Here is a 57,671-nt window from a genome sequence, read left to right on the forward strand (position 1 = left end):
CTGAAAGAAGCGCTCGACAAAGTTATGCCAACAGAGTGCAGCAGCTATATGCGGCATTCCGGCTATGGCCCAACTTGATCTCGGATTACTCTAGGCGCGAACGGCGGCGTCGCGCGCCAGGGCCTGGAACGCCTCGAACAGGTCGAAGCGCCGGTCGTGATAGGCGCGCAAGGCCCCCGTCGCCGGTGTGTAGACCGAGGCATTGGAGGACATCGCCGCCATGGCGGCCGGCATGTCCGGGAACGCGCCCGCCGCCACCGCGCCCAGGATCGCCGAGCCCAGGAGCACCGGCTCCTCCGTGGCCGGCGCGGCCACGGGCACGGTGGTGGCATCCGCGAGCATCTGCCGCACGAGGTCACTGCGCCCCGCGCCGCCGCTGATGACGATCGTCTTGATGCGCGCGCCGTTGTCCGCCTGGGTCTGGATGATCTGCCGCAGCCCGTATCCGAGACCGCAGATCCCGGCGACGTAGAGCGCGACCAGGGTGTCCACGTCCGCGTCCATCCCCAGCCCGGCGATCACCGCGCGCGTGTGCGGATCCGCGTGGGGCGCGCGATTGCCCAGGAACTCCGGCACCACGTGCACCCCATCGGCCAGCCGCGCCGCCGCCGCCGTCGATCCCGCCCGCGCCAGGGCGCGATCGGCGAGCCATCCCGGCAGGGACATGTCCGCCGCCGCCGCCGCCGCGCCGGCCTCGCCGGCCGCCGGGTGGAACCGCAACAGTTGCTCGATGGCGGCGCCGGCCGCCGACTGGCCGCCCTCGTTCAGCCAGGCCCCCGGCACCATGGCGGAGTAATAGGGTCCCCAGACACCGGGCACGAAGACCGGATCGGCGGTCGTCGTCATGGTGCAGGAGGAGGTTCCGAAGACATAGGCGAGGTTGTCCTGGGGTCCCCCGCCGCCCTCGGCGCCGACGCTGCCGATCCCGCCGGCATGGGCATCGATCAGGCCGGCGCCGACCCTGGTGCCCGGGGCAAGTCCGAGGTCGGCGGCGGCCTCGGCGGTCAGCCCCGCGCCAAGCGGGGTGCCGGGATCGACCACCTCGGTGCCGATCCGGGTGAACCCCTCGTCGGCGAGCACGCCCAGGCCGACGGCGCGGAAGTAGCTCTCGTCCCAGCGCGCGTCATGACCGAGATAGGTCCACTTGCAGGTGACCGTGCAGATGGAGCGCGCCAGGCTTCCGGTGGCGCGCCAGGTCAGGTAGTCGGTCAGGTCCAGGAACTGCCAGGCGGTCCCGAACACCTCGGGGCGGTTTTCCTTCAGCCACAGCAGCTTGGGCGTCTCCATCTCGGGCGAGATGCGGCCGCCCACATAGTCGAGCACGCGGTGTCCCAGGGCGTTGATGCGCTCGGCCTGGTCGATGGCGCGGTGATCCATCCAGACGATGATGTTGCGGTCCGGATCCTCGCTCGGCCCCACGGGGAGCGGCGCGCCGTTGTCCCCGAGGACGACGAGCGAGCAGGTGGCATCGAAACCCACGCCGGCGACGGCGGCGGGATCGACGCCGGCCTTCCGGATCGCCCCCCGGGCCGCGGCCGAGACGGCGGCCCAGATCTCGGCCGACGATTGCTCCACGATCGACCCCGGCGCGTGATGGACCGTGACGTCGCGCTTGTCGGTGCCCAACAGCGTGCCGGAGGCGTCGAAGACGCCGGCGCGGGCGCTGCTTGTTCCGACATCGATGCCCATGAAGACCTGGGTCACGGATCGTCCTCCCTTTCGTCGCTACGGCGGTTACAGGTCAAGGCCATGAGGCAGGATGGTCAGATCGCGGATGACCACCCCGCGCGGCCGCGTCACCATGAACATCACGCAGTCCGCGACCTCCTTGGCCTCCATCAGGGACTTCGCGGCCAGGGCCTCGTCCATCTTGGCCTTTGGCCAGTCGTCCAGCAATGCGGTGATCACCGGGCCGGGCAAGACCGCGCCCATGCGCACGCCGTGCTCGATGAGCTGGCGGCGGGTGGCATGCACGAACGCCTGCACGGCGAATTTCGAGGCGGTGTAGATCGGCTCCCAGATCACCGGGACCACGCCCGCGACCGACGAGGTGAAGATGATGTCGCCGCTTTTCCGCTCGATCATGTGCGGCAGCACGGCCCGCACCGACCGGAACGCGGCGTTGGTGTTTAGGTCGAGCACCCGGTCCCAGACGTCCGGATCTCCGTCGGCGACCGCGCCGCCGACGTAGGCGCCCGCGTTCACGTGCAGGATGTCGAGACCGCCGGCGAGATCGAGGATGCGGGGCAGCAGGGCCGACACCGCCGCGCCGTCGAGCAGGTCGATCGTCAGCGGGTGCGCCCGCGGTCCCCACGCCTGGCTGAGGTCCCGGAGCGTATCCTCGTCGCGGTCGATCAGGACCACCGTGGCCCCCGCGTCCAGCATGGCCCTGGCACAGGCCAACCCGATGCCGGAGGCCGCGCCCGTCACCGCCGCCGTCTTACCCGTCAGGCTCTCGCCCATCTCCGTGTCCTTTGTTCCGAGATCTCATGAAACGCTGGTCGCGCGCGTCACACGGCGAGGAAGCCGCCGTCGACGGCCAGGACCGAGCCGGTTACCATGGCGGCGTCGTCCCCCAGCACCATGGCGATGGCGCGGGCGACGTCGTCGGGTTCGGCGAACCGCCCGGCTGGATGACGCGCCATCATCGGTTCGCTCTTGGCCGGGTCGCTCCAGGCGTCCACCGCGAGCGCGGTCATCGTCACCGTGGGCGCGACCGCGACCACGCGAATGCCGTGCGGCCCCAGTTCGCGGGCCATGACGCGCGTGGCCCCCTCCAGGCCCGCCTTGGACGCGGCGTAGCAGACGTGGTCCGGGAAGCCGCGATGCCCGGCGATGCTGGTGACGTTGACGATCACACCGCCGCCGCCGGCCGCCACCCGCATGCGGGCGAATTCCTGCGCGCAGACCAGCGCCGCGCGAAGGTTGACGCCCAGCACGGCCTCGTAGCCCGCGTCGGTCATGTCCAGCACGCGTTCCAGCACGTTGATGCCGGCGCAGTTGACGAGGCCGTCGCAGGGACCGGCCTCCCGGATCGCCGCCCGTGCCTGGGCCGGGTCGGCCAGATCGACGACGATGGGGTGCGCGCCGATCTCCGTGCGCAGGTCCTCAAGCCCGTCGGGGGTTCGGCCCAGGGCCACGATCCGGGCGCCACGCTCGGCCAGAAGGTGGGCGGTGGCCCGTCCGATGCCCTTTCCCGCGCCGGTGATGATGATGGATGGTCCCGCGACTCCCATGATGCTCCTCACATGCTCTTCGGGCCGGGTGTGGTGCGCCGCCGCCGCGTCCCGAAGGCTCGCGCGCGGCTGGCGGTGGACGCACCGACCCCTCCGCCGGGCGGCACCGGCCGCGCGGCGGTCTCCAGTCACTGTTGGCGTCAGACCACCGGTCATGGACCATGACCGGTGACGTCCGTGGCCGGTATCAGGCCGTTCCGGGGACCAGCAGGACCTTGACGGCCTCCATGGTCGCGGACCGCTCGAACGCCGCTTCCCAGTCGCCGAGCGCGTATGTGTCGGTGACGATCCCGTCGGAGGTGACCTTGCCCCGGGCCAGCAGGTCGATGGCCACCTCGTAGGCGCGCGGGCCGAGGTGCGCGCCGCGAATGTCGAGTTCCTTGCGGTCGCCGATGATCGACCAGTCGGCGCTCGTCTCCTTGCCGAAGACCGAGAATTCCACGAAACGACCCAGCTTGCGGACCATTTGCAGGCCCTGCGTCACGCCGGCGGGGGCGCCGCTGGCCTCGATGTAGACGTCGCAGCCGTAGCCGTCGGTCAGGTCCTTGACGACCTGGATCGCGTCGTCCCGCGACGGGTTGATGCAGACGTCGGCGCCGTACCGCTTGGCCAGGGCCAGGCGCTCGTCGGACAGGTCGACCGCGACCAGCGTCTTCGGCGTCAGGAGGGCGGCCACCTGCACCATGAACAGGCCGATCGGCCCGGTGCCGGCGATGACCACCACGTCGCGGAAGCCGATGGTGCCGCGCTCCACCGCGTGGATGGCGCAGGCCAGCGGCTCGACGATGGCGGCGTCCTCCAGCGGCAGGTCGGCCGGCATCTTGTGCACGCGCGCGTTGGCCGGATAGATCATGTACTCGGCCATGCCGCCGTCGGCCACGCCGCGCTGGAAGCCGAAGATGTCGTGCCGCTCGCACATCCAGTACTGGCCGTCGCGGCAGTAGCGACAGGTGCCGCAGGGCACGATCTGCTCGGCGATCACCATGTCGCCGACCGCGACGCCGTGGTGTTCTTCCGCGCCCGGGCCGGCGGCCTCGACGAAGCCGAAGAACTCATGGCCGGCGACGACGGGGGCCTTGACCCAGGGGATGTCCCAGAACATGCCGGCGCCCGACCAGCACTTCCGGTCCGACGCGCAGATCCCGCAGGCGCCGACGCGAACCAGCAGTTCCTTGTCCTTTGGCTCCGGCCGCCGGATCGTCTCGATGCGATAATCCTTGGGACCGTGGCAAACGACTGCCGTCATGTCCATGTGAAGAGTCCTTTCCGTTGGACCGTTGGTCATCGATCAGCGCCATTCACGTCCGATGTAGATGGCCAGCAGAATGATGAATCCTTTGATGACGTCCTGGAGGTACGGGTTGATGCCCACCAGGTTCAGGCCGTTGTTCAGAATGCCCAGCAGGATGGCGCCGATCAGGGTGCCGAGGATCAGGCCCCGACCGCCGGCGATCGCGGTGCCGCCCAGAACCACGGCGGCGATGGCGTCCAGTTCGAAGCCGACGCCCGCGTTGGGCTGGCCGCTCATCAGCCGCCCGGTCAGGACCACTGCCGCGAAGGCGGAGGTCAGCCCCGAGATGGCATAGATGGCCAGCTTGATCCGCTGGGTCTTCACGCCCGACAGGCGGGCCGCCGTCTCGTTGCCGCCGATGGCGTAGACGTGGCGGCCGAACGGCGTGCGCTGGAGGAGCACCCAGGCGACGGCGTAGATGATCACCATCAGGATCACCGGGACCGGCACGTCGCCGATGCGGCCGATGCCGAACCAGGAAATCCAGCTGGGAAGGCCGCTGATCGGATAGCCGCCGGAATAGATCAGGCCGAGCCCCCGGGCGATGCCCATGGTCGCCAGGGTGACGATGATCGCCGGCATGCGCCCCCAGGCCACCAGGGCGCCGTTGAACAGCCCGAAGCCGAGCCCCACCAGCAGGCCGCCGGCGAGGCCGACGACGCCCGGCATGCCCATGTGGACGATCAGCCCGGCGCAGATGGTGCCGGCCAGCGCCATGACCGCCCCGACGGACAGGTCGATCCCGCCCGTCAGGATGACGAAGGTCATGCCTACCGCCAGGATGCCGATGATCGAGACCTGCCGCAGGACATTGAAGATATTTGAGATATTGAAGAAGTTCTCGCTGGCGATCCCCATCAGGATCGAGACGACCACCAGGCCGGCCAACGGCAGCACCAGCGGCGACTGCAACACCCGACCGAAACTCAGGCCCGTGTCTTTCGAGGTCTGGACCGTGGCGCTTGCGTTCGTATCATGCGACATTTTCTAGTTTTCCGGTCGTTGCGTAGGTCATGATCTTTTCTGACGTGAGGTCGTCGCCGTCCACTGTGGCGACGATCCCGCCGCCCCGGAACACGCAGACGCGGTCCGACACGCCGAGGACTTCCGGCAATTCGGAGGACACCATGATGATGGCGCAGCCCCGCGCGGTCAGGTCGCGCATGAGCTGATAGATCTCCGCCTTCGCTCCGACGTCGATCCCGCGCGTGGGCTCGTCGAAAATGAGAACCTTCATGTCGTGATTCAGCCAGCGCGCGAGCACTACCTTCTGCTGGTTGCCGCCCGAGAGGGTGTCCATTCGATCCCTGGGGCTGTTGGCCTTCACCCGGACCTGCGTCATGGCGTCCCTGGTGCAGGCAAGTTCCTTCCGCAAATCAATGAAGATCTGGTTCTTGCGGTACTTCCCGTAATTGTTGATGGAGATGTTGGGCAGGATGGCGAAGCTGGTGATCAGGCCCTTCTCCTTGCGGTTCTCCGGTAGGAGCCCGACGCCATGGGCGAGCCCGTCCGCCGGCTCGGAGAACCGCACCGCCTTGCCCTCCAGGGTCATCCGGCAGCGCGCCGCCGGGTGGGCGCCGAGCAGGGCCAGCACCGTTTCGGTGCGCCCCGATCCGACCAGCCCCGCGAACCCCAGGATCTCGCCCTTCCGAAGGGTGAAGGAGGAGACCGGCCCGCCACGCTTGAGCTGGATTTCCGCCACGTCGAGCACCGGGGGCGCCGTGGGGTCGAGGACCGGCTTGGGCGGGAAGTTCTGTTCGATTCGCCGCCCGACCATCATTTCGACCAGGCGGTCGTTGTCCACATCCGCCACGTCGCAGGTGCCGATGTACTCGCCGTCGCGCAGCACCGTGATGCGGTCGCAGATCTGGAAGATCTCTTCCAGGTGGTGCGAGATGAAGACGATGGCGACGTCGTTCCGGCGCAACTCGCGGATGACCTTGAACAGCCGCTCGACCTCCGTGGGCGTGAGCGTCGCCGTCGGCTCGTCCAGGATGAGGATGCGCGCGTCCAGCGACAGCGCCTTGGCGATCTCCACGAACTGCTGTTCGGCCACGGACAGGCTGGCCACGGGCACGGTCAGCGGCAGGTCCACACCCAACCGGTGCAGGATGTCGCGCGCCCGGCGACGCATGGCCTTGCGGTCCAGGAAGCCGAGGCGGGTCCTGATCTCCCGGGCGAGGAACATGTTTTCCACCGCCGACAGGTAGGGAATGAGGCTGAATTCCTGGAAGACGATGCCGATCCCGGCCGCGATGGCTTCGTCGTAATTGGCGAACCGCCGGTCCTCGCCATGGATCCTGATGGTGCCGTCGCTGGCCTTGATGATGCCGCACAGCACCTTCATCAACGTCGACTTTCCGGCGCCGTTCTCGCCCAGCAGGGCATGAACCTCGCCGGCGCGTACGTCGAGATTGACGCCGTGCAGGACTTCGACCTTGCCGAAGCTTTTCCTGATCCCGTTCAGTTCCAGCATGACGCGTCCCGACCGGTTCGAGGGAAAGGCGCCGCCCCCGCGCCAGGCACGGGGGCGGCCAGGACCGCGACCGTTACCAGCCGAAGTCGGCGGCGTTCTTGGAATCGACGACCATCACGTCGATCGGCACCTCCGCCGGCACCACGCGGGCGCCCCACAACTGCGCCAACGCCATGCCGAGGCCGACCCGCACCTGATCGCGCGGGAACTGGGCCGTCGTCTCGATGAACGGCGTGCCCTTGGCGATCGCGTCGACGGCCTCGGGGGCGCCGTCCACCGAGGTCAGCTTGATGTCGCGGCCGGACCCCTGAATCGCCGCCAGCGCGCCCATGGCGCCGCCGTCGTTGACCGAGAAGATGCCCTTGAGGTCGCCGTGCGACTGGATCATATTCTCGACCACGCCGAGGGCGACGGACCGGTCCTGACGGCCGTTCTGGACGTCCACGAGGGTGATGCCGTCGTATTCGTCGAGCGCGGCCTTGCAGCCCTCGACCCGCTCCAGGATCGGAATCACCGGAATGCCGTCCAGGATGGCGACCTCGCCGTCGCCGCCCAGTTCATCGGCCAGGTACTTGCAGGACATGTATCCGGCGTCGCGGTTCTTGGAGCCGACGAAGGTGTCGACCGGGCCGTTGGCGTTGGCGTCCACCGCGACGACGATCACGCCCGCGTCCTTGGCCATCTGGACGGCCGCTTCGATGCCGGCGCTGTCGGTCGGGTTCAGCAGAAGGATGTCGATATCCTGTTGCAGCATGTCTTCGACGTCGGAGAGCTGCTTGGCCACGTCATGGCCGGCGTCGGTGATGACCAGCTCGGCGCCCAGGAAGTCGGCGGCCTCCTTGAGGGCTTCCTGCATCGACACGAAGTAGGGGTTGTTCATCTCCTGGAACGTCATGCCGATCTTCAGGGTGTCGTCGGCCGCCATGGCCGGCGCCGTGGAGGCGGCGAACCCGAGGGCGACGACGGAGACGGTCTTCAAAAGGGTCTTCATGGGAGTCCTCCCGCTGTAGACAGTCGGTCCGGGAAGCCTCGACGGACCCGCCATGTCGGGCGGCCCCGGACGACGGGGTCGCAACATGCCGTGTCGGCCGAGACGGGCCGGACGGGCGTGAAGAATGGCCACACCTCACCCGTTCACGGCGGGCGTGAAACCCGTCGCGCCAACAGGGCGGTGTGTTCGGTCAACGGTTATCCGGTCATGCGCACCAGAGTGTTGGCGGCGAAGGTGACGCGGAACTGTGACGGCGACATCCCTTTCAGTTTCAGGAAGTGACGGTTGAAGTTCGACAGATTCGAGAACCCCACGTCGAAGCAGATGTCAGCGACGCGGAGTTCAGGATCCGACAGGAGCAACTGGCATGCGAGATCGATGCGCAGTTGATTCTTGTAGCGCACGAGTGTTGTCCCGGTGTGCCGTTTGAAGGATCGCGAGAACGCGCTCGGGCTTTGCCGGGTCAGGGCGGCCAGATCGGTCTCGGTCACCGGCGCGGTCAGGTTCTCGCGCAGATAGGATATTGCACGGTTGATTGCGGCATTCTCGGCCTTTCCCATGTTGAGCTGAAAGTTGAGGCTCGCCAGGACCTGCGGTTCCGGCGCGCGAATGAGGGCGTCGACGATGCTGAAAAAAAGCGCCACGCGCTTCACGCCGCGGGCGTCCATCACCTCGCCCATCATTGGTTCGACGACCGCGCTGGTTTCCCTGTCGAACAGCAGGCCCCGCCGGCTGCGCGACAGCAGGGGGCGGAAGGCCGCCATCTCCGGAATGGCGTCCAGGGTGTCGTCGATGAAGGAGTCCGGAAACTGGATGACCTGCGTGCGTCGCGGCTCGACGGTGTTGTGCGGGACGTCGCTGATCCAGTTGTGCGGAAGGTTGGGGCCGGTCATGACAAGCTGGCCGGGAGCGAAGTCCCCGACGTAATCGCCGATGCAGAACTTGCCAGACGTCGACACCAAGAGGTGGATTTCGTATTCGGGATGGTAATGCCAGCGAACCGTGCGAAACGGATAGCCGTGATGCCAGGCGGCGAAGGATTCACCCTTCCGGATGTGGACCAGTTCCAGGTCTGGCTGCACGGACCTTTCCCTTCCATCCCACGCGGGACTCTCACCGCAGTCCCGTATTCCTTCTTATGTTACACTTTAGTTTAACAACAGGAGCCGCGCGGTTTCCACGCCGGCAGCGACCGTTCGCTGATAGTTTTTTAACCGACCCCTGTGAAAAAATGCATATTCTCCCGGGTCGCCGCGGGTCGAGACGCGGCCGCGGGCGGCGGAAGCGGGGCGGCGGCGCGGGGTTGTGTCGTCGAACCCGCCGGGGGAGGGCGGCGCGGACGCGTCCCCCGTGCATCGGCGGCGGGTCGGGCGCGGGATGCGCGCGGCGGATCGCCGCGTGCCTCTCGGTTCGCGATCTCCGCCGCCGTCGAGTCGCAGGCATGGGTCCCGGTCGTCAAAAGCGGCGATGAGGGGTGCTCATCGCCGCCAAGGTCTTGCGTTCGGGGGCGTGGTCGGCCCTCCGTCCGGCGGATGAGTCACCCGCATCCGCCGGCGGTCGTGCTACTGGCGGTCGGCCAGGAGGTCGTCGACATTGTCCTCGGTCACCACGGTCCAGGGGATGTCATAGCGGGCACTCTGGCCATCGGCCCAGTCGAGGTCCCCGGCATACTGGTCCCAGATGATCGATTGCGGTTCGTAGGATTCGCCCAGCACGGCGCGCAGGGCGACGTCGATGCTGCCCTGGATCTGGCCGCGCGCATCCTGCAGGACCGAGGTCATCTCGCCCGCCTTGACGGCGCGCAGGGCGTCGGTCACGCCGTCGATGCCGGCGATGGCGAAGTCGTTGACCTCCAGCCCGGCGGCGCGGATGGCCTCGATGGCGCCCAGGGCCATTTCGTCATTCTGGGCGATGACGCCGTCGATCTGGTCCGGATGGCTGGACAGCCAGTTCTGCATCAGGTCCAGGGCTTCGGCCCGGGACCAGTTGGCCGTCTGCCGCTCCAGGACGGCGACGGCGCCCTCGGGGCATTCGGCGATCGCCTTCTCGTTGCCCTGGCCGCGCTGGATTTCGCCCGATCCGCCTTTCGGTCCCTCGATGATGACGACGTTGCCCGCGCACTCCAGCTGACCGAGGACGGCCTTGGCTTCCAGGTAGCCCCCCTCGACGTCGTCGGACACGACTTCCGAGGTCATCTGGTCGGTGTTCAGGCGCGCGTTGGTGACGATCACCGGAATCCCGGCGTCGTTGGCGTTGGTGACGATGTCGATGTTCGCCTCGTAATCCATCGGATTGACGATGATGGCGTCGTGCAGGGTGTTGATCGCCATCTGGCCCTGGTCGTTCTGGACCGAGGCATCATAGCGCCCGTCGTAGTAGGTCAGCTTGGCCTGACCGGAGACCACGGCGGGATGCTCGCGGCCGTACTGCTCCATGAGCTGCACGAACTCGGCCCGGTTTCCGTACATCAGGACGGCGATCCGCACCGGATCGGTTTCGGCGGCCATGGCGGTGGAGATCGTCAGGGTCGAGGCGAGGGCGATCGTGGACAAAAGAAAGCGTTTCATCGGAGTCTTTCCACCCTTGTGTGGCTGTTCCATCAGGATTGGCACGGGGTCATGGCGACATGCGTCTGCTGTCGATAATGACGGCTATGACGATCAGGGCTCCTTTGATGATCAGTTGGTAGAAGCTTTCGACGCCGAGAATATCCAGTCCGTTGTTCATCACACCGATGATGAGGGCGCCGAAGAACGTGCCGGTCAGTCGACCGACGCCGCCAGCCAGGCTGGCGCCGCCGATGACCACGGCAGCGATGGCATCGAGTTCGTAGGAGGTTCCGGCGGCGGTCTGCGCCGATCCGGTCTTGGCGGTCAGGATGATGCCGGCCAGGCCCGACAGAAAGCCGGCCAGCACATAGACCCACATCAGCACCGCCCGGGTGTTGATGCCCGAGGTGCGGGCGCTCTTCTCGTTGCCGCCGACGGCGTAGACGTAGCGCCCGAACACGGTCTTGTTCAGAATCACCCAGGCCACGGCGAACACCAGGATCAGGATGATCACAGGGACTGGGACGACACCGAACAGCCGTCCGGTTCCGAACCAGCGGAAGTCGGGGCTGAGGGCCGAAATGGGATTGCCGCCCGTGACCGCCATGGTCATGCCGCGCGCCGCCAACAGCATGCCCAGGGTGGCGATGAACGCCTGGATGCGGAAGCGGCTGATGATCCAGCCGTTGACGGCGCCGCAGAGCGCGCCGCCGAGCAGCGCCGCCGTCACCGGCGCGAGCACCATGTAGGTGTCGCTCCAGACCGTGACGCCGGTGTAGCGGGTGGCGAACGAGGCGGCCACCATGCCCGAGAACGCCAGCACCGACCCGACGGACAAGTCGATGCCGGCGGAGATGACGACAAAGGTCATGCCGACGGCCAGGACGCCGTTCACCGAGATCTGATGCAGGATCAGCATCAGGTTGTTCAGGGTGAGGAAGACATTCACCGGCCAGACGCCCTGCATGACCTTGATCTGGCAGACCAGGCTGACGAGCGCGCACAGGCCGAGGAAGGCCAGGACGATTCCATACTTCTGGAGGGAAAACGTGGGCTTGGCGATTGGCGTCGTGCCTGACATGGGGAATGCTCGCTCTTCGCTGGGGCGTCGTGGGGGTCGGATCCGGCCGGGTGCGGGTCAGACGGCCGCCATCATCAGGGCTTTCTGGGTTGTTTCGTCCCGCGGGAACTCGGCGACCGTCCGACCCTGCTTGAGGACCAGGACGCGGTCGCTCATGCCGATGATCTCCTCCAACTCGGACGACACCATCAGCACGGCGCCGCCGTCGGCGGCGAACTCGGAAATGAAGCGGTAGATTTCCTTCTTGGCGCCCACGTCGACGCCCCGGGTCGGCTCGTCGAGCAGCAGCACCTTCGGGGCAACGGCGGTGCAGCGGCCGAACACGACCTTCTGCTGGTTGCCGCCGCTGAGGTTGGACACGATCTGGTCCGGGCTGGGGGTCTTGATGCCCATGCGCTGGATCGAAGCCAGGATGCCGGCCTTCTCGGCGGCCTCGTCGATGAACCCCAGGCGCTGGATGAAGCGGACCTTCGACAGCGACAGGTTGGCCCCCACCGAGGCACACAGCACGAGGCCGCTGCGGGCCCGGTCCTCGGTCACGTAGGAGATGCCGGCCCGCAGGGCCGCGCCCACGGAGCCGGGGCGCTGGGGCATGCCCCCGACGAGGATGTCGCCCTCGTCGGGGGTCTCCAACCCATAGATCGTGTCGAGGAGCTGGCTTCGGCCGGAGCCGACCAGGCCGTAGATGCCGAGAATCTCGCCCGCGTGCAGGGTCAGGTCGACCTTGCTGAACCAGGGCGCCCGGCTGAGGGCGCGGAGCTGAAGGCGCGGGTCCGTGCCGGGCACGTTGTCCTTGACGTACTCGCCGTCGATGGTGCCGCCGATCATGTGCTCGATCAGCCGCTCGCGATGGATGTCGGCGACCCTGCCCGTTGCGACGGTCGCGCCGTCCTTGAACACCGTGAAGGTGTCGGCGATCGTGAAGATCTCCGCCAGCCGATGGGTGACGTAGATGATCCCCTTGCCGGCCGCCGCCAGGTCGCGCAGCACGTCGAACAGGCGCTGGGTGTCGCGCTCGCCGAGGGCCGACGTGGGTTCGTCGAAGATCAGGATGTCGGCGTCCTGGCGCGACAGCGCCTTGGCGATCTCGACGAGTTGCTGGGAGGCGACGCTGAGCGAGCCCAGCATCGCCCGGGGATCGATGTCGAAGCCCAGCCGCGCCAGCAGGTCCTCGGCGTGTCTGTTCAGGGTGGGGAAATCGACGAAGCCGTGGCGCCGGGGGGCCGCGCCCAGAAAGATGTTCTCCGCCACGCTCAGTTGCGGAACGCCGCTCAGTTCCTGCTGGACGATGGCGATGCCGGCGGTCAGGGCCTGATGGGCGTTGGCGAAGCGGACCGGCTGGCCCTCGATCTGGATGTCCCCGCCGTCGGGGCGGGTGAACCCCATGAGGATGCCGAGGATCGTCGACTTGCCGGCGCCGTTGCCGCCGCACAGGGCATGGATCTCGCCGCGCTTCAGCTCCAGATTGCCGTCGGTCAGGGCGTGCACGCTGCCAAAGCTCTTGCGGATGGTCCGCATGGACAGCAGGGGAGCGCTCATCGTCGCCTCCCTCAGATGACGTCGACGCCGTGGATGTCGAGCACCGTCTGGCGGTACCGGGCGAACGCCTCGTCGTAGGCCGGCTTCGCGGCGGCGCGCGGCGCGCAGGTCTTGGTCTCGTCCATCCGCACCGCCTGCCCGGTGAGATCGGTCAGGGCCACCGGGGCGCCCGAAGCCTTGGCCCAGGCCCAATGCGCCTGCAACGCGGCGCCCAGCGCGCCGCCTTCCTCGGTGCGCGGGACCATCACCCGCGATCCCGTGGCGTCGGCGATCATCTGGCGCCATTGCGCGGACTTGGCGCCGCCGCCGATGAGGACGATGCACTCGCGGGGGCGGCCGCGCTGGATCAGGGTCAGGCCGGCCAGCATGCCGAAGGTGACGCCCTCGGTCATGGCGCGCAGCAGGTGGGCCGGCGTCATGTTGACGGTGGTGAGGCCGTGGATGCCGCCCCGGGCGTGCGGCAGATCCGGGGTGCGCTCGCCGTTCAGGAACGGCAGGACCGTGATCCCCCCGGCCCCGGGCGGGCTCTCGGCCAGCGCCTCGTCGATGACGCGGACATCCTTGCCCAGCAGGCTCGCCGCCCGGCTGGTCACGTCGGCGGCGTTCATCATGCAGACCAGCGGCAGCCAGCCGCCGCTGCTGGAGCAGAAGGCGGCCACCCGCCCCTTGGGATCGGTCACGGGCGTGTCGCTGTAGGAATAGGCCGCCGCCGAGGTGCCGATGGACAGCGTCACCACGCCCTCGCGGACGTTGCCCGTGCCGATGGCGCCCATCATGTTGTCGCCGCCACCGGCCGCCACCAGGCAGCCGGTGGACAGGCCCAGCGCCTCGGCGACCTCGCCGCGCAGCGGGCCGACCACGTCGTCCGGCCCCACGAGGTCGGGCAGCGCCCGGGCCAGGTGTCCGCTGCCGCCGTCGATGAGGGCCAGCACGTCCTCGGCCCAGCGGCGCGCGCGGATGTCGAAGAACGCGGTGCCCGAGGCATCGCCGTATTCGGCCACCCGGCGCCCGGTGAGCCAGAAGTTGAGGTAGTCGTGCGGCAGCAGGATCGACCGGAGCCGCGCGAAGGTCTCCGGCTCCGTCTCCTTCAGCCAGGCCAGCTTGGAGACCGTGTAGCCGGTCAGGGGCACGATGCCGAGCGTCGCCTCCCAGGTCTCCGGACCGCCGAGGCGGGCACACAGGGCGGCGTTCTGGTCCGCCGTCTCGGTGTCGTTCCACAGCTTGGCGGGGCGCAGGGGGGTGCCGGCGTCGTCCAGCACCACCAAACCATGCTGCTGGCCGGACACCGCCATGGCGCGGATGTCCGCCCCGGCGACGCCCGAGTCCTGGATCGCCATGCGTGACGCCGCGATCGCCGCCTCGACCCACCAGCGGGGGTCCTGCTCGCGCTTGCCGGACGGGGTTTCGATCAGGGCATGGGCGGCGTGGCCGACGCCACGGATCGTGCCGCCCTCGTCCACGATCACGGTCTTGGTCCCCTGTGTGCCGCAATCCAGTCCCAGAAACATGGTCCTCAATCCTGCGATGTCCGTTGACGTGGTCTCGGGCGGCCGGCGCGATGCCGGATCGGCCCGTCCGGTCTAGGCGTTTGATGGCCCCTTCGCCGGGTCCGAGGAGCGGGGCTCGCCCTTCGGGGGGCGTTCGATCGCGGCCCGGTGCCGCTGGCCGTGACGGCGCAGGCTGCGGAACGCGGTCGGCGAGAGGTCGATGTAGCGCTGAAAGTTGCGGTTGAACGTCGACAAGGTGCCGTAGCCGACGTCATGGGCGATGCCGGTGATGGTGCCGTCTGTTTCGATCAGAAGCTGGCATGCCTTGAAAATCCGCAGGCGATTGATGTACTCGACACATCCGCACCGAATATGGCGTTCGAAGAAACGAGAGAACGTGGATAGCTCCATGTTCTCCATTTCGGCCAGCTCGGAGCAGGTGAATTCGGGGCGGCTTATGTTTTCCGCGATCGTGCGAAGAATGTTTTCAAGGCGCTGGGGGTATTTGCAGCTATAGCTTTTCCATTCGACCGACAGGCTCTGCTTGCCTTCATCGGCGATCAAGCAGTCGACGATATCGAAAAACAGCGCGAGGCGGCGCGGACCGTACTGGTCGACCAGCTCTTCAATCTTGGGGATGACGCTGGCCGAGACCTCGTCGGAGAACAGCAGGCCCGAGGTTCCTTGCGTCAGCAGGTCGCGCAAGGCCGAGCAGTCGGCGAACTGCTCGATACAGCGGCCGGCGAACTCGGCGCTGAACTGCAACACAAGGTCGCGGCCCGGGATGAAGTCGCCCAGGAACTCGTCGTCCGCGTAACCATCGGCGTCGGTGACCCACATGTGGGGCAGGTTCGGCCCCGTCAGGATCAGGTTGCCCGGCTCGAACGGCCCCGTGTAGGTCCCGACGTAGCACAGACCGGAACTGCGCCGGATGGCGTGCAGTTCGTATTCCGGATGATAGTGCCAGCCGGTGAGGTCGGAGGGATACCCATGCCGGTAGGCGCGGACCCCCCGGTCCAGTGGCGCGGCTATGGCTTCCCGCAGCGGTTTCGTGCGCACAATCCCGCCTCCTTCCACGGGACCCGTCCCACGGTCCGGAGAAATGACCATGGACGGGCCGGGCGGATGGTCCCCTCGCGGGTCCCGATCACAGGGAGATTTGCAGCTTCACGTCGTCCGGGCGGTGTTCCGCGGCGCGCCGGAAGGCCGCCACCGAGTCCGCGAAGTCGAACGCGCCGGAGATCAGGGGCTTCAGGTCGATGCGGCCGCTGCCCAGCAGCTTGAGGGCGCGATCCCACACGTTGGCGTAGCGGAAGGTGCCGGTCAGGGCGATTTCCTTGGCCTGAAGGGCGACGACATCCAGCCCGACCGGGGCGGCGGGCATGCCCACCAGGACGATCCGGCCGCCGGGGCACACCAGATCGATCATGGTCTCGTGCGGCTTGGAACTGCCGCTGGCCTCAAGGAAGAGATCGGCGCCGCGCCCGTCCGTGCGCTCGGCGACGACCTTGGCCAGATCCTGGCTGCGGGCGTCAACGGTCGTGACCTCCGGCAGGCGGTCGATCAGGGCGAGCTTCTCGGCGGCGACGTCGCTGACGATGACCTCGGCGCAGCCACCGGCCAGGGCGGCGTGGACCACCATCATGCCGATGGTGCCGGCGCCGGTGACCACGGCGATGTCGCCGGGGCGAATGTTGGCCTTGGCGGCCGCGTGCACGCCGATGGCCAGGGGCTCCACCATGGCGCCCTCGGCGAAGCTGACGCTGTCCGGCAGGCGGTAGGTCAGGGACGCGGGGTGGACCACCGTGGGCGTCAGGCACCCGTGGATGGGCGGCGTGGCCCAGAAGCGGACCGCCGGGTCCAGGTGGTACATGCCGCGCAGGGTTTCCACCGACCTGAAATCGGGGATCCCGGGTTCCATGCAGACCCGGTCCCCGGGCCGCAGGTGGGTGACGTCCGCGCCCACGGCGTCGACGACGCCGGAGGCCTCGTGGCCCAGGATCATGGGCTCCTTGACGACGAAATCGCCAATGCGACCATGTTCATAGTAGTGGACGTCGCTTCCGCATATGCCAACAGATTTTATGGCGACACGGACGTCCTTGGGGCCAGGCTCGGCGCTTCCGGAGACGTCAATGTCTCGGACGGAAATTTCGCCTATACGCTCGAGCACGACGCCTTTTACAAGCATGGAAACCTCCAGCGAAAACCTTGACTAGAGAAACACTTGATTACTGGTTTCCCCATCATCCGCTGATCTTGAACGGGAGCGGCGCGTCACGCTACGCCATATTTCCAATAGTCTGTGCAATATTTTACAGGCCGGCTTGAGGCGGGGCGTCATCCCGGCGGCGTACGCGGTTGAGAGTCCTGGCCGGTAGGCCGGCCGGGGGCATCAACGGCCCATCTCACCGACCGCCGGGGGCGTCCGGACTCGCGCGTGCCGGCGCCGGGGCCGCGCCAAGGGGGCGGGAGCTTCGGGGCGCTTCGGATGGGAGCATGGGCGCGAGCCGCACATGGACCGCCATGGCCCGTCGCGACGACCGTTGGTCTCAGCCCAGGCGAGTCCTGGCCTTCTCGATGATGCGGGCCAGCTTGTCCCGCTTGATGGGTTTCAGCAGGTACCCCTTTGCCCCGGCCTCCAGGGAGTTGAAGAGCAGGCGCTCCTGTCCGTGGGACGTGACCATGATGATGGTGGCATCGGGGAACTCGTTGATGATCATGCGGGTCGCCTCGACGCCATCCATGTCGGGCATGGTGATGTCCATGGTAACCAGATCCGGGGTCAGGTGCCGGTACGACTCGACCGCGCCTTCGCCGGTCCCCGCCGTTCCCACCACCGCGTGCCCGAGGTCGGTCAGGATCGTGGTGATTTTCGTCACCGTGATCAGGGAATCATCGACAACGAGAACGCGAAGGGCGGACATGGTGCTTCCTAAACCTTAGAGTTTATCGGTGCGTCGAGCGGGTCCCGGGCGTCGGCGACGCTGACGTCGAGGACTCCCTTGTCCGTGATCACGCGCATCGTGGCGATGAAAGCGTCACGATTCCGGTGTGCCCATTGGGTGTTGTCCAGCACCACGGGGGGCGACAGGCTGATGGCCATGCCCCCCGACGGCAGGTCTGCGGTTCCCAGGCCGAGCGCCATGTTGACGGCCTCCGCAGCGCAGTCCTCTCGATACGGGCCCACATCGTCCCCGTCCATGATCAGCGGTCCAGTCATGCCCTCGACAAGGCTCTCCAGGAGAGGTTCCTCGAAACTGAAGGCAACCAGGGCGCTCACGGGCGCGCCCAAGGTCGCCAGGACGGTCACGGCGTGCGGACGACGGATGTCCGCTGCGCGGGACGCCACCGTTCCGTCCCGCACCGTGATTCCCGCCTCCTCCGACAGCACCTGGCGGGTGCGTGAGAGGATGGAGTCAAACAGGTGCTGAATCAGGGCATCGCCAAAACCACCTTCAGACGAAAATCCCGGGGCTTTGCGGCCATACATAGAAGCTTCTTCCCTACCGGATTGGCATGCAGTACGCTACCCCCACCGATGAGGAAAGCCGAGTTTGCCCGAGGAACACAAGCGCCAACTGTGCGCCGTGTTCGTGCGTCCTGTGCGCCCCGCCGGCCACCCCGCCTCAGGCCGCGCGCGCGGTCACGCCCAACGCCAACCCATGCTGTTTCAGGAAGTCTTGTCCTTCCTGGTATCCCAGGTGGAACAGACGTTCCAGGTTGGATCGAGACCAGTCGAGGGCCGTGTAATCCCATTCATCCGGAATAGGGAAGTCCAGGGTCAGGGCATTGATTTTCCTGTCCTTGTTCTTTTCATTCTCGTTCCATTCTTTCAGGCGCACGTGAAAGAGTTCCAGGTTGGCCCGGTCCAGGGGAATCAACGCCGAGATGATGGACTGCCCATAGGCATGCCACAGCCCGCGCGGGGGTTGCAGGTACTTGGCGTTTCCGAATGAATTGAAGATGACGAGGTTGTCGACGATCTTGTGATGTTCGTGCATGTATCGCATGACACCCTGGAAGTTGAATGCTTCTTCCGTGGCGCCCTCGATATAGCTTCGTCCATTTTTTTCGGTGGGTGGATAAATGAAGGGAAAGGAGCCACTGGCACCGAAGACCTCAGGCGTGATCTCCGCCTTGGAAAAGACCGCCATTTTGTGATCGGTCAGGTTGTAGGTGTTGAGGTAAATCTCTTCATCGATCGTCCTGAGCTTCTCGAAATCGACGATCTCCGTGATGAACGGCGTGTGGGCGCAAAGCCCCTTGCTCCAGGGCGTGAGCAGGGATGGCGTGGTCAGCGCCCACCACGCCTGGACGAGGTCACTGGCCAGCTTCTGGCCGTTGCTCATCCGAGACTGGTCCATGATGCGGCGATAGCCGGGCGCCTTGGACAGCAGGAACCGATAGGCGTCGGCCAGCTTTCCCTGTTTCTGGAACACCTTGTAGTTCATGGGCAGCACCTTGTAGATCGCATCCGAGATCCCAAGGTTCATGGAATTCCTGAGGGCGCTGGCCCGGTCCGTGCCTTTCGGCGCCACGTAGCTCAGGGCGACGGCGCCGCCACCGCCGGCGCCGGTGATCACATCGAATCGGAAGCCCGCTTCCTCGAAGGCGAGCAAGGCCCCGGTCATGAGGGTGAAGTTCGGCGCGCCACCCCCCAGGACCAGCGCGTTGACGGGCTTCCGCTGCGCTGTCGTATCGTCCATGTCTTCGCCCTCCCATTTCCCGTGACGGTCGTGTTCTCAGGGTCGTGATCCGGCCCCGGTCCTTGATGGTCCGTCGTGACGGCCGCCGGCGTTATCCCTGCGGTGTGGACAGGTCTTGCGCGATCACGCGCTGGATGAAGGCCGCGTCCTCGAAAACAGAATAGTGGGTCCCCTCCCGCATGTGCACGTGAAGGCGGCTGTTGGTGAAGCGGCCCCAGCCCAGCACGTCCTCGCGCGACACATACGGGTCGCCGCGCGAGACGAAGCAGGTGATGGGAATGTCCCAGGGGCGCCCCGGCCGGTAGCGGTACAGGGACGTCATTTCGAACTCGGCGCGCACCGCCGGCAGCATCAGCCGGCGCAACTCCGGGTCATCCAGGAACTCGTCGGAGGCGGCCATGTCGAACTGGCGGATGATGCTGGAGAACACGGCGTCCGGCTGGCGGTAGGGGGGCACCAGGGGCTGATAGTCCTTCAGCCCGGCCAGGTGGCGGGCCAGGCGCCGCTCGAACGGGCCGGCGATCCGCACCCGGTCCGGGGACCGGGTGCCCGAACAGAACAGGTGGCGGGGCTGGGGCCGTCCCGACTCCACCAGCGCCCGCGCCGTCTCGTAGAGGGTCAGGCCGCCCAGGCAATGGCCGAAGAGGGCATAGGGCCGGTCCAGCAGGCCGTCCATGTCGGCGAGAACGCTGGCCACGAAGGTGTCCATGTCCCGGACCGGCGGTTCGTGGATGCGCGACAGGCGTCCGGGCGGTTCCACGGCGAACATCTCGATGGCCGGATCCGTCTGCGGCGCCCAGGTCTGGAAGGCCGCCGAGCCGCCCCCGGCGAAGGGGAAGCAGAACAGGCGAAAGCGCGGGTTTTCCCTTGGGGTGATGGGCATCAGCCAGGCCCCTCGGGCCGGGACGGCGCCGGTCTCACCCACCGATGGCTTGGGGTGGGGCGTGGCCGGCTGTCGGCGCGGGGTGGCGGCGATCGCCGCCTCGTCGGGCGCCCTGTCGCCGCCGCCGCCGCCGTTGCCGGCGGCGTCCAGGCCGCGCAGGTCGGACCAGACCTCGTCGATCACCTGGGCGATGGGGGGACCCTGGATCAACCGCGCGGCGGGAATGCGCACCCCCGTGGCCCCCTCCACGCGATTGATGAGGGTCACGGCCATCAGCGAATCCAGTCCCAGCTCCCGCAAGGGCCGCTCCGGATCGGGCGGCGACCCCATGCCCAGGGTGGCCGCCGCCTGGGCGGTCAGGAAGTCGGTGAGGGCGGCCCGCCGGTCCGCCCGGTCGTCGCCATCCAGGCGCGCGCGCAGGGTGGCCACGTCATCGGCCAGCCCTACCGCGTCCGGGGTCCGGGTGGCCAGTTCCGCATAGTACGGGGGCGGCTTCTGGAACTGGCGCAGAAACAGGGACCAGTCGGTCAGCGCCACCACGGCCTGGGTCATGGGAGCGCCGAAGAGGGCATCGAACGCCTCCCGCCCCAGGGCCGGAGGAAGGTAGGTCATGCCCCGGGCGCGCCAGATGGCCTCGCCCCGCTCGCCCAGGTCCTCGGCGAGCCCGGCCTCGGCCCATGGTCCCCAGTTGATGGACTGCGCGGGCAGGCCCAGGGCCCGCCGGTGGACGGCGAGCGCGTCCAGGCAGGCGTTGCCGGCCGTGTAGTTGGTCTGTCCCGCCGAGCCGATCACCGACAGGACGGACGAGAACAGCACGAACGCCTCCAGGGGCAGGCCGGCGGACTCCCGGTGCAGCCTCCAGGCGGCGTCCAGCTTGGGCGCCAGGGCCTCCCGGAACCGGCTCCAGGTCATGCCCTCGGCCATGCCGTCCCGCAGCACGCCGGCCACGTGGTAGATCCCCCGCACGGGCGGATCCATGGCGCGTAGCTCGGCCATCAGGGCCTTGACGTCGCCAGGGTCGGCGACATCGGCCCGGGCCAGCACCACCGTGGCCCCCAGGGCCTCCAGGCGGGCCGTCACCGCCCCGGCGTTGGCGGCCTCGGCGCCCCGGCGGCTGGCGAGCACCAGGGTGGGGGCGGGACGGTTGCGGGCGATCCACGCGGCCGTCTCCACGCCCAGCGCGCCCAGCCCGCCGGTGACCAGATAGGTTCCCGGCCGGGCCTGGGGCGTTCGGACCGGGGGCGGCTCCGCGCGGACCAGGCGGGCGGCCAGCCGCGCGCCCCCGCGAAATCCCACCTGATCCTCGCCGTCCCCGGCCCGCAGGTGATGGGCCAGCGCGGCGGCGTCCCGCGCCGGATCGCCGCCGGCCTCCAGGTCCACCAGGCCACCCCATGCGGCCGGTGCCTCCAGCGACAGCGAGCGCCCAAGACCCCAGAGCCCGGCCTGGAGCACGTCACAGGGGGCCTGGGCGGGGGCGACCGGCATCGCGCCCCGGGTCACCAGCCAGAGGCGCGGCGGCGTGTCGATGCGGTCGCGCAGGTCGCCGATGGCCTGGGCCCAGGCGAGGGCCGACCCCAGAACCGCGCGCTGCGGGTCCTCGGTGGCCCAGTCGACGGCCGCCACCGGTCCGGAGTCCGGTCCCATCAGGTGGACGACGCCGAGGCGATCCCTGTCCCCGTTGGTGATCGTCTCCAGGAGCGTCCGCGCCGCGTCCCGGTCGCGGGGTACCTCGGCGGTCGCGATCACGCGTGCCGCCGGCCCGAGGGCGCCGGCGAGGGCGCGTCCCAGCCCCTCCCGGTCGCCGCCCAGCACCAGCCAGCGGTTGGGCGTGGTCGCCGGCGTCGCGTCGGTGGCCGGGGGGCAGGCGATCCAGGACGGCCGGTAGAGCCAGCCGCCCCTGTCCGCGCCGGCGGCCTGGAACAGCGCGCGGGGCAGGACCTTGAGCGTCAGGCCCCGGACGGCGGCGACATCGCGCCCCTCCCGGTCGAACACCGCCAAGTCGACGACGGACACGGCGGGGATATGCCCCGGGCGGCGGCGGGCGTGCACCCACAGCTCCCGCGCCTCGGTGGGATGGACCCGCACCCGCTCCAGGGCGACGGGCAGGGCCACCCGGGTCCCCTCGGGGGGCGGCGTGCTGAAGTCGCCGACCCCGTCCAGAACGGCGGGATAGAGGTGCAGGCAGGCGTCCAGCACCGCCGGATGGAGCACGCCGTTGAGGGTGAGCGGCAGGGCGTCGGGGGCGCGGACGCGGGCCAGCGCCTCGCCGTCGCCGCGCCACAGGCTCTGGATGCCCCGGAAGACGGGGCCGTAGCCGAGGCCCAGGCCCCGGAGGATGGCGTAGTAGCGCTCCGCCCGCACCGACTGGCCGCAGCGGCGGCGGGTGGCGTCGGCGTCGAAGCGCCGCCGGTTCGGGCCGTCCGGCGCCGTTTCCAGCGGTCGCAGGACGCCGTCCATGTGGGACCGCCATTGGTCCGCGCCGTGGTCCGCGCCGTCGTCCGGCCCGGCGTGGCGCGCCAGCGGCCGGCTCGCCAGGGTGAAGCGCACCGCGCCTCCGGGGCCGGCGTCCTGCGCCGTCACGGTCAGGGCCAGATGGCCCTCGCGCTCGCCCGCTCCCGCGCCTCCGCCGTCGTCCGGCAGGATCATCGCCTCGGCGTGGGACAGGTCGGCGATCTCCACCGGGGCGTCACCGAAGCGCGCCCGCGCGGCGGCCAGGGCGGCGGCGAGCCCGGCGGTGGTGGGCAGGACCACGGCATCGTGGACCCGGTGGTCGGCCAGCCAGGGCTGGCGCGCCACGCTCCAGAAGGACCGGAAGCGCAGATCCGGCGGCGGCAGCGGCAGCCGGTCCCCGGCCAGGGACCCGGACGATGGTGGCCCGGCCGTCGCGCCGGCCGGCCCGGGCGCCGCCGACAGCGGCAGGCCGTCGGCCCAGAACCGCTCCCGCTGGAAGGCGTAGGTCGGCAGGGAGAGGCGGCGCGCGCCGTGGCCCTGGTTCACCCGCGCCCAGTCGATGGCGTAGCCCCGCCGGTAAAGGGCCGCGACCGTCTCCAGCACCCGGCGGCCGGTGTCCTCGGGCACGTCCAGGGTGGCATGCCAGGCCAGGTCGGCGCCCTCCACCGCGCCCGATCCCAGGGCCAGCAGGCTCCGTCCCGGTCCCAGTTCGATGAAGTCGGTGACCCCCAGGTCGGCCAGGCCACGGACGGCGTCGGCATAGCGCACCACCCCCCGGGCCTGATCCGACCAGTAGGCCGGCTCCGGGGCGGCCTCCAGGCGGGTTCCAGTGGCCGTCGAGATCCAGGGCAGGCGCGGGTCGCCGGCGTCCTCGCCCCGGGCCGCGTCGCGCAGGGCCGCCAGCATGGGATCCATGAGCGGCGAATGGAAGGCGTGGGACACGGTCAGCCGCTTGAAGCCGATGCCCCGGGTTTCCGCCAGGGCCAGGGCGGCGTCCAGGGCGTGCGCCGCGCCCGACAGCACCGTGGCCATCGGCCCGTTGACCGAGGCGATGGCCAGATCCGCCCGCCCCGTGGCGGCCAGCAGGTCGCGCACGTCGGCTTCTCCGGCCAGCAGGGCCGCCATGGCGCCGCCGGCGGGCAGGGCCTGCATCAGCCGCCCCCGGGTGGCGACCAGACGGGCGGCGGCGTCCAGGTCGAGCACCCCGGCCACGCGGGCGGCGGCGATCTCACCGACGCTGTGCCCGACGACGCCGGCCGGCCGCAGGCCCCAGGCGTCCAGCAGGGCCGCCAGGGCGTGTTCCACGGCGAACAGGCAGGGCTGGGTATAGCCGGTCTGGTCGATCAGGGCCGCGTCCGCCTCGGACTCCGGGAACAGGACCGAGGCCAGGGGGCGGTCCAGGTGCGCGTCCAGGGCCGCGGCGGCGGCGTCCAGGGCGTCCCGGAACACCGGTTCGGTCGCATACAGGGCGCGGCCCATGTTGGCCACCTGGGCACCCTGGCCGCTGAACAGGACGCCGAGGGCGCGGTCCGGCCGGGCCGTTCGCGCCGGCGGGCGATCGACGGAGACGCCCTCCAGGCGCGACACCAGATCGTCGATCGAGGACACCACGAAGGCCACGCGCACGTCGAAATGGGCACGCCCCGCGCCCAGGGTGTGGCACAGGTCGCCAAGGTCGACGTCGGGATGCTCCAGCAGCCACGCCCGATGGCGGGCGGCGGTGGCCGCCAGCGCCTCCGGGCTCTTGGCCGACAGCGGGAAGACCCAGGCGGCGCGGCGGGACACGGTCGCTCGCGGGGGCGGCGGCGGCGCCTGTTCCAGGATGGCGGCGGCGTTGGTGCCGCCGATGCCCAGGGTGTTCACCAGCGCCCGGCGCGGCTGCGCGGCGGTCCGTGTCGGGTAGGGCCGGGCCGCCGTGTTGATGACGAAGCCGCCGCCGTCCAGGTCCAGACGCGGATTGGGGCGCCGCAGGTTGATGGTCGGGGGGATCATCCCGTCCCGGAGCGTCAGCGTCGCCTTGATCAGGGAGGCCAGGCCCGCGCTGTGCTCGGCGTGGCCGATGTTGGGCTTCACCGACCCCAGCACCCGGGGGCCGTCCGCGCCCTCCGAGCCCTCCGAGCCCGCCGGCCCCAGGACCATCCGCACCGCCTCGACCTCGTTCGGGTCGCCGATGACGGTGCCCGTGCCGTGGCATTCCACGTAGCCCACGCTGGCCGGATCCACGTCGGCGCGCGCCAGGGCCGCCGCCATCGCCTCGGCCTGACACAGGGCGTTGGTCCCGGCGTAGTTGGCCTTGCGGGCGCCGTCGTTGTTCACCGCGCTGCCCCGCAGGACACCGTGGATGGGGTCGCCGTCGGCCAGCGCCTTGTCGAGCGGCTTGAGCAGCACGGCCGCCACGCCGCTGGCGAAATGGGTTCCGCCCGCCTCGGCGTCGAAGGTGCGGATGTGTCCGTCCGGCGAATGCACCGAGCCCTTCACCGCCCGGTAACCCGACGCCAGGGGCACGCGAATGGTGGAGGCGGCGGCCAGCGCGAGGTCGCACTCGCCGGCGTCCAGGGCCTGGCGCGCGAGGTCCACCAGGACCATCGAGGTGGAGCAGGCGGTCTGCACGTTCAGGCTGGGGCCGGTCAGGTCCAGCTTGAAGGATACCCGCGTACTCGCGAAATCCTTGTCGTTGCCCAGGTGAAGCACGCTGACGGTGTGGCCCCGGGCCTCCGGATGGTGCCCCAGGGCGTTGACCAGATAGTTGGTCACCACGCTGCCGGTCGCCGCGTAGACGCCCACCGGCCCCAAGTGGCGGCCGGGCACGACGCCCGCGTCCTCGAAGGTTTCCCAGGCCACCTCCAGCAGGACGCGAATCTGGGGGTCGGTCAGCCGGGCCTCGTGGGGTGAGTAGCCGAAAAAGCCCGCGTCGAAGTGGTCCGCTTCGGGCACCGGGAAGGCCGCCTTCACATAGTCGGGCGCGGCCACCATCGCGGGATCGTTGCCCGCCTCAAGAAGCTCGGTGTTCGTGAAGCGCGCGAGGGACTCCACGCCGTTCAGCAGGTTGCGCCAGTACGCATGCCGGTCCGTCGCCCCGGGCAGGCGGCAGGCCATGCCGATGATCGCCACGGGGGTCGACGATCGGCCGCGTCCGTGGGAGGTCACCATGCCCCCCCGTCGCCCGAATCGTTCCCCTGGTTCGGCGTCGGGGTCATGTCCCGCAAGCGGTCGCGCGCCCGCTCCATCACGCCCCGGGTGGCCTCAAGTTGATCGATGACCAGGCTCAGGACCCAGAACAGCATCTGAAGCCGGAGCGCCGCGCGCATGGTGCGCTTCTCGCCGCGATCGGCGATCATGGTCATCAGGAAGGGCAGCAGGGCGAACAGCCTTTCCGAGGCGCTGGTCGATGGCGCCGCTTCCTCGCTCGGTCCGCGTCCCGGTCCGTGCTCCCACCGCTCGTGGTTTCCGCGTCCGTCGTCTCCGACCCCGCCGTTCGTGCCCTTCGCCCCGTCCACCATGTGCCCCCGTGCCTGTGCCCCGTGCCCGTGCCTGTCTACACGGGCGTACTCGGCCCCTCGCTTCGTTTCCTGTTGGAAAAAAAGCGTCCCTCCATCGCAATGTTTGTTATGCCATGCTCAAGCGAATTGTGGCAAATTGGAATGGATGATCGTCGCGGCGATTTTTTGCCAAGGATATAGTCACGGTTACTCGGACAGAGCGATGACAATATCTGGAAACAACTTTGTCGTGGGAAAGCTGCTCTCACACGTGAGATAGTGGTATCGTGGCAACGTCTGTGGGCGTTTCCGCCTTTCACAGCGGGCCGCGCGGCTCCAAGGGGGCCAGGGTCCATCGAAATCAGGCGATTTGAACGGGCGATCTGAACAATGGACAATCCGTCGGAGCAGGTGCGCGGCCCGGCGCTGTGGCGAAGTCGGGATTTCGTGCTGTTCCGCGAGGCGGATCCCGATCTGGGCCGAGTGCTGCGCCTCGAAACGCTGCAAGACCACCCCGAACCGGTCGTGCTGAGCCGCATGCACCATGCCCTGGGGCTGGCACCGATTCTCGACCCGGCGTGGGCGACGATTCCCCTGGCCTTTCGCGAGGCGGGGGGACGGGCGTCGCTGGTCTTGGCCGATCCCGGCGGAGTCTTGCTCGGCGAGATCCTGGCGCGGCACGGCGAGGACCGGGACGGCACCGATATGGCGGCCCGGCTGCGTCTGGCGATCGCCCTGGCCCAGGCCCTGGCGCGGCTGCATGCGACGGGCCTGATTCACAAGAATGTCAATCCAGGCGTCTTCCTCGTGGCCCCGGACGACGGCCGGGCCTGGCTGACCGGCTTCACCCTGGCCTCGATGGTGTCGCGCGAGCGTCGGGCGGGGGCCAGGACGGCCACCATCGGCAGCCTTCCCCACGCGTCGCCCGAGCAGACCGGGCGCATGAACCGGTCGGTGGACAGTCGCAGCGACCTCTATGCCCTCGGCGTGGTGCTGTTCGAGCTGTTCACGGGCCGGCTGCCGTTCTCGGCGGAGGACTCCCTGGAATGGGTGCACTGCCATGTCGCCCGGCAACCGCTGACCCCGTTGGATGTCGCGCCCGACCTGCCCGCGATCGTCTCGGACATCATCCTCAAGCTTCTGTCGAAAATGGCGGAAGACCGCTATCAGAGTGCCTCGGGGCTGGCCGCCGACCTGACGGCTTGTCTGGAGTCCCTGACCACCTGTGGCTTCATCCCCCGGTTCGCCCTGGGGGAGCGCGACAATCCCGGGCGCCTGATGGTGCCGGAAACCCTGTACGGCCGGGAACGCCCGCTGTCCGTCCTGACGACCACCCTGGACCGCGTCCGGGAGTCCGGGACGGTGGCGCTGATCCTGGTCGCGGGGTCGTCCGGCGTGGGCAAGTCGGCCCTGATCACCCGCTTCCAGGCCATGGCCCTGGACCGGGGGGCCACGTTCGGGGGCGGCAAGTTCGATCAGCACAAGCGCGACATCCCCTATGTGACCTTCGCCCAGGCCTTCGACTCCCTGGTCCGCCAGGTCCTGTCGGAGGATGACGCGCGGGTCGCCGAGGCGCGGCGCGCCATCCAGAAGGCCGTGGGGCAGAACGGGCGCCTGCTGACCGACCTCATTCCCGTTCTGGAAAGCCTCATCGGTCCGCAGCCGCCGGTGCCGGACCTGCCGGTGAGCGAGGCCCGGGTCCGCTTCCAGTCCGTGTTCGGCCGCTTCATCCAGGTGTTCGCGATCGCCGACCATCCGCTGGTCCTGGCGCTGGACGATCTGCAATGGATCGACTCCGCGTCGCTGCGGATGCTGGAGTACCTGTGCGGTCGCCCGGACCTGGGGCGCCTGCTGATCGTCGGCAGCTACCGCAGCAACGAGACACCGCCATCGCATCCGATGATGCTGGCGCTGGAGACCATCCGGAGCACGGGCACGCCGGTGACCACGGTGGCGTTGGAACCGCTTGCCCAGATGGACCTGGCGCGCATGGTGGCCGACTGCCTGCGCGCGCCGCCGGACCAGGTGGCGCCGCTGCTGGCCCTGGTGCGGGAGAAGACCGGCGGCACCCCCTTCTTCGTCATCCAGTTCCTGGAGGCGCTGGTGGACGACGGCTTGCTGTCGGTCGATCCCCGCTCCTGCGAGTGGCTGTGGGACACGGACAAGATCCGGGGCAAGGGGTTCACCGACAACCTCGTCGATCTGATGACCGCCCGCCTCAACCGGCTGCCCGACGCGGTTCAGGACGAACTGCGGCGGATCGCCTGCCTGGGCAACGCGGTGGACCTGTCCACGCTGGCCCTGGTCCAGGACCGGACCGAGGATGCCGTCCTTGTCGGCGTCTCCCAGGCGTTGCGGGCGGAACTCCTGTACCACGACGCCGGACGGCTGGTGTTTCTCCACGACCGGGTGCGCGAGGCGGCCTATCGCTCCATGCCGGAGACCGAGCGGGTCGCGGCGCACCTGCGGATCGGGCGGATCCTGGCGGACACGCTCTCGCCGGAGGTGTTGGAAAGCGAGATCTTCGACGTCATCCACCACTGGAACCAAGCCCGTGACCAGATCACCGATCCCGGCGAGCGGGACCGCCTCTGCGATCTGAACATGACGGCCGGGCGGCGGGCCCGGGCCTCGACCGCGCATGCGTCGGCGCTCGTCTATTTCCGTCTGGCCCGGGACCTGCTGCCCGCGGACTCCTGGTCGGTGGCGCCCGCGCGTACCTTCGACCTGCTCCTGGATCTGGCGGAGAGCGAATCCCTGGCGGGCCATCACGACGAGGCGGACGCCCTGTTCACCCGGCTTCTGGAGCGGGCGCCCTCGTCGGATCAGGCGGTTCGGGTCTGGCGTCTGCGATTCCGCCTGTTCATGGTGGCGGGCAAGGTGGTCGAGGCGCTGACCGTGGCCATCGACGCCCTGGCCCAGTTCGGCCTGACCTGCCCCGAGACGCCGGAGGCGATGGAGGCGGCCCTGGCGCGGGAGCGGGCGGACCTGCGCGCCACCGTGGACCGGATCGGGCTGGAGGCGCTGCGGAATCAGCCCGACTGCGACGATCCCCAGACCCGCAACCTGCTCGGCCTGATCGCCGACGCCATCCCCGTCGTCTTCCACGTCAAGCCGCCGCTGTATCCCTACCTCGGCCTGAAGGGGATCAACCTGTCCCTGCGGCACGGCGCGACCGGGGAATCCTGCGCGGCCTTCAGCGGCTACGGTGTCTGGCTCATGGCCTCGTTCGAGGATATTCCCGCCGCCGTCGCCTTTTCCGAGGCCGCCTTGCGTCTCGCGGAACGGTCCGACGCCGCGCCGTTGCTGGGGGCCACCCAGTTCCGGCACGGCTACTTCGTCGCGCTCTGGCGCCGCCCCCTGGCCGACTGCCTGCGCATCCTGGATGATTCGTTCCGATCTTGCATCGAGACGGGTGACTGGATCTACGCGGCCAGCGCCGCCAGCACATCCGGGTGGTATTGCGTCGAGCAGGGGTTGCCACTGTCCGTTTATGCCGAGCGGCTGGACCGCTTCGCCTCGTTCGTGGACTCGACCCGCATTCCCTGGGCGACCAGCCTGTTGCGCCTGCAAACCCTGATGCTGGCCACCCTGCGCGGGGAGGACGGGGATCCCGGGGGCGAGGGGGGCGGGGACCGGGTCACGACCCTCGAAGCGGACACGCGCGCCACCCTGGAGGCCACGGGCCACACCCACGCCCTGGCGGTCTATCATGCCATGAAGCAAGTCCAGTTGTTCATGCTGGGGCATGTCGACCGGTCGCTGGACCAGGCCGACATCGCGGCCGGCATGAGCGTCAAGCTGGTGTCGTCGCTGGCGCTGTTCACGCATGTCTTCTATGCCGCGATGGCCATGGCCTGCCTGCGTGACGAGGCACCCGCCGAACGCTGGGCGACGCTCGCGCCCCGGTTCGACGGACACCGGCGTCAGCTAAGGCGCTGGGCCGAAAACTGCCCCGAGAGCTTCCGGGCCCACCATCTGCTGGTCGAGGCGGAAGCCGCGCACGTCGAGGCGCGGGACATGGACGCCCTGTCCCTTTACGAGCAGGCCATCGCCGCCGCCCGCGAGACCGGGCGCCTGCCCGTGGAGGGCATCGCCTGCGAACGGGCCGGGCGGCTCGCCCGCGAGATCGGGCTGGGCACCGCCGCAGGGGCTTACATGCGGGATGCCCGCTATGCCTTCGAGCGCTGGGGCGCCGTCGCCAAGGTTCGGCACCTGGACCGGACCCATCCCGGGCTGGCGGACGCGGCCTGGGACGATGGCCGGGCCAGCGATCAGATCGGCGTCGGCGACCTGGACCTCGCGGCGGTCATCAAGGCGCAGCAGGCCGTCTCCGGGCAGATCGTCCTGTCCAAGCTGGTGGAGGCCCTGCTGCGCATCGTCGTCGAGCACGCCGGCGCGGACCGGGGCCTGCTGCTGATGCGGCAGACCGACACCTTCCTGGTGGCCGCCGAGGCCACGGTCGGGGACGGGGGCATCACCGTGGCCTCCGGCTCGCGGCCGGTGGACGACGACGCGCTTGCCATGACGGTGTTTCACTACGTGGCCCGCACCCGGGAACGGGTCCTGGTGGACAACGCCGCCGAGCCGGGCATCGTCGGCACCGAAGGTTACGCGGCGCGGACGGGGGTCCGGTCCATCGTTTGCCTGCCGGTCATGACCCGGGGCGAGATGACGACCATCCTGTATCTGGAGAATCGCCTGGCCGCCAACGCCTTCACGCGAAACCGCGTAGCCGTGCTGGACATGCTGATCTCCCAGGCGTCCATCTCGCTGGAAAACGCCACCCTGTACGCGGACATGGAGGATCGCGTCCGCGCGCGGACGCGGGACCTCGTCCAGTCGCTGGACCTGGTCCGGACCAAGGGCGAGCAGGTGGGCATCCTGCTCGACAACTCCGACCAGGGTTTCCTGTCCTGCGACCGCAGCCTGATCGTGGATGTCGAATACAGCCGGGCGTGCGAGACGATGCTCGACACCATGCCGGCCGGACAGCGGATCGACCAGTTGCTCTGGGCCGACACGCCGGCGAGCGCCGACCTGATCCGCGACGTCATCCCCACGGTGCTGGACGACATCGATCCGCTGCGGGCGGAAATGATGATCGGCCTTCTGCCCTCGGAGATCGTCCGCCGGGACCGGATCCTGGAGGCCCAGTACAAGGTGCTGGAAAACCGGCACATGATGCTGGTGTTGACGGACGTCACGGCGGAGCGCCGGCTGCGCGAGCGGGTCAGCGAGGAACGCCGGCACCTGGAGATGATCGTCGCGGCGGTGACGGAAGGCCACGAGTTCTTCGAGACCGTCGCCTCGGTCCGGGCCTTCGCGCGCGAGGGCCTGGAGGCGCTCCTTGCCTCGGGCGCCGCGCCGGAGACCGTGGTGCGCGACATCTACCGCGAGGTGCATACCCTCAAGGGCATGCTGAACCAGTTCAGCTTCTCGGCCACGCCCCGGGCGCTGCACGCCCTGGAGGACACGCTGACCCTGTTGCGCGACGGCGAGACGCCGCCGGGCCTGGCGGCCGTCGCCGAGGCCGTCCGCGCCGTGCCCTGCGCCGACCTGCTGGACCGGGACCTGGACGTGATCCGCCAGGTGCTGGGCGAGGAGTTCCTGGCGGCCGGCAAGCGGGTGATGCTGACCCAGGATCAGGTGCGGCGCCTGAAGCGGCTGGCCGCCGACCTGCTGGCGGGCCGGGTGGTCAACGTGGCCGCCGGGGAGATCCGGACCCTGCTGCTGGAGGTGGGCGCGCTGGGCAAGGTGTCGGTGAAGCAGGCGCTGGCCGGCTTCGCGCCCCTGGTCCAGCGCCTGGCCGAGCGCGACGACAAGGACGTCGAGCCGCTGGAGGTCCTGGGCGCCGACCTGCTGGTGGAGCCGGACCGCTTCAGTCCGTTCCTGCGCTCGCTGGGGCATGTGGTCCGCAACGCCGTTACCCACGGCATCGAGCCACCCCAGGAACGCCTGCGCAGGGCGAAGGCCGCGGCGGGCCGGGTGACCTGCGTGGTGCTGGACCAGGGGGAGACGATTCGCATCGAGATCGCGGATGACGGCGGCGGCATCGACCCCGAGGCCCTGAGACGGCGGGCCGCCTTCCTGTTCGGCCCCCGGACGGTGCGGGATCTGTCGAGCCAGGGGGTGATGGACCTGCTGTTTCTCGACGGTCTCTCCACACGGGAGGTGGCCAATGACGTCGCCGGCCGGGGCGTGGGCATGGCGGCGGTCCGCCACGCGGTGCGCGGGCTGGGCGGGGACATCCAGGTGGACACCGAACCGGGCCGGGGGACCCGGTTCATTTTCACCGTGCGCAATGCCGGCGGCGAGGGGCCGGAATGATGATGATGGCGCCGGTGATGCCGCTTTCGACCCTCATGTCCTCGATCCTGCGACGGACGCGCCGGATCCTGCTCGCCACGGCGGCGATCAACATCGATGCCGTGGAACGCTTCGACGGTGATGTGTCGGCGCTGGATTTGCACGACATCACGGCGGTCGGCGGGTTCGGCGAGCCGATCGGCGTTCGCGCCGCCTTCAGTTTCGACAATTCCCTGCTGAGGGCTCTGTATGGCCGGTTCACGGCCGACATCCCGGTCCCACGGGGACAGGAGGACCTGTTCTGCCGGGATACCGCGGCCGAGATCGCCAACATGATTCTGGGCACCTCGTCCGGCGATTTTCCCGAGGTGGGGCGGTCCATTGCCATGACCCCCGTCATCGTCCTGACGGAAGACCGGCATATCGATCGCCGCCACCACGCGGTTTTCGGCACCATGCGGGTGCGCGCGCCCAGCGGGCGCCTGGACGTCCACCTGTTGCGTCCCAGGGAGCTTTTCGACAACAGGCTGAATCAACTGGTTGTTTAGCGTCCGCCCGGCCTGTCCGGGGGGCGCCGGGCGGGGCATCCCCGGTCCCGGACCGGGACACGGGCGATGACAGGGAGGGGGAGTGATGTCTCTGGCAGGCAGACGGGCCATGGTCGTGGACGATTCCGTGATCGCCGCGAGCAAGCTGCGCGTGGCCCTGGAATCCCTTGGGCACACGGTGGTGGGCAGCGCGGCAAGCGGCGCGGATGCTCCGGCGCTGTATCGGGATCTGCGTCCGGACTTCGTGACCATGGATATCGTCATGCCCGACATGGACGGTGTTCAGGCAACCCGCGAGATTCTGTCGGAGTTCCCCGATGCCGTGGTCATCATGGTGACATCTCTTGGGCAGGAAAGAATGGTTATGGACGCCCTCAAGGCGGGGGCGTTAGGCTATATCGTCAAGCCGATCAAGGCTGAGGCGATCAGTTCGACGTTGGACAGGCTGACAAGTCGATTCGAAAACAGATGATTTACGTCGACGCGTCCGATTCACTTGACCCGTGGGACTCCTGGATGGCCGCCCAGGACGCCATCCCGTTTCCTGTTTATGTTGTCCACGCGGATACCCTGAAGTTGCTCGCGGTGAACACCGCGATGCGCAAGCGCTCCGGGTCGGTCGTGGGGGGGCTTTGCTACAAGGAGATCTACGGGCAGGATGTCCCGTGCATGCATTGTCCTCTGGTGGAGATGATGGCCAAAAAGGACATGAGCCGGCGCAAGATGGTGTTCGAACTGTTCAATGAGGCCGATGACCGCTGGTACCAGATGGAGGAGACCCTGATACCCTGGCACGACGGGACCGTGGCCAAGTACTCCATCGCCGTCGACGTCACCGCCCTGAAGGAAACCCAGAACGCCCTTGTGGAGGCCCACGCGGAACTGGCCCTGACCAGCCGTCAACTGGAACGCCTCGCCATCACCGACCAACTCACCGGCTTGAGCAACCGCCGTCGCCTGGACGACACCTTGACGTCCGAGGTCCAGCGGGCGGAACGCTACGGGACGACGCTCTCGGCGATCATCTGTGACGTGGACCGGTTCAAGGACATCAATGATCTCCACGGCCATCAGGTGGGAGACGCCGTCCTGACCGAGATGGCCCAGGTGCTGAAGGACAATGTGCGGCACCTGGATACCGTGGGGCGCTGGGGTGGCGAGGAATTCGCCATCATTTGCCCGGAAACCGCCGAGGATGGCGCCCTCACCCTGGCCGAGAAGCTGCGCGGCACCATCGCCGGGCACGACCTTTCGGTCGCGGGGCGCAAGACCATGTCCTTTGGCGTGGCCACCTTCCGGCCCGGGGAAACGGTCACGGACTTGATCCGCCGCGCCGACAAGGCGTTGTATCGCGCCAAGGAGAAGGGGCGGAATCGGGTCGAGACCTGAGTCTCGCGACCGGCCCGTCGTGAATGATCGCGCACCCGCGCCCGCGCTCCGACCCCCGCACGATCGTCGCCCGCCCTTGCCCGCGCGCCCTTGGGCGGGGTACCCATGCGGCCTGGATCCTGAGGCGTCCCCGGGGCGCCCTGTCTGTCTCGCGAGAGGTGCCCCCATGACCACCCTGGTGACCGGTGCCACCGGCTTCGTCGGTGCCGCCGTGACCCGTGCCCTGCTGGCGCGGGGCGAGGCGGTGCGCTGCCTGGCCCGCTCCGGCGGCGACCGGCGCAACCTTGACGGCCTGGACGTGGAGGTCGCCGAGGGCGACCTGACCGATCCGGCCTCGCTGCGCGCCGCCGCCCGGGGCTGCGACGCCCTCTATCACGTGGCCGCCGACTACCGGCTGTGGATCCCGGACCCGCCGGCCATGGACCGGGTCAACGTGGACGGCTCGCGGGCCGTCATCCGCGCGGCCCTGGAGGCCGGGGCACGGCGCGCGGTCTACACCAGTTCGGTGGCCGTGCTGCGCTCCCATGCCGACGGCACGCCCGCCGACGAGGACACCCCGACCACCGAGGCCGACATGATCGGCGCCTACAAGCGCTCCAAATACCGGGCCGAGGCCGCCGTCGCCGCCCTGGTGCGCGACGAGGGCGCGCCGGTGGTGATCGTCAATCCCTCCACCCCCATCGGCCCGCGCGACGTCAAGCCCACGCCCACCGGCCGGGTGATCGTCGAGGCCGCCGCCGGGCGCATGCCGGCCTATGTGGACACCGGCCTGAACGTGGCCCATGTGGACGACGTGGCCGCCGGCCACCTGCTGGCCTTCGACAGGGGGGCCGTGGGCGCGCGCTACATCCTGGGGGGCGAAGACCTGACGCTGGCCCGGATCCTGGCCGAGGTGGCGGCCCTGGTGGGACGCCGCCCGCCCACGGTCCGCCTGCCGCACGACCTGATCCTGCCCTTTGCGCGGGTGGCCGAGGGGATCGCGCGCGTCACCGGCAAGGAACCCTTCGCCACCGTGGACGGCCTGCGCATGGCCAAGAAGCGCATGTTCTTCTCCAGCGCCAAGGCCGCGCGGGACCTAGGCTACGCCTGGCGCCCCGCGCGCGCGGCCCTGGCCGACGCCGTGGCCTGGTTCCAAGACAACGGATATGTCCGATGACCGTCGCCGGCCTGATCGCGGCCTGGGTCGAGGGGGTGCGCCGCCGCCCGTGGCTGGTGGTGTCCGTGGCCCTGGTGCTGACCGCGGTGTCGCTGTGGCTCGCCGTCACGCGGATCGGTGTGTCCACCGATACCTCGGCGATGCTCGACCCGGACCTGCCGTTCCAGCGGCAGGACCGGGCGCTGAAGGCCGCGTTCCCGCAGTTGGGCGGCGAACTGGCGGTGGTGATCGATGCCCGCACCGGCGCCCAGGCCGAGGCGGCGGCGGCCGATCTGGCGACCGCCCTGGCCCCGCGCGCCGACCTGTTCGCGGCGGTGGAGGACCTGGCCGGCGATCCCTTCTTCCGGCGCAATGGCCTGCTGTTCCTGGACCTGGACACCCTGTACGACCTGTCCGATACCCTGGCCGAGGCGCAACCCTTCCTGGGCGCCCTGTGGCCCGACCCGTCGCTGCGGGGGCTGGCCGGGCTGATGGATACCGCCGCCGATGCCCTGGCCGGCGGGGACGCGGCGCCGTCCCTGGCGCCGGGTGGCGGGCTGGCCCTGGGACCGGTGCTGGACCGCATGGCCACCGTGGCCGAGGCGCGTTTGGAGGGTGACGCGGCGGCGCGCCTGGACTGGCAGGCGCTGATGCGCGGCCGGGCCACGCCCGACCCCTCGGACGCCCGGCGTATCGTGCTCGCCAAGCCGACCCTGGACCTGGAGGCGCTATCGCCGGCCGGCGCCGCCATGACGGCCGTGCGGGCCACCGCCCAGGATCTGGGCCTGACGCCGGATGCCGGCGTGACGGTGCGCCTGACCGGCGCGGCGGCCATGGAGACCGAGGAACTGAAGAGCGTCCAGACCGGCATGGACGTGGCCGGGGCGATCACCTTCGTCGCCGTGGTCAGCCTGTTGATCATCGGCCTGCGCTCGCCGCGCCTGATCCTGGCCACCGTCGCCACCCTGGTTGTCGGCCTGTGCTGGACCGCCGGCCTGGCCGCCGTCACCGTGGGCACGCTCAACATGATCTCGGTGGCCTTCGCGGTGCTGTTCATCGGCTTGTCGGTGGACTTCGGCATCCATGTCGCGCTGCGCTATCGGGAGGGCCGGGATCGGGGCGCCGACAACGCCGCCGCTCTGGCCGAGGCCGCCCGGGGCGTGGGGCCGGCCCTGGTGCTGTGCGCCGTGGCGGCGGCCATCGCCTTCCTGTCGTTCCTGCCCACCGACTACCGGGGGCTGGCGCAACTGGGGCTGATCTCGGGCATGGGCATGGGTGTGGCCTTCGTCGCCAACCTGACCTTGCCGCCGGCGATCCTGGCGTTGCTGCCGGCCCGCCCCGGCGGCGGCGGGCGCGATGGGGCGGCGCGGGCGCTGGTCGGGCGTATCGAGGCCGGCGCGCGGGCACGGGCGCGGGCGGTGGCCCTGGGGGCGCTGGTCCTGGCCGTGGGGGCCGCCGCGCTGGTCCCGGCGGCGCGCTTCGACTTCGATCCCCTGAACCTGCGCGACCCGGACACGGAGTCCGTGGCCACCGTGCTGGACCTGCTGGACGATCCCCAGGTGACGCCCTACACCCTGGACGTCCTGGCCGCCGACCTGGACGCCGCCGAGGCGCTGGCCGACCGGATGGCCGCCCTGCCGGAGGTGGCCGGCGCCATCACCGCCCGCGACCTGGTGCCGGCGGAGCAGGAGGAGAAGCTGTTCGTCATCGGCGACATGGCGCTGTTCCTGGGGGCATCGCTGGCGCAGGACACGCGGGCACCGCCGGACGTGCCGGCCCTGCGCGCCGCCGCCGTGACCCTGGGCGAGGCGCTGGCGCGTCTGGCCGGGGCGCCGGGCGCCGACTCCGAGACCCGCGCCGCCGCCGACCGCTTCGCCGCCGTGCTGGCGCGCGCCGATCAGGCCGACGCGCTGGCCGGGGTGGACCGGGCGCTGACCGCCGACCTGCCCCCGGTGCTGGACCGGTTGCGGGACTCGCTGACCGCCGGGCCGGTGACCCTGGCGGACCTGCCGGCCTCGCTGCGCGACCGTTACCTGGCGCCGGACGGACGCGCCCGGGTCGAGGCGCGCTCGGCCCTGGACGTACGCGATCCGGACCAACTGGCGCGCTTCGTGGACGCGGTGCGCGCCGAGGTGCCCGAGGCGACCGGCTCCCCCGTGCTGATCCGCGAGTCCGGGCGGACCGTGCTGCGGGCCTTCGCCGAGGCCGCCGCCCTGGCCTTGCTGGGGATCACGGTGCTGTTGGCCGTCACCTTGCGGCGGGTTCGCGACGTGCTGCTGGTGTACGCGCCGCTGACCCTGGCGGCGCTGCTGACCGTGGCCACGGCGGCCGTCCTCGGCCTGCCGTTCAACTTCGCCAACGTGATCGTGCTGCCGCTGCTGTTCGGCCTGGGGGTGGCCAGCGCCATTCACCTGGTGAAACGGGAACGGGACGAGACCACCGTCGCCGACGCCATGGCCAGCAGCACGCCTCGCGCGGTGGTGTTCAGCGCCCTCACCACCATCGGCTCGTTCGGTTCCATCGCCGCGTCCAGCCACCCCGGCACGGCCAGCATGGGGGTGCTGCTGACCATCGCCATCGGCCTGACGCTGGTGTGCACGCTGGGGGTGCTGCCGGCGCTGCTGGCGTTGTGGCCCAGCCGAAAGGGGATTTCGAAAGCCGGTCGATGACCCTATATCGCGGTCTGGTGTCGGGGGTGGGCGAGGGACCGCTTTTCGGGTCTGGCGTCGTGCCACGGCGCGGTCGCCCCGCCCCCGGTCCATATCCGAAGAGACAGGAGTTGTTATGCAGAGCGTACCCTTCGCCAATGGCGATACCATGCCTCAACTCGGCCTGGGGACCTGGAAGGCCGATCCCGGCGTGGTCGGCGCGGCGGTGACCGAGGCGCTGCGCCTGGGTTATCGTCACATCGACTGCGCCCGCATCTACGGCAACGAGGCCGAGGTCGGACGGGCCCTGGCCGACGCGTTTCGAGGCGGCCTCAAGCGCGACGACGTCTGGATCACCTCGAAGCTCTGGAACGACGCGCACGCCCCGGACGATGTCCGGCCGGCGCTGGAGCGCACCCTCGCCGACCTGGGCCTGGACCACCTGGACCTGTACCTGATCCATTGGCCGATCGCCCATAAGCCGGGCGTGACCATGCCCCAGACCGGCGAAGACTATGTCCATCCCGACGACCTGCCGCTGTCCACAACCTGGGCGGCCATGGAGACCCTGGTGGACGCCGGCCTGACCCGTCACATCGGCGTCAGCAATTGCAGCGTGCCGCGCCTGCGGGCGCTCGTGGACGGTGCCCGGCGCGCGCCCGAGGTCAACCAGATCGAACTCCATCCCTACCTCCAGCAGCCGGCCATGATGGCCTACTGTCGCCAGGCGGGGGTGCACCTGACCGCCTACTCGCCGCTGGGATCCAGCGACCGTCCGGCCCACTTGCGGGGCGCGGCGGAACCGGTGCTGCTTCAGGATCCGACCGTCGCCGCCGTCGCCACCCGGCATGGCGCGACACCCGCACAAGTGCTGCTGGCCTGGGCGCTGCGCCGGGGCACCTCGGTGATTCCCAAGTCCGTGAACCCGGCCCGGCTGGCCCAGAACCTGGCGGCGGCCGATCTCGTGCTCGGCGACGAGGACGTCGCGGCCCTGGCCGCGCTGGACCGGCAGTACCGGTACGTTTCCGGATCTTTCTGGGTCCTGCCCGGCGGACCGCATACGCTGGAGACGCTGTGGGGCGACGCGTAGGATCCGTCGCTCCCTCCCGACCTCCCCCTTGTCAGGGGGAGGGCTGGGGCGGGGCGTCGGTTTCCGTGTCCGTGTCGGCGTCGGCGCCGTGCGCGGCCTCCCGCTCCAGCACCGCGACGAAAAAGCCGTCGGTGTCCTGGTCGGCGGGGGACAGGCGGATCGCCGTCGCGCCCTCGGGCATGGGGCAGGGATCGGACAGACCGGCCTCGGCCCAGACCTGGACGGCGGGCACGGGATGGTACGCCCGGCCGGCCTCGGTCTCCAGGAAGGCCGCGATGCGGTCCTCGTTCTCCTCGCGCAGCAGCGAGCAGGTGACATAGACCAGCCGCCCGCCCCCCGGCTTGACCAGTCGGGCGGCGCGGACCAGCAACGCCGACTGTTCCGTGGTCAGCGCCGCGAGGGTGTCCTCGCCCAGCCGCCAGCGGGCATCCGGATTGCGCCGCCAGGTGCCGCTGCCGCCGCAGGGCGCATCGATCAGCACGCGGTCGAAGGTCCGGGACTGGCGTTTCAGCCAGCGGCGCCCGGGCGTGTCGAGGACCCGGACGGTCACGTTCTGGACGCCCGCGCGGCGCATGCGGGTGCGGGCGCGGTCCAGGCGCCCCTGGGAGATATCGCAGGCCACCAGCCGGCCCTGGTTGCCCATGGCGCCGGCCAGCGCCAGGGTCTTGCCGCCGGCCCCGGCGCACAGGTCGCAGACGGCCATGCCGGGGGCGGCGCCCACCAGGGCGGCGGCCAGTTGGGAACCGGCGTCCTGCACCTCCACAAGCCCCTCGCGGAAGGCGCGGGTGGCGGCCAGGTTGACCCGGCCGCCGACGCGCAGCGCCAGGGGGGCCAGGGGGCCGGGCTCGGGCGTGATGCTCTCCTCGGCCAGGGCGGCCAGGGCGGTGTCGTGATCGGCCTTCAGGGCATTGACGCGCAGATCCAGCGGCGCCTCGGTGTTGAGGGCCGTCACCACCCGGCGCCAGTCCTCGCCCAGCGCCGCGCGCAGCCGGGGCAGGATCCAGTCCGGCAGTTCGAGGCGCGCGGCCTCGGGCATCTCCGGCGGCGCCAGGGGCTGGCCCGACAGGCGCCGGGCCAGATCCCGTTCGGTCGGGGTCAAGACATCCGGATCATGGCCGTGGCCGGTGAACAGCGCCTTCAGCGCCGCCGGGTCCAGCCCGTCGGTCAGCATCAGGTCGGCGATCAGCCGCTCGCGCGGCGATCCGTCGCCGGTCCACCAGCCCAGGCGGGCATGGCGGCGCAGCAGGCCATAGACCCGCTCGGTCACCGCCCGCCGGTCGCCCCCCCCCATGTAGCGCCGGGCGCGCATGAATCCTTGTACCACGCCATCGGCGGGGCGCGGGGTGTCGGCGATCTCGGTCAGCAGGTCGATGGCGGCCTGCAGGCGGGCGGCGGGAGTCATGAGAGTGTCCTGAGCAACCTCGAACCAATCCCCGCGCCGGACCCATCGATCGGTCCGGCGCGAGCCGGCGCGACGGCGCCGGCGCCGCGAAGCGGCGGAGCGCCGTCACCCTGACGGGGCGGGGTGACGGCGCGACGAGGACGGTCAGCCTTCTACTCCACGCGGACGTCCACCGCCAGCTTTTCCACGGGGGCCGGATCACCGGTGAGGCCGGCCTTGGCCAGGAAGGCGCCGAAGGTGGCATAGCGCGGCCCGTCCAGTGCCGCCGGGCGCAGGGCGAAGCGGGGCAGGGTGTCGAACCAGGCGCGGCGGTTCAGGTCGTCGTCCAGGTCCGGGTGCGCGGCGACGAACAGGTCCCAGCTTTCCCGGGGGTGGTTGATCAGGTACTGGGTCGCCAGTTCCAGGGCCGCCATGAAGCCGTCGAGGCGCGGGTCGTCCGTCTTGTCGGCGTGGGCGACGATGACCAGTTCGTCATAGGGCGGCACGCCGTGCTCCTCGGGATAGAACGCCCGGCCCGGATGGCCCTCGATCTCCAGCTGGGTGAGTTCGAAGTTGCGATAGCCGCCGACGATGGCGTCCACCTGCCCCGACACCAGCGCCGGGGAGAGGCCGAAGCCCACGTTGATCTGCTCCACGTCATCGAGGCTCAGGCCCACCGTCTCCAGCATGGTCCCCAGCACGCCGTCCTCGAAGCCGCTGACCGAGAAGCCCACGCGCTTGCCCTTCAGGTCCTCCAGCGCGTGGATGTCGCCGTCGGCGCGCACGATCACCGTGTCCAGGGGCGTGGCCACCAGGGTGCACACCCGCAGCAGCGGCAGGCCCTGGTCCACATGCATGTGCAACTGCGGCTGATAGGTGACGGCCAGGTCCACCCGGCCGGCGGCCACCAGCTTGGGCGGATCGCTGGGATCGGCGGGGGCCATCATCTCCACGTCCAGGCCCTGGGCGGCGAAGAAGCCCTTCTCCTGGGCCACGATCAGGGGCGCGTGGTCCGGGTTGACGAACCAGTCCAGCAGCAGGGTGACCCGGTCCGGCGCGGCGGCGGCGGCTTTGGCGGCGGCGACATCGGCGTCGTCGGCGGCCCGGGCCGGCGCGGCAATGACGGCGAGGCCAAGCGCGGTGGCGGCGAGGCGGTGTCCAAGGCGGGTGAGCATGGCGGCGAGTTCCTCCGTGTGGGTGGGGATAGGGCCGGGTCAGGCGTTGCTTTCCGCCTGCCAGGGGACCATGCGGCGGGTCAGGGCGTTGACCAGCGCGTACAGAGCCACCGCGAAGGCGGCCAACAGGAACAGCGCGGCGAAAACCACATCGATCTGCATGCGGGCGTTGGCGTGCAGCATCAGGAAACCGAGCCCGGCGCTGGAGCCCACCCACTCGCCCACCACGGCGCCGATGGGCGCGACGGCGGCGGCCACCCGAAGGCCGCTCGCCAGGGCGGGCAGGGCGGCCGGAAGGCGGATGTGCCAGAGCATGGCCCCTCGGCCGGCGCCCATCACCCGGGCCATGTCCAGCCAGGCGGGGTCGGTGCGGCGCAGGCCGTCCAGGAAGGCGGTGGTGACCGGGAAGTAGATGATGAGCACCGCCATCACGACCTTGGACGACAGCCCGTACCCCAGCCACAGCACCAGCAGCGGGGCCAGCGCGAACACCGGGATCGCCTGGCTGATGACCAGCAGCGGCAGCAGCCAGCGGCGCGCCGGTGCCCACATCACCAGCACCAGCGCGGATAGCATGCCGAGCGCGACCCCGAAACCGAAGCCCAGCAGGATCTCGCCGAAGGTGATCAGGGCGTGATGGGCCAGGCGGTCGGCGCGGTCGATGGCCGTGGTCAGGGTGTCCAGCGGCGCGGGCAGCAGGTAGGCGCGTTCGCCGGCGACGTGGAAGGCGATCTGCCAGAGCGCCAGCAGTCCGGCCAGGGTGATGACGGGGCGGAGGACGCGCATCATGGGGCGCCGCCCCCGGTGTCTCCGACGCCATCCCCCGCGCCATCCCCCGCGCCATCCCCCGCGCCGTGGGCCGCGCCGGTCAGGCGGCGCAGCAGGTCGGCCTGCAAGGCCAGCAGCGCCGGGTCGGCGGGATCGCGCGGCGGCGGGCCGGCGGGCTCCAGGGGGGCGTCCAGGGTGGCCGGGCGGCCATGCAGCACATGCACCCGGTGGCCCAGGCGCAGCGCCTCCAGCGGATCGTGGGTCACCAGCAGCACCGTGCGCCCGGTCAGCAAGTGGGCCGTCAGATCCTGAAGGCGCAGGCGGGTCAGCGCGTCCAGCGCCGAGAACGGCTCGTCCATCAGGATCAGCGGCCGGTCCTCCATCAGCGCCCGCGCCAGGGCGACCCGCTGGCGCATGCCCCCGGACAGGGCCGCTGGGCGGTCCGCCAGACGGTCACCCAGGCCGACGCGCGCCAGCAGGGCGCGGGCGGCGGCGCGGGTTTCCTCGGTCAGGGTGCCGCGCAGGCGGGCGCCCAGGGTGGCGTTGTCGAGCACGCTGGCCCACGGCAGCAGCGAGTCCCGCTGCGCCATGTGGGCGACGCGTCCGGTGAGCGGGCGGCCGTCGTCGGTGGTGATGGTGGCCTGGGCGTGGGCGCCGTCCTCCAGCCCCGCCAGCAGCCGCAGCAGGGTGGACTTGCCGACGCCGCTGGGACCCAGCAGGGCGGTGACCCGGCCGGCCGGCAGGGTCAGCGACAAGCCGTCGAACAGCGGCTGGCCGTCATACGCCAGCCGCGCGCCGGTCATGGTCACGCCGAGACCGGCGGCCGGCGTGGAAAGCGGATCAAGGGGGGAGTCCACGCGGGGTGGACGAGAAAACACGGTCACGACGCCTCACCAATCCCTCCGCCGGTGTGACCCGGATCAGGTTCAAGGGGTCGCTTCCCATCGGGACGGGGCCGCGCGCGGCGGGACCTGTCGGAACCGGAAACCTCTCAGCCGGATCGCCGGCTCCCCCTGGTGTCTCTGGCGTGAGAATGCGGGGGGCGGCGCATCCGGTCAAGGGGCCGCGTGCCCGCTTTGCGGTTGTTTCGGCATCGGGCGTGAACCGACGTTGGATGGCGTGGGCATGGGGCCGGCCGCCATGCGGCGCGCGATGGTCTGCCGGCGGCCCGATGCCGGCTCGACTTTTTTGATACGCTTGGGTCTTTCTGGTATACGACCGTTTCGAGAGGGGCCGTATCGGACGGACCACCCCGTGGCGGGGACCTCGACGAGCGTGGGGAGTGCCGACAGAATGGAGGCCGGTGGAGCCAAGCCTCATATCGTGCGGGCCTTCGATACCGATCTGGCGGCCCTGGACGACACCCTGGTCAAGATGGGGGATCACGTCGGCACGCAGATCCGGGACGCGCTGGCGGCCCTGGTGGCCCGCGATCCGGCGGGCGCGGCGGCGGTGGATCGCGCGGACGCCGCCGTGGATGCCCTGGAACAACTTTTGAACGAACAGGCGGTCCGCCTGTTGGCGTTGCGGCAACCCAAGGCGGACGACCTGCGGGCCGTGGTGACGGCGTTGCGGGCGGCCACCATGCTGGAGCGGGCCGGTGACTACGCGGCCGGCGCGGCCCGTCGGGGGGTGGCCGATCTGGCGCAGCCCCCGGGGCAGAGCATGGCGGCCGTGCGGCGCATCGGCGAGCGGGTGTCCGACCTGCTGGCGCAGGCCGTGCGGGCTTATCTGGACCAGGATGTCGAGGCGGCGCTCGCCGTCTGGCACGGCGATGTGGAGATCGATTCCCTCCACTCCAGCCTGTTTCGCGAACTGCTGACCTACATGCTGGAGGACCCGCGCGACATCGGCGTGTGCAGCCACCTTCTGTTCGTGGCCAAGAACCTGGAACGCATCGGCGATCAGGCCACCAACATCGCCGAGTTGGCGCACTATCGCGTGACCGGGACCACGCCGGACGGCGGTCGGCCCAAGGACGACCTGGCCACCTTCGCCACCGCCGAGGGCCGCGACGGCGCGGACGCCCCGGATCGGGGGTCCCCGTCCTGACGCGGGCGCTTGGGGCCGCGCCCCGATGACGGTCGCCCCCTGAAACCGAAAGGACCGCCACCCCGGAACGGCGTGACGGTCCAAACGGACCAGGCTGCGGGGGGACGGCGGCTCGTCGTGTCCCGGTAACGGCGACGACCGACCGGTCCCACCCGGATCAGATGCCCGAGGGTCAGGAGGCGGCGGTCTTGCGCGCCTTCGGGGCGGCCTCGGCCTTCTCCATCATCTTCTTCATTTCCTCGAGGGTTTCCGAGAAGCGCTTGTTCAGCAGCTCGAACACCTCGTTGTTGGACTTGGCCATCAGCTCGGACATCTCGCGCATATTGGAGATCATGCGCTCGAACGCCTGCTTGGCCATCTCGGTGTGGCGAGCCATCGCATCCTGCGGGTCCTTCATGTCGCCGAAGGACTGCGCCGACTTGGCGTACTCTTCCATGCTCTGGCGCAGCAGTTCGGCTTGCCGCTGCATCACCGCCTGCATGCCCTCGAACGCCAGCTTGTTGGCGTGGGTCAGGGCCTCAACGTTCTTCTTCTGGCTCTCCAGGATGGCGTCCAGATCGAGACCCGGCACCTTCAGGTCGGCCAGGTACTTGGTGAAATCCATGTCGAAAAAGGTTTCCGGCTTGGCCATGGTCCATCTCCAGTTCAGGCGCGGGAAGGAGGTCCGGATGCACCGAAACGACCGGTGCTTGTTTCGTCACCCTATGCGGACCGTACCGACCTGTCAACGGAAAATTTGTGCAGTGCACAAAATCGTCATACGGAGGTATGAATGCCGTGTGTACACGCTGGGCGCGTGCTCGTCAAGCGGGTGACGGATCGTCTCCGGCGGCCGGGGCCGAGGCGGTGTCCTCGTCGCGCCGACCCCGTGAGCCACAGCACGCGCCGCCGCGTCCGGGGGTCACCCGGCACAGGGTGTTGACCACGCTTTCGGCGCGATCCAGGGCCTTGTCCAGGTCGGACATGGTGACGGACATGTCGGCGCTGTCGTCCTTGACCCAGGTGCGCATGGTGGTCAGGTAGACGGCCGCCAGCCCCTTGCGCGCGGCCAGTCCGCGAAACCCGTCGGCGGGCAGGCCGGCCGCTTCCAGCGCCAAACCCATCGAATGGTAGACGCCCTGCATCGAGACGACGAACGTAAACGGGTCGGTGGGCAACTCGCGCATGATGGCGGCCAGGCCCGGACGCAGCGGCGTCAAGGCGTCATAACGGCGCATCAGCATGTCGAACAGGCGGTCGCGCGGGCTGTCGGACTCGGTGAAGCCCAACGCCTCGTCCAGCATGGCGGCATCGACCCGATGCCCCATCGCGCGCAGCACGTCGTTGCGCGAGCCGTGCACGCGCAGCGCCTCGTTCAGGGGCACGCCGGCCCGCTCGGCGATGGCGGCCATGGTCAGCCGCCGCCAGCCCGACTCTCCAGCCAGCGCCAGGGCCGCGTCGATCAGGCGATCGGACACGCCGGCCATGGGCGTCTCGGACCCGGGGATGTCATGGTTGTCCATGGGGCGCCTTCCGTCTTTGCGTGTGTCAGGAGTGATCAGGGGACCGGGACCGGGACCGGGACCGGGACGCGGGGGCGTGGTCCGCGCGAACGCCGTCGCGCACTCGACCGGCCGGCCGGGCCGGACTCCGGACCCCGTTCCCTGCGGATTTGGGGGCGCCGGTCCGGTGATGCAAGCCGAACCGGGTGAATTCGCGTGTCGGGCGCGCGGACACGGCCCGGCACCCGCCCGTCATCGCCGGCTGTCCCGCCCACGGGGGCTGGCGACGCGCGCCGGTTCCGGGCATCGGTGGTTCGCCCGTCTCAAGCAGGGCCGGTCTCAGGTGATGGTGCTTACAGCGTGGCGGGAAGCTGGCTCATGCGGCCCAGCAGGTACTCCAGGTCGTCGGATTCGAACTCGACCCCCAGGTCGCCGTACTGGGTCAGGATGCGTTCGATCATGCGCCGGCTGAAGCGCTCGCGATCCTTTTCCAGGCCGTCGAAATCGGTCTGCTGGAAGACGTCGACGGCCGCCTTGACGGCCGGGAACGTGCTGTTCGGCAGGCCGGCCTTCTCGAAGATGCCGCGCAGGCCCAGGTGGCCGGAATCATGGATCAGGGTGCGCGCGTTGAGGATCGGCACGCCGCTCAGCTCCGCCATGGCGCATTCCAGGAACGGCACGTCGCCCATGCAGCCGGCGCGGACGATGATCGACGGCGTCAGCCGGCCCGACTGGCGCAACTGGCGCACCAGGCGCATCACGCTGTCCTCGGACGATCCGGTCGACAGGCCGATGGTGGCGCGCTCGCGGGAGTGCAGCACCAGTTCGGTGGCGATCTCGGCGGACATGTCGGTGCGCTGCAGCAACTGGTCGCGCAGGGTTTCCGACACCTTGTTCACCAGCTTCTCGGCGATGGTGATCGGCAGTTCGTCACGGTTGATGAGCACGCCCTGGACCGCCTCGCTGTCGCCGAAGCGATCGACGATGCGCAGCATGGAGTCCTCGCTCAGCGCCGCGCCCTTGTTGCCGGCCAGCACGGCGACCGCGCCCTCGGCGCCCTCATGGGCCAGCGCGTCGGCGACCTCGGCCTGCACCACCTTGCGTCGCGCGATGGCCGTCTGCTTGGTCTCGTCCCGGCTGCGCACGATCTCGATGAGGTCATCCATGCTCAGGACCTCGGAGAACTCCAGCATCGGCAGGGCGACGATATCCACGTCATGGGCCAGGGTCTGGGCCAGGTCGTGCGGGATCAGGGGGTTGTCCTTCAGGTTCTCGGACAGCGCCTGGCGGACGCGCACCGCCGCGTCCCGCGCCATCAGCCGCAGGATTTCCTCGGCCATATGGCGTTCCGCGTCGGTCAGGTTGGTGTCGTCAAACTGACGGGCCAGCTTCTCCGCCGTCGTGGCCCGGGTATCGTCCGAGGGATCGGACAACAACCGGTTGACGTCCTCGATCGACAGGTGATCTTCGGTCATATCGTGATTCCGCTGTTTTCGCGCATGACGCGCGGGCGATCGGGCCCTCCGGCGCGGTCCCGGACCCTGGCTGGCCCGACCATTCTCCCTGCCCCGCCGGACACCCAACCTGAACCCGGGCGTCCGCGCCCGTCTGTGACGCCCGACAACCCCTCTTCCCGAACCGTAATCCGAGACGCTGGCTTTGTATAGATGGTGGCGGTCCGTCGGGGTCGGTTTTGGTGTGCGCGGCGATGGCGCGCGATCATGCCGCGATCAATCGGACCATGGGTTGGCGCGGGCCTCGGTTTCACAGAACATCTCGACCTGCCAGTCCATCTCCGGTGGACCCAGGCGGAATTCGCCGGCGTCGTCCGGCAACAAGACCTCGTTCGGCGGGATGTTCGCCAGCCAGCGCTGCAGGGTCACCGCCTGCGCGGCGTCGAGGCCGGCTTTCCAGGCCATGGAGACGACGCCCTTGATGCTGGCCGCCTTGACGGTGGCGGCCACGGCGAACGGGGAAATGCCGGCCATGGCGCCGATCAGGGCCGTGGTCTCGATCCGGTCGCCGGCGGCCATGGCGGCGTCCAGCAGCGCGATCGGATCACCGCCGTCCTTGATGCGGTTCACCACGTGGTCGTGGACGTCGCGCAGCGTGTCGCGCCAGTTGGGGCCGTGGTCGAGCAGCGCGCCGGTCAGCCCGTCGTCTCCCAGGCGCCGGCGCACCGCGTCGGCCACCGCCACGGCGGCCTCCGGGTCCAGGTCGCGCCGCAGGATCAGGGCGCGCACCAGCGTGTCGGATACGAACAGGGCCAGCCGCCGGGCCGCCTCGCGATGCAGGCGCGGCCGATGCACCAGGGGATTGTGCCATTCCGGGTGTTGCGTGGCACGGGTGATCAGCGTGTCCAAGGTCTCCTCGCGGATCTGAGCGCCCTGGTTGGCCAGCATGTCGGTGATGGCCAAGGCATCGTCGGTGGCGGCGATGGCGTCGGTGACGGGTGTGTTCAGGCCGGCGCGCCGGGCGATGGCCGACAGCTTGGCCGAGACCGGCCGCACCCGGATGATCTCCAGCAGGTCGGTGTCGTTGAGCACCGGACTGAAGGTCAGCACCGGCGTGGCGACCGCCACCTCCACGTCGCGGGCCAGGCGCTTGATGACCGCCGCCGGCGCGCCGACCACATGCTTGAGGGCTTCGGACAACAGCGCGCGCACGCGTGGGATCTGGTCCTGGGCCAGGTGCGTCAGGACCTCGTCGACGATGTGGCGCACGCGGGTCCTTTCGTCGTCGGACAGGCCCGGGGCGAGCGCCGCGATGCGCTGCACCAGCGTCAGGCGCACGTCCACGTCGCTGTCCTGGGTCAGCAGCAGGAACGCCTTGAGGGGCGTGGACACGTTGTCGGCGATGGCCCGGCGCACCTCGGGGTCCTGATCCTCGGCCAGGAAGTACAGCACCTCCGGCACCAGGTCGGTGCGGCGCGCCAGCGTGCGGCGCACGGCCGGATCGGGGTCGGCCGCCAGCGCGCGGGCTTCGGCGTAGGAGAGCGGCGGTGCGTTGGCCTCCCCGACCAGTCGCCGCAACAGATCGGTCATGGGGCCTCCCTGTCGCCGGACGGCGTGTCCTCGGTGGTTTCGGGCGGGAGGGCGGCGGGCGGGGCCACGCCCAGGCGTCCCTTGCCGCGTTGCTTGGCGCCGTACATGGCGGCGTCGGCGCGGGCGGTGAGGGCTTGCAGGGTCTCGGGGTGGGAGGGATCGAAGACGGCCAGGCCGATGGACAGGGTGAGCGGGCCGTCCGGGGCGCCGCTGTAGTCCAGCAGCCGCTCGCCGGCCGTCAGCAGGTCCTCGGCCTTGCGCATCGCCGCGGCCGTGTCGGCGTCCTCCAGCCAGAGGGCGAATTCGTCGCCGCCCAGGCGCGCGACCAGGTCGGTCGGCCGTGTGTTGGAGGACAGGATCTCGCCCACCACCACCAGGGCCTCGTCCCCCCGGAAGTGCCCGTGCAGGTCGTTGACCATCTTGAAGTTGTCCAGATCCACGTACAGCAGCGAAGCATTGCGGTTGGTTCGCTCCAGGCGCTTGTGGCGTCGTTCGATGTCCTCGAAGAAGGCGCGGCGGTTGAGCAGCCCGGTGAGGCTATCGGTGCGCGACATGGCGATGATGGTCTCGTGACGGGTGATCTGTTCGTTGGCGATGCCCACCTGGTTGGCCACATCCTGGATCAGCAGCCGATCGTCCTCGCTCCAGGCGCCACGGTCGGCATGGCGCCACAGGGCCACGGCGCCGTTGAGCATCTGCCGGTGGCTGGTGGCGGCGACCAAGACGATCTGATCACCGACGCGCGTATCCCAGGGGGGGGTGCCCACGTCCAGGGTGTCCAGGATGCCGCTCAGGCGCGACGGCTCGCTCGGCGACCCGAAGTGTCCCCCCAGCATAAGGCCGTCCCGGTCTTCCGGGCACAGGGGCGGGCGGCGCAGGATGTGGCAGGTGGCGGCGCCCAGGCCGCGCGCCAGCGCCTCGGCCGCCACGTTCAGCATGTTCTCTAGGTTGAGCTCATCGCGGAAGGTGCGGACAACGTGGGCGCGCACCTGCTCTCGATTGCGCGCCCGGTTCAGCGCGCGCTCCCGGTCGCGCTGGTCGGTGATGTCCCGGCAGATGCCGCGCGCGCCGGCCCAGGCCCCGGTCTCGTCGAACACCGGCATCGCCGAGGTCAAAAGGCAGACCAGACGGCCGTTGCGGCGGCGCGCCCACATCTCCACGTCCTGGACCCGCTGCCGGGTGACGAAAACGGCGCCGCCCGCGCGGACCTCGGACGGGTCCAGCAGGTCGACGGGGTCGGTGTTCACCAAGGCGCGGGCCTCGTGCCCCACCGCCCCGGCCGGCGAGACGAACGTGAAGCGGCCATGGGAGCCGGTTTCCCAGGTGAAGTCACTGGACAGTTCAACGAAGTCCTTGTAGCGCGTGCGGCTGTCCGCGAGGGCGCTGCGCAACGTGACCTCCAGCGATGTGTTGCGGCCCAGGGCCACCACGTGCCGGCCGTCGCGGGCCGGCAGCAGGATCAGGTCCAGCGTGGAGGCGGCCTCGCCATCGTGAAGCTGCACCGTGCGGGTGGCCGGCGTGGCGCGCGCCAGGCAATCGCGCAGCACCGGGGTCAGGTCGTCCGGGCCCTCGGCCGCGAACAGGCCGCGCAGGCGTTCGCCGTCCCCGTTGCACAGGACCACGGCGCCGTCCCGGGTGACCACCGCCGCCGGGCCGACGTGCGCCAGCAGGGTGTCGAAGCCGACAGCCCCTGACAGCGGTTCCGGCGGCGCGGTGGCCTCCGGCCGGCCGCCTGCGGCCTGTGCTGCGGTGTCCGTGCTCACCCGTGCCCCCCGGGGTCCCGAATCCTGCGAGAAACGTTACGATCCGCCGCGCGTCGGCGTCCAGCGTCGCGCCAGGCCCGACGCGCGGGGACGGTGCGACCCGCGAGCGGGGTCCCTGGCCGTCTCCGGCGTCACGCCTCAGGGGACCGAGGGTCCTTGAGAAGGGCCGGCCACGGGCTCCAGCGGCCATTTCCAGGACCCGCCGCCATGTAGAGTATCAGAGCGGGCTACTCGGGTCGACATTCCGAGACCCCGATCCGCCCGGGCCGGTGACGGTCGCGGACGGTGCCGAAATCCAGCGCAGGGTGATCGAGTCGGTGTTTTTGTGCGGCGCGATGCCCATTGTGCCGCTGGAGAATGGCGCAGCAGCGTCCGGTAACGCCCCATGTCGTCATGACATTTCCGAAACGAAAACGACGGTTTGACAAGCCCCAATTTCAGACCATATGAGTCTAGTAACAGCCGGATCTGGTTCACCGGGTCCGCGAAACGCTTCCCACGTTGGCGCGGATGGGAAGCCGCAATCCGGTCCTTGCGAAGGCGGCTCCCCATGGGGGCGCGGGGCGAGGGCCTGGAACGGGAGGAGGGACCAAGCATGGCGCGCATCGGCCAGTTGAAGCGCATCGGGACGGCCTGGGACACAGGACCCTCCCAGAAGGTCCGCACAATCAAGCCGGCGATCATTCCGGGGTCGGTTCAGGCCGTTGCAAGCGGCCTGCGGGCGGATCCCGCCCGTCTCTGGGACGGCACCCGGGAACCATCCCTGGATGACGTGTTCGCCGACCCCATGGTCTGGAAGGTGATGGACCGGGATGGTCTGACCCTCCAGGACCTGACCACCGTGGTGCGGTGCACCCGGGAACGACTGGCGGCGCTCGACGTCTGAACGCCGCGCGAGTTCGGTGTTGTCCGTTCCCGACGAACGACACACGACGGCCACAATCGGAGGCACCATAGGGATCGTAAGGCAAGGGAGCGGCGACGCTGTCTTGACTCTGGAAACCGGGTCTTGCGACTTCGGCCAGGGGGTCACCCGTGGTGACCAGGTTACGCGACGGCCTGACCCCCTGGCGTGAAATGCCCGTCCTGGCTTGGTGTCCGCCCGTCCCGCCCATTGCCACTCCCGGTGGCCACTCCCGGTGGTTCGCCCCGATGCCGTCATTGTCCTTGGATGTCCCAACCCCCATGTGACCCAAGGCGCCGTCACGCCGGCCCGCGCCGGTCCCGGCCCAGCGCGCGCGTCTTCCCAAGACATGCCTTCGGGCGTTTCACGACCCTTTGCCTCCATCGTTGCGATATCCCATGCATCTCACTGTGACTCGTGTCGGCGACACCGCCCCGGACCGTGGCGTGGTCGTCATCCTTCATGGTCTGTTCGGCAGTGGCCGCAACTGGAGCGCCATCGCCAAGAGGCTCGCGCGCGACGGCTGGGGCGTGGTCATGCCGGACCTGCGCAACCACGGTCAGTCGCCGTGGGATGCCACCATGACCTACCCGGCCATGGCCGAGGACCTGCGGATCCTGCTGGACGACGTGAGCCCGGCCCGCCCGGCGGTGGTCATCGGCCACAGCATGGGCGGCAAGGCGGCGATGCGGCTCGCCCTGGAAAGCCCGGAGCGCCTGGGCGCCCTGGTGGTGGTGGACGTGGCCCCCGTGGCCTACCGCCACGACCTGCGGGATCTGGCCGAGGCCATGCGCGCCCTGCCGCTGCGCGGACTGCGCCGCCGGGCGGAGGCCGATGCCGCGCTGGCCGACGCGGTGCCGGAGGCGGCCGTGCGCGCCTTCCTGCTTCAGAACCTGGACCTGCCCGACGACGGCCCGCCACGCTGGCGGCCCAACCTCGACGGGCTCATCGACGGCATGCCGGACATCACCGGGTGGCCGCCGCCGCCGGCCGGGGCACGCTACGACGGTCCGACCCTGGTGCTGTCCGGCGCGGCGTCGGACTATGTGCGCCCGGCCCATGCCGAGGTCTTCTCGGCCCTGTTCCCCGGCGTTCGCGCGGAAACCGTGGACGGCGCCGGGCACTGGGTCCATGCCGAACGCCCCGAGGCGTTCCTGACCGCCGTCGGTCGGTTCCTGGAGACGGTTTCGCTCCCGCCGGCGTGATGGCGGGACCCTGACAAAAAGAAGAAGGACAAGACGGATGTTTGGATTGGAGCTTGGTCTGTTCGGCCTGCTGAGTCTGGTGCTGTTCCTGTGGGCGGCCATTCATGTCCTGGGCAGCACGGCGTCGCCCCTGGGCAAGGCGCTATGGGTCGCGGTGCTGCTGTTCCTGCCGTTGCTCGGATTCCTCCTGTGGCTCTTCCTGGGGCCGCGCTCCGCCCGCTGAGCCCGCCGCGCCGGCCCCACGCGGGCCGGACCCCCGGGGCTCCGGATCCTCGGACTCCGCCAGCACCTGCTTGACCGTCTCCGCCAGGCGCTTGAGGCTGAACGGCTTGGACAGGAAGCGGATGTTGGGCTGTTCCAGGATGTCGCCGCGCGCCATGTCCTCGGAGTAGCCGGAGATCATGATCACCCGCAGGTCGGGCCGTTCCACCCGCGCCAGCCGTGCCAGGGTGGCGCCGTCCATGCCCGGCATCACCATGTCGGTGATCAGCAGCGCGAGCCCCCGGGTGTCGCGCAGCAGGTCGAGCGCGCCCTCGCCCGAATGCGCCTCCAGCACCGCGTAGCCCTTGTTGCGCAAGGCCCGCGCGGCGAAGATGCGCACCGCGTCCTCGTCTTCCACCAGCAGGATGGTTTCGGCGCCGGACAGGTCCTGGACCTCCTCGACGGGTCCCGAGCCGCCCGCGCGCGGCGGGGCCGGTGCCGATGCCGACGTGGCGGGCGCGGTCCCCTGGCCGCCCCCGGCCAGCGGATCGGTGGCCATCGCCGTGGCGGTTCCCATGCCCATGCCGGCCGCCGCGCCGGCGCCCGTGTCGGGGCGGGGCTCGCGCGCCTCGGGAGCCGAGGAGTCCAGGGCCGCCGCCAGCTTGCCGGCCTCGGCCGCGTCCTCCGTCGCCGCGCCGTTGGAGACCGCGCGCGGCAGGTGAATGGTGAAGCAGGTGCCCCGTCCGACGGCGGACTCCACGGCGATGAAGCCGCCGGTCTGGCGCAGGATGCCGTACACCGTGGAGAGTCCCAGACCTGTCCCGGCGCCCACGGCGGAGCCGTGCTTGGTGGTGAAGAAGGGTTCGAAGATGCGCGCCAGCGCGGAGTCGTCGATCCCCTTGCCGGTGTCGCGGACGTCGATCACCACGTAGGTGCCGGCGGGCATGGTTTCCGCGCCGCGCTCCACCGGGTCGGCGAGGGCGGCCAGGCGCGTGCTGATGGTCAGGGTGCCGCCCCCGGGCATGGCGTCGCGGGCGTTGACGGCGAGGTTGATGATGACCTGGTCGAACTGGCCCGGATCGACGCGCACGGTGTCCACGTCGCGGCCGTGCACCAGTTGCAGATCGATGGTCTCGCCCAGCAGGCGCCGCAGCAGGTGGGAGAGTTCGGACAGCGCCGCCCCCACGTCCAGCAGGCGCGGTTGCAGGGGCTGGCGCCGGGAGAAGGCGAGCAACTGCCGGACCAGATTGGCGGCGCGATTGGCGTTCTGGCGGATCTGCATGATGTCGGCGAACGACGGGTCGCCGGCGCCGTGCCGTTGAAGGAGCAGGTCCGAAAAGCCGATCATGGCCGTCAGAAGATTGTTGAAGTCGTGGGCGACGCCGCCCGCCAGTTGGCCCATGGCCTGAATCTTCTGGGCCTGGGCGAACTGCCGTTCCAGGCTGCGCTGTTCGGTGGTGTCGATCAGGTGGGCGACCACGCCCTCGACCACGGCGGCGGGGCCGGGCCGTGACTCCGTCCGGGATCCGTCCCGGGTGCCGCTGTCGCGGCCGCCCATCGGTCCCAGGTACAGGTCGGCGGTGACCCGCCCGTCGGGTCCCCCGGCCTCGGCGCTCCGCCCGGACGTCGTGGGGGCCAGGGTCACGTCCAGCCGCACGCCCCCGGTCACCGCGCCCGACAGCACCTGGTCCATGGCCCGGGCCACCATGGCGCGATCGACGTCGGCGAGCAGCGCCACCAGGGACTGGTCCACCAGATCCTTGCGGCGCTGTCCCAGCAGCGTTTCCAGCGCGCGGTTGCAGTCCGTCAGGCGGCCCTCCGGGTCGGTCAGGGCGATCCCCACCGGGGCGCCGTCGAACAGCCAGCGGAAGCGGCGGTCCCAGCGCCAGGACCCGCCCTCGGCGGCGCCGGGGCTTCCCGCCGCCGGGGCCTCCACGGCATCGCGCAACACCACGGCGCGGGTCAGCAGCGCGCCATCGTCGTCGTAGGTCGCCTGGCTGACGACGGCGGTGAACGCCTGTCCACCAGCCGAGAGGAAGCGCAACTCGCCCCGCCAGTCCCCGTCCTCCAGGGGGGGCGGACCGCCGTCGATCAGCGTCGAGAGCGAGGTTCCGGCCAGATCCTCGGGGGCGCGGTTGAGCCAGCGCGCCATGCGCTGGTTGACGAAGCGCAACCGCCCCTCGGCGTCGGCCGTGTACAGGCCGACCGGCAGGAAATAGAGGAAATCGGACAGCGCCTCGCGTTCCCGGGTCAGGACCTCGTCGATGGCCCGGCGCGCCGTGATGTCCGTCGCCACCCACAGGCGCAGGCCCCGGTCGGGGCCGGTGCCCGCGTCGCCGCACCCCGGGGGACGCACCGAGATCTCCCACCACTCCGGCTCGGCCAGGGCCGGCGGCGCGCTGTCTTCGCCGGCCGCCGGCGCGTGGAGCGGGCGGAGGGGCACGGCCAGGGTCTCCGCGTACCCGCTGTCGGCGGCGGCGCGCAGCCGGTCCAGCGGGCCGATCCCGGTTTCCGCGCCGGCCAGGGTGCTCATGGTGTCGTGGCGCGTGGCCATGTCGGCCAGCGGATCGAGGCCCGGCCACAGGCGCGCCCCCGCCACGTTGACGAACAGGACCCGCCCGCTCTGGTCGGCCAACAGGTGAGCCTCGGTCTCGTCGCGCAGGGCCAGGGCCAGGGCGCGGCCCCGGGTGGCGATCTCGCGAGACCGGGTCAGGCGCCGCGCCATGCTCACCAGGGCCACCAGGCCGAGCGTCACGCCCAGGCCGGCCAGGGCCGGCACGGCCTCCTCGCTCAGGGGCAAATAGGGCGCCACCGCCGGATGGTCCCCGACCAGCGCCAGCAGCATCGCGACGTGCCCGGCCCCCAACAGCCAGGGGGCCGGTTCCCTAATGAAGCGTCTTCTTGAGGCGCATGACATAGCCGATGACCTCGGCCACCGCCTGATAGTGTTCGGGCGGGATTTCCTGATCCAGGTCAACGCTGGCATGAAGCGCGCGCGCCAACGGCGGGTTTTCGACGATGGGGACCTCGTGTTCCTCGGCCAGCGCCCGGATGCGCTTGGCCAGGTGGTCCTGCCCCTTGGCGACCAGCCGCGGGGCGCTCATGGTCTCCATCTTGTAGCTCAGGGCGACGGCGACATGGGTCGGGTTGGTGATCACCACGTCGGCCTCGGGCACCGCCTGCATCATGCGTTGACGGCTGCGGTCCACGCGCAGCTGCTGGATGCGGCGCTTGACCAGCGGGTCGCCCTCCATGTTCTTGTGTTCGTCCTTGACCTCCTGTTTGGTCATCTTCAGGTCTTCTTGATATTTGTGGCGCGTGTAGATCACATCCAGCAGCGTGATGATGACCATCACCAGAACCACGCCCACCAGCAGAATGACCAGCGCGGTATGGAACTCGTCCAGGGTGACCAGAATGTCCTGATCGACCAGATGGTGCGGGGCCTCGATGACCGGCAACAGGACGATACCGGCGATGACGGCCACCAGGGCGATCTTGAAGATCCCCTTGACCGCCTCCAGCACCTGCTTGATCGAGAACATGCGCTTGAGGCCGGAGATCGGGCTGATTTTCTCCATCTTTGGTTGCAGGGGCTTGGTGGTGAACAACAGGCCCACCTGACTCAACTGGCCGACGAGCCCCATGAGGATGAACAGGAGCAGCGGCAGCGTCAGGTAGGGCGCCAGGGTCGTGACGATGTTCACCAGCCCGAGGGACATGGCCTCGGGCTCCAGGCGCAGGCGCGCCGCCTGGGCCAGGAACTGGGCCAGGTGCGCGGCGATGCGGTCCGCCGCCCAGGGCATCATCGTGGCCACGAAGATCACCGCGCCGAGCAGCATGGTGAAATGGGACACCTCGCGCGAATTGGCGACGTTGCCCTCCTCGCGGGCATCGGCCAGGCGCTTTTGGGTGGGATCCTCGGTTTTCGATGCCTTGTCTTCTTCGGCCATCGCCTCGGTCCGGTGTGCGGTCCGTCGCGGCGCGCGCGGCGCGCCGGGGGGACGGACGGGTCCTCAGAGAGTCATGAACGCGATCAGGCCGGCCTCGTAGTACCGAAGAAACGTCAGCATCAACGCGGGAAGAGTAACGAACAAAATGCCCAGCCCGACCAGGATCTGCAAGGGCAAGCCCACGAAAAACACGTTCATCTGCGGCATCAGGCGCGCCATGATTCCCAGGGACACAAAGAAAATCAGGTTGAACAGCAAGAACGGCGCCGCCAATTGCCAGCCAATCCGGAATGATCCCGACAGCAACGTGGTCAGGTACGCCACCAGGTCTCCCATCTCGGGCAACTGGCCCGGCGGGATCAGGCGGTAGCTGTCCACCACCGCCTCGATCATCAGGTGGTGAAGGTCCAGGAAGAAGATCAGCACCGTCGCCAGCAGGGTCAGGAACGTCAG

At 69.8% G+C, this 57,671-nt stretch carries 42 protein-coding genes and 1 riboswitch (1 of these 43 running past the window's edge); of the genes, 11 read left to right on the plus strand and 31 right to left on the minus strand.

The features are described from left to right. Nucleotides 1-90: 90 nt before the first annotated feature. The 19 genes from GGD89_RS11815 to GGD89_RS11905 form a co-directional block, all read right to left on the minus strand. On the minus strand, nt 91-1,704 hold the full coding sequence (locus tag GGD89_RS11815) for an FGGY-family carbohydrate kinase (protein ID WP_343058590.1): 1,614 nt from the start codon (nt 1,702-1,704) through the stop codon (nt 91-93). Between the two features lie 30 nt (nt 1,705-1,734). Beyond that, a complete protein-coding gene (locus tag GGD89_RS11820; protein WP_184045473.1) occupies nt 1,735-2,463 on the minus strand; it encodes an SDR family oxidoreductase in 729 nt (242 codons plus the stop codon). A 47-nt stretch (nt 2,464-2,510) separates the two neighbouring features. Then, on the minus strand, nt 2,511-3,236 hold the full coding sequence (locus GGD89_RS11825; RefSeq protein WP_184045475.1) for an SDR family oxidoreductase: 726 nt from the start codon (nt 3,234-3,236) through the stop codon (nt 2,511-2,513). 187 nt (nt 3,237-3,423) lie between these two features. Beyond that, nucleotides 3,424-4,488 (minus strand): alcohol dehydrogenase catalytic domain-containing protein, encoded by a 1,065-nt coding sequence (locus GGD89_RS11830; RefSeq protein WP_221238438.1) that lies wholly within the window; start codon nt 4,486-4,488, stop codon nt 3,424-3,426. A gap of 36 nt (nt 4,489-4,524) precedes the next feature. Further along, the gene (locus GGD89_RS11835) at nt 4,525-5,511 is read right to left on the minus strand and encodes an ABC transporter permease (RefSeq protein WP_184045479.1); all 987 of its coding nucleotides are present in this window, start codon (nt 5,509-5,511) and stop codon (nt 4,525-4,527) included. Next, entirely contained in the window at nt 5,501-7,003 is a 1,503-nt protein-coding gene (locus GGD89_RS11840; protein WP_184045481.1) for a sugar ABC transporter ATP-binding protein, read from the minus strand. The genes GGD89_RS11835 and GGD89_RS11840 overlap by 11 nt, the downstream gene beginning before the upstream one ends. 73 nt (nt 7,004-7,076) lie before the next feature. Further along, nucleotides 7,077-7,994 (minus strand): ABC transporter substrate-binding protein, encoded by a 918-nt coding sequence (locus GGD89_RS11845; RefSeq protein ID WP_184045483.1) that lies wholly within the window; start codon nt 7,992-7,994, stop codon nt 7,077-7,079. Nucleotides 7,995-8,191: 197 nt separating this feature from the next. Continuing rightward, nucleotides 8,192-9,076: a helix-turn-helix domain-containing protein gene (locus GGD89_RS11850; protein ID WP_184045485.1), complete on the minus strand. Its 885-nt coding sequence runs from the start codon at nt 9,074-9,076 to the stop codon at nt 8,192-8,194. A gap of 480 nt (nt 9,077-9,556) precedes the next feature. After that, nucleotides 9,557-10,561: a substrate-binding domain-containing protein gene (locus GGD89_RS11855; protein WP_184045487.1), complete on the minus strand. Its 1,005-nt coding sequence runs from the start codon at nt 10,559-10,561 to the stop codon at nt 9,557-9,559. Between the two features lie 49 nt (nt 10,562-10,610). Beyond that, nucleotides 10,611-11,624 carry an ABC transporter permease gene (locus tag GGD89_RS11860; RefSeq protein WP_184045489.1) on the minus strand — a complete coding sequence of 338 codons (1,014 nt, stop codon included), beginning with the start codon at nt 11,622-11,624 and terminating at the stop codon, nt 10,611-10,613. Between the two features lie 57 nt (nt 11,625-11,681). Beyond that, nucleotides 11,682-13,163, minus strand: coding sequence for a sugar ABC transporter ATP-binding protein (locus tag GGD89_RS11865; protein ID WP_184045491.1), 1,482 nt, complete (start codon nt 13,161-13,163; stop codon nt 11,682-11,684). 11 nt (nt 13,164-13,174) lie between these two features. Further along, complete coding sequence (xylB, locus tag GGD89_RS11870; protein WP_184045493.1) at nt 13,175-14,671, minus strand: xylulokinase; 1,497 nt, start codon at nt 14,669-14,671, stop codon at nt 13,175-13,177. A 72-nt stretch (nt 14,672-14,743) separates the two neighbouring features. Continuing rightward, entirely contained in the window at nt 14,744-15,709 is a 966-nt protein-coding gene (locus GGD89_RS11875) for a helix-turn-helix domain-containing protein (protein WP_184045495.1), read from the minus strand. Between the two features lie 88 nt (nt 15,710-15,797). Next, nucleotides 15,798-16,841 carry an NAD(P)-dependent alcohol dehydrogenase gene (locus GGD89_RS11880; protein ID WP_184045497.1) on the minus strand — a complete coding sequence of 348 codons (1,044 nt, stop codon included), beginning with the start codon at nt 16,839-16,841 and terminating at the stop codon, nt 15,798-15,800. 361 nt (nt 16,842-17,202) lie between these two features. Beyond that, the gene (locus GGD89_RS11885; protein ID WP_184045499.1) at nt 17,203-17,577 is read right to left on the minus strand and encodes a response regulator; all 375 of its coding nucleotides are present in this window, start codon (nt 17,575-17,577) and stop codon (nt 17,203-17,205) included. Between the two features lie 8 nt (nt 17,578-17,585). Next, nucleotides 17,586-18,143 carry a chemotaxis protein CheX gene (locus GGD89_RS11890; protein ID WP_184045501.1) on the minus strand — a complete coding sequence of 186 codons (558 nt, stop codon included), beginning with the start codon at nt 18,141-18,143 and terminating at the stop codon, nt 17,586-17,588. 136 nt (nt 18,144-18,279) lie between these two features. Continuing rightward, a complete protein-coding gene (locus tag GGD89_RS11895) occupies nt 18,280-19,359 on the minus strand; it encodes a patatin-like phospholipase family protein (protein ID WP_184045503.1) in 1,080 nt (359 codons plus the stop codon). A 91-nt stretch (nt 19,360-19,450) separates the two neighbouring features. Further along, nucleotides 19,451-25,843 carry a type I polyketide synthase gene (locus GGD89_RS11900; protein WP_184045505.1) on the minus strand — a complete coding sequence of 2,131 codons (6,393 nt, stop codon included), beginning with the start codon at nt 25,841-25,843 and terminating at the stop codon, nt 19,451-19,453. Beyond that, nucleotides 25,837-26,193: a hypothetical protein gene (locus GGD89_RS11905; protein ID WP_184045507.1), complete on the minus strand. Its 357-nt coding sequence runs from the start codon at nt 26,191-26,193 to the stop codon at nt 25,837-25,839. The genes GGD89_RS11900 and GGD89_RS11905 overlap by 7 nt, the downstream gene beginning before the upstream one ends. 369 nt (nt 26,194-26,562) lie before the next feature. Here GGD89_RS11905 and GGD89_RS11910 point away from each other — a divergent pair, with 369 nt between their 5' ends. The 7 genes from GGD89_RS11910 to GGD89_RS11940 all read left to right on the plus strand — a co-directional run bounded on the left by GGD89_RS11910 (nt 26,563) and on the right by GGD89_RS11940 (nt 39,291). Then, complete coding sequence (locus GGD89_RS11910; RefSeq protein ID WP_184045509.1) at nt 26,563-32,502, plus strand: AAA family ATPase; 5,940 nt, start codon at nt 26,563-26,565, stop codon at nt 32,500-32,502. 17 nt (nt 32,503-32,519) lie between these two features. Then, nucleotides 32,520-33,029, plus strand: a complete 510-nt coding sequence (locus tag GGD89_RS11915) for a chemotaxis protein CheX (protein ID WP_184045511.1) — start codon at nt 32,520-32,522, stop codon at nt 33,027-33,029. An 85-nt stretch (nt 33,030-33,114) separates the two neighbouring features. Then, a complete protein-coding gene (locus tag GGD89_RS11920; protein WP_221238440.1) occupies nt 33,115-33,501 on the plus strand; it encodes a response regulator in 387 nt (128 codons plus the stop codon). Nucleotides 33,502-33,545: 44 nt separating this feature from the next. Further along, a complete protein-coding gene (locus tag GGD89_RS11925) occupies nt 33,546-34,418 on the plus strand; it encodes a GGDEF domain-containing protein (protein WP_246423068.1) in 873 nt (290 codons plus the stop codon). A 166-nt stretch (nt 34,419-34,584) separates the two neighbouring features. Then, entirely contained in the window at nt 34,585-35,574 is a 990-nt protein-coding gene (hpnA, locus tag GGD89_RS11930; protein WP_184045513.1) for a hopanoid-associated sugar epimerase, read from the plus strand. Continuing rightward, nucleotides 35,571-38,222 carry an MMPL family transporter gene (locus GGD89_RS11935; protein ID WP_184045515.1) on the plus strand — a complete coding sequence of 884 codons (2,652 nt, stop codon included), beginning with the start codon at nt 35,571-35,573 and terminating at the stop codon, nt 38,220-38,222. The genes hpnA and GGD89_RS11935 overlap by 4 nt, the downstream gene beginning before the upstream one ends. A gap of 115 nt (nt 38,223-38,337) precedes the next feature. After that, a complete protein-coding gene (locus GGD89_RS11940) occupies nt 38,338-39,291 on the plus strand; it encodes an aldo/keto reductase (RefSeq protein WP_184045517.1) in 954 nt (317 codons plus the stop codon). 31 nt (nt 39,292-39,322) lie between these two features. On the opposite strand, the gene GGD89_RS11945 is transcribed toward GGD89_RS11940, so the two are convergent. The 4 genes from GGD89_RS11945 to GGD89_RS11960 form a co-directional block, all read right to left on the minus strand. Then, nucleotides 39,323-40,693 carry an RsmB/NOP family class I SAM-dependent RNA methyltransferase gene (locus tag GGD89_RS11945; RefSeq protein WP_184045519.1) on the minus strand — a complete coding sequence of 457 codons (1,371 nt, stop codon included), beginning with the start codon at nt 40,691-40,693 and terminating at the stop codon, nt 39,323-39,325. A gap of 152 nt (nt 40,694-40,845) precedes the next feature. Next, the gene (locus tag GGD89_RS11950) at nt 40,846-41,847 is read right to left on the minus strand and encodes an ABC transporter substrate-binding protein (RefSeq protein ID WP_184045521.1); all 1,002 of its coding nucleotides are present in this window, start codon (nt 41,845-41,847) and stop codon (nt 40,846-40,848) included. A gap of 39 nt (nt 41,848-41,886) precedes the next feature. Further along, complete coding sequence (locus GGD89_RS11955; RefSeq protein WP_184045523.1) at nt 41,887-42,636, minus strand: ABC transporter permease; 750 nt, start codon at nt 42,634-42,636, stop codon at nt 41,887-41,889. After that, nucleotides 42,633-43,499 (minus strand): ABC transporter ATP-binding protein, encoded by an 867-nt coding sequence (locus tag GGD89_RS11960; protein WP_425503040.1) that lies wholly within the window; start codon nt 43,497-43,499, stop codon nt 42,633-42,635. The genes GGD89_RS11955 and GGD89_RS11960 overlap by 4 nt, the downstream gene beginning before the upstream one ends. Next, nucleotides 43,495-43,639, minus strand: a riboswitch (TPP riboswitch). It overlaps the preceding gene by 5 nt. Nucleotides 43,640-43,908: 269 nt before the next feature. On the opposite strand from GGD89_RS11960, the gene phoU reads away from it, so the two are divergent. Next, complete coding sequence (phoU, locus tag GGD89_RS11965) at nt 43,909-44,667, plus strand: phosphate signaling complex protein PhoU (protein WP_184045525.1); 759 nt, start codon at nt 43,909-43,911, stop codon at nt 44,665-44,667. A gap of 172 nt (nt 44,668-44,839) precedes the next feature. On the opposite strand, the gene GGD89_RS11970 is transcribed toward phoU, so the two are convergent. The 5 genes from GGD89_RS11970 to GGD89_RS11990 form a co-directional block, all read right to left on the minus strand. Beyond that, nucleotides 44,840-45,298, minus strand: a complete 459-nt coding sequence (locus tag GGD89_RS11970; RefSeq protein ID WP_184045527.1) for a phasin family protein — start codon at nt 45,296-45,298, stop codon at nt 44,840-44,842. A gap of 172 nt (nt 45,299-45,470) precedes the next feature. Beyond that, the gene (locus GGD89_RS11975) at nt 45,471-46,169 is read right to left on the minus strand and encodes a TetR/AcrR family transcriptional regulator (RefSeq protein ID WP_184045529.1); all 699 of its coding nucleotides are present in this window, start codon (nt 46,167-46,169) and stop codon (nt 45,471-45,473) included. Nucleotides 46,170-46,501: 332 nt separating this feature from the next. Beyond that, nucleotides 46,502-47,623, minus strand: a complete 1,122-nt coding sequence (spbR, locus tag GGD89_RS11980; protein ID WP_184045531.1) for a SpbR family protein — start codon at nt 47,621-47,623, stop codon at nt 46,502-46,504. A gap of 255 nt (nt 47,624-47,878) precedes the next feature. Beyond that, a complete protein-coding gene (locus GGD89_RS11985; protein WP_184045533.1) occupies nt 47,879-49,192 on the minus strand; it encodes a DUF2336 domain-containing protein in 1,314 nt (437 codons plus the stop codon). Next, the gene (locus GGD89_RS11990) at nt 49,189-50,955 is read right to left on the minus strand and encodes a diguanylate cyclase (RefSeq protein WP_184045535.1); all 1,767 of its coding nucleotides are present in this window, start codon (nt 50,953-50,955) and stop codon (nt 49,189-49,191) included. Before GGD89_RS11990 ends, GGD89_RS11985 begins: the two co-directional genes overlap by 4 nt. 595 nt (nt 50,956-51,550) lie before the next feature. Here GGD89_RS11990 and GGD89_RS11995 point away from each other — a divergent pair. The 3 genes from GGD89_RS11995 (at nt 51,551) to GGD89_RS12005 (ending at nt 53,287) form a co-directional block, all read left to right on the plus strand. After that, a complete protein-coding gene (locus GGD89_RS11995) occupies nt 51,551-51,841 on the plus strand; it encodes a hypothetical protein (protein WP_184045537.1) in 291 nt (96 codons plus the stop codon). A 416-nt stretch (nt 51,842-52,257) separates the two neighbouring features. Continuing rightward, nucleotides 52,258-53,064 carry an alpha/beta fold hydrolase gene (locus tag GGD89_RS12000; RefSeq protein ID WP_184045539.1) on the plus strand — a complete coding sequence of 269 codons (807 nt, stop codon included), beginning with the start codon at nt 52,258-52,260 and terminating at the stop codon, nt 53,062-53,064. Nucleotides 53,065-53,101: 37 nt separating this feature from the next. Continuing rightward, nucleotides 53,102-53,287, plus strand: a complete 186-nt coding sequence (locus tag GGD89_RS12005; protein ID WP_184045542.1) for a PLDc N-terminal domain-containing protein — start codon at nt 53,102-53,104, stop codon at nt 53,285-53,287. Here the strand turns inward: GGD89_RS12005 and GGD89_RS12010 are convergent. The 3 genes from GGD89_RS12010 to fliR form a co-directional block, all read right to left on the minus strand. Continuing rightward, nucleotides 53,207-56,110 carry a PAS domain-containing hybrid sensor histidine kinase/response regulator gene (locus tag GGD89_RS12010; protein WP_184045544.1) on the minus strand — a complete coding sequence of 968 codons (2,904 nt, stop codon included), beginning with the start codon at nt 56,108-56,110 and terminating at the stop codon, nt 53,207-53,209. The two genes, GGD89_RS12005 and GGD89_RS12010, sit on opposite strands and share 81 nt — an antisense overlap. Before the next feature lie 40 nt (nt 56,111-56,150). Further along, nucleotides 56,151-57,218: a flagellar biosynthesis protein FlhB gene (gene flhB / locus GGD89_RS12015; RefSeq protein ID WP_184045546.1), complete on the minus strand. Its 1,068-nt coding sequence runs from the start codon at nt 57,216-57,218 to the stop codon at nt 56,151-56,153. A 63-nt stretch (nt 57,219-57,281) separates the two neighbouring features. Then, nucleotides 57,282-57,671, minus strand: the 3' portion of a protein-coding gene (gene fliR / locus GGD89_RS12020; protein ID WP_184045547.1) for a flagellar biosynthetic protein FliR. It continues 372 nt past the right edge of the window; the window shows 390 of its 762 coding nt (coding positions 373-762); the start codon falls outside the window, past its right edge; the stop codon is at nt 57,282-57,284.

It is taken from the genome of Roseospira visakhapatnamensis, from assembly GCF_014197915.1.
Classification (GTDB): Bacteria; Pseudomonadota; Alphaproteobacteria; order Rhodospirillales; family Rhodospirillaceae; genus Rhodospira; species Rhodospira visakhapatnamensis.

Excerpts from the sequence above, each read along its gene's own strand:
- flhB (WP_184045546.1), bottom strand. The coding sequence starts at position 57,218 with ATGGCCGAAGAAGACAAGGCATCGAAAACCGAGGATCCCACCCAAAAG.
- GGD89_RS11880 (WP_184045497.1), bottom strand. The coding sequence starts at position 16,841 with ATGCTTGTAAAAGGCGTCGTGCTCGAGCGTATAGGCGAAATTTCCGTC.
- spbR (WP_184045531.1), bottom strand. The coding sequence starts at position 47,623 with ATGACCGAAGATCACCTGTCGATCGAGGACGTCAACCGGTTGTTGTCC.
- GGD89_RS11905 (WP_184045507.1), bottom strand. The coding sequence starts at position 26,193 with ATGGTGGACGGGGCGAAGGGCACGAACGGCGGGGTCGGAGACGACGGA.
- GGD89_RS12010 (WP_184045544.1), bottom strand. The coding sequence starts at position 56,110 with ATGCTGCTGGCGCTGGTCGGGGACCATCCGGCGGTGGCGCCCTATTTG.
- GGD89_RS11835 (WP_184045479.1), bottom strand. The coding sequence starts at position 5,511 with ATGTCGCATGATACGAACGCAAGCGCCACGGTCCAGACCTCGAAAGAC.
- GGD89_RS11885 (WP_184045499.1), bottom strand. The coding sequence starts at position 17,577 with ATGTCCGCCCTTCGCGTTCTCGTTGTCGATGATTCCCTGATCACGGTG.
- GGD89_RS11860 (WP_184045489.1), bottom strand. The coding sequence starts at position 11,624 with ATGTCAGGCACGACGCCAATCGCCAAGCCCACGTTTTCCCTCCAGAAG.
- GGD89_RS11900 (WP_184045505.1), bottom strand. The coding sequence starts at position 25,843 with ATGGTGACCTCCCACGGACGCGGCCGATCGTCGACCCCCGTGGCGATC.
- xylB (WP_184045493.1), bottom strand. The coding sequence starts at position 14,671 with ATGTTTCTGGGACTGGATTGCGGCACACAGGGGACCAAGACCGTGATC.
- GGD89_RS11820 (WP_184045473.1), bottom strand. The coding sequence starts at position 2,463 with ATGGGCGAGAGCCTGACGGGTAAGACGGCGGCGGTGACGGGCGCGGCC.
- GGD89_RS11825 (WP_184045475.1), bottom strand. The coding sequence starts at position 3,236 with ATGGGAGTCGCGGGACCATCCATCATCATCACCGGCGCGGGAAAGGGC.
- GGD89_RS11970 (WP_184045527.1), bottom strand. The coding sequence starts at position 45,298 with ATGGCCAAGCCGGAAACCTTTTTCGACATGGATTTCACCAAGTACCTG.
- GGD89_RS11855 (WP_184045487.1), bottom strand. The coding sequence starts at position 10,561 with ATGAAACGCTTTCTTTTGTCCACGATCGCCCTCGCCTCGACCCTGACG.
- GGD89_RS11910 (WP_184045509.1), top strand. The coding sequence starts at position 26,563 with ATGGACAATCCGTCGGAGCAGGTGCGCGGCCCGGCGCTGTGGCGAAGT.
- GGD89_RS11865 (WP_184045491.1), bottom strand. The coding sequence starts at position 13,163 with ATGAGCGCTCCCCTGCTGTCCATGCGGACCATCCGCAAGAGCTTTGGC.
- GGD89_RS11915 (WP_184045511.1), top strand. The coding sequence starts at position 32,520 with ATGCCGCTTTCGACCCTCATGTCCTCGATCCTGCGACGGACGCGCCGG.
- GGD89_RS11955 (WP_184045523.1), bottom strand. The coding sequence starts at position 42,636 with ATGATGCGCGTCCTCCGCCCCGTCATCACCCTGGCCGGACTGCTGGCG.
- GGD89_RS12005 (WP_184045542.1), top strand. The coding sequence starts at position 53,102 with ATGTTTGGATTGGAGCTTGGTCTGTTCGGCCTGCTGAGTCTGGTGCTG.
- GGD89_RS11945 (WP_184045519.1), bottom strand. The coding sequence starts at position 40,693 with ATGACTCCCGCCGCCCGCCTGCAGGCCGCCATCGACCTGCTGACCGAG.
- GGD89_RS11935 (WP_184045515.1), top strand. The coding sequence starts at position 35,571 with ATGACCGTCGCCGGCCTGATCGCGGCCTGGGTCGAGGGGGTGCGCCGC.
- GGD89_RS11995 (WP_184045537.1), top strand. The coding sequence starts at position 51,551 with ATGGCGCGCATCGGCCAGTTGAAGCGCATCGGGACGGCCTGGGACACA.
- GGD89_RS11830 (WP_221238438.1), bottom strand. The coding sequence starts at position 4,488 with ATGGACATGACGGCAGTCGTTTGCCACGGTCCCAAGGATTATCGCATC.
- GGD89_RS11895 (WP_184045503.1), bottom strand. The coding sequence starts at position 19,359 with ATGGACGATACGACAGCGCAGCGGAAGCCCGTCAACGCGCTGGTCCTG.
- GGD89_RS11985 (WP_184045533.1), bottom strand. The coding sequence starts at position 49,192 with ATGACCGATCTGTTGCGGCGACTGGTCGGGGAGGCCAACGCACCGCCG.
- hpnA (WP_184045513.1), top strand. The coding sequence starts at position 34,585 with ATGACCACCCTGGTGACCGGTGCCACCGGCTTCGTCGGTGCCGCCGTG.
- GGD89_RS11920 (WP_221238440.1), top strand. The coding sequence starts at position 33,115 with ATGTCTCTGGCAGGCAGACGGGCCATGGTCGTGGACGATTCCGTGATC.
- GGD89_RS11890 (WP_184045501.1), bottom strand. The coding sequence starts at position 18,143 with ATGTATGGCCGCAAAGCCCCGGGATTTTCGTCTGAAGGTGGTTTTGGC.
- GGD89_RS12000 (WP_184045539.1), top strand. The coding sequence starts at position 52,258 with ATGCATCTCACTGTGACTCGTGTCGGCGACACCGCCCCGGACCGTGGC.
- GGD89_RS11940 (WP_184045517.1), top strand. The coding sequence starts at position 38,338 with ATGCAGAGCGTACCCTTCGCCAATGGCGATACCATGCCTCAACTCGGC.
- GGD89_RS11975 (WP_184045529.1), bottom strand. The coding sequence starts at position 46,169 with ATGGACAACCATGACATCCCCGGGTCCGAGACGCCCATGGCCGGCGTG.
- GGD89_RS11845 (WP_184045483.1), bottom strand. The coding sequence starts at position 7,994 with ATGAAGACCCTTTTGAAGACCGTCTCCGTCGTCGCCCTCGGGTTCGCC.
- phoU (WP_184045525.1), top strand. The coding sequence starts at position 43,909 with ATGGAGGCCGGTGGAGCCAAGCCTCATATCGTGCGGGCCTTCGATACC.
- GGD89_RS11840 (WP_184045481.1), bottom strand. The coding sequence starts at position 7,003 with ATGCTGGAACTGAACGGGATCAGGAAAAGCTTCGGCAAGGTCGAAGTC.
- GGD89_RS11950 (WP_184045521.1), bottom strand. The coding sequence starts at position 41,847 with ATGCTCACCCGCCTTGGACACCGCCTCGCCGCCACCGCGCTTGGCCTC.
- GGD89_RS11925 (WP_246423068.1), top strand. The coding sequence starts at position 33,546 with ATGGCCGCCCAGGACGCCATCCCGTTTCCTGTTTATGTTGTCCACGCG.